Origin of the sequence: Flavobacterium flavipallidum, from assembly GCF_038289905.1 — a bacterium.
In the GTDB taxonomy this organism is placed as follows: Bacteria; Bacteroidota; Bacteroidia; order Flavobacteriales; family Flavobacteriaceae; genus Flavobacterium; species Flavobacterium flavipallidum.
Map to the genome: position 1 here is coordinate 24,076 of NZ_JBBYHU010000020.1, position 42,422 is coordinate 66,497.

Annotated in this window: 38 protein-coding genes; 12 read left to right on the forward strand and 26 right to left on the reverse strand. The window is 33.7% G+C overall.

Features of this window, described 5'->3' with window-relative positions:
* Positions 1-545: 545 nt before the first annotated feature.
* The 4 genes from AAEO59_RS10445 to AAEO59_RS10460 form a co-directional block, all read right to left on the reverse strand.
* Positions 546-1,466, reverse strand: a complete 921-nt coding sequence (locus tag AAEO59_RS10445) for a dihydrodipicolinate synthase family protein (protein WP_341700685.1) — start codon at positions 1,464-1,466, stop codon at positions 546-548.
* Between the two features lie 34 nt (positions 1,467-1,500).
* Entirely contained in the window at positions 1,501-3,057 is a 1,557-nt protein-coding gene (locus AAEO59_RS10450; RefSeq protein ID WP_341700686.1) for a sodium:solute symporter, read from the reverse strand.
* Between the two features lie 783 nt (positions 3,058-3,840).
* A complete protein-coding gene (locus tag AAEO59_RS10455; RefSeq protein ID WP_341700687.1) occupies positions 3,841-5,817 on the reverse strand; it encodes a DUF2075 domain-containing protein in 1,977 nt (658 codons plus the stop codon).
* Positions 5,810-6,016: a helix-turn-helix domain-containing protein gene (locus tag AAEO59_RS10460; protein ID WP_341700688.1), complete on the reverse strand. Its 207-nt coding sequence runs from the start codon at positions 6,014-6,016 to the stop codon at positions 5,810-5,812. Before AAEO59_RS10460 ends, AAEO59_RS10455 begins: the two co-directional genes overlap by 8 nt.
* A gap of 161 nt (positions 6,017-6,177) precedes the next feature.
* On the opposite strand from AAEO59_RS10460, the gene AAEO59_RS10465 reads away from it, so the two are divergent.
* Both AAEO59_RS10465 and AAEO59_RS10470 read left to right on the forward strand, forming a co-directional pair.
* Positions 6,178-7,296: a PQQ-dependent sugar dehydrogenase gene (locus tag AAEO59_RS10465; RefSeq protein ID WP_341700689.1), complete on the forward strand. Its 1,119-nt coding sequence runs from the start codon at positions 6,178-6,180 to the stop codon at positions 7,294-7,296.
* 132 nt (positions 7,297-7,428) lie between these two features.
* The gene (locus AAEO59_RS10470; RefSeq protein WP_341700690.1) at positions 7,429-7,884 is read left to right on the forward strand and encodes a c-type cytochrome; all 456 of its coding nucleotides are present in this window, start codon (positions 7,429-7,431) and stop codon (positions 7,882-7,884) included.
* A 247-nt stretch (positions 7,885-8,131) separates the two neighbouring features.
* On the opposite strand, the gene AAEO59_RS10475 is transcribed toward AAEO59_RS10470, so the two are convergent.
* Positions 8,132-9,724 carry a L,D-transpeptidase family protein gene (locus AAEO59_RS10475; protein ID WP_341700691.1) on the reverse strand — a complete coding sequence of 531 codons (1,593 nt, stop codon included), beginning with the start codon at positions 9,722-9,724 and terminating at the stop codon, positions 8,132-8,134.
* A gap of 178 nt (positions 9,725-9,902) precedes the next feature.
* Here AAEO59_RS10475 and AAEO59_RS10480 point away from each other — a divergent pair, with 178 nt between their 5' ends.
* From AAEO59_RS10480 to AAEO59_RS10500, 5 genes are all read left to right on the forward strand, one after another.
* Complete coding sequence (locus AAEO59_RS10480; protein WP_341700692.1) at positions 9,903-10,931, forward strand: hypothetical protein; 1,029 nt, start codon at positions 9,903-9,905, stop codon at positions 10,929-10,931.
* Between the two features lie 18 nt (positions 10,932-10,949).
* Complete coding sequence (locus AAEO59_RS10485; protein WP_341700693.1) at positions 10,950-11,810, forward strand: polysaccharide deacetylase family protein; 861 nt, start codon at positions 10,950-10,952, stop codon at positions 11,808-11,810.
* A 442-nt stretch (positions 11,811-12,252) separates the two neighbouring features.
* Positions 12,253-13,689 (forward strand): circularly permuted type 2 ATP-grasp protein, encoded by a 1,437-nt coding sequence (locus AAEO59_RS10490; RefSeq protein ID WP_341700694.1) that lies wholly within the window; start codon positions 12,253-12,255, stop codon positions 13,687-13,689.
* A 41-nt stretch (positions 13,690-13,730) separates the two neighbouring features.
* Entirely contained in the window at positions 13,731-14,684 is a 954-nt protein-coding gene (locus AAEO59_RS10495; RefSeq protein WP_341700695.1) for an alpha-E domain-containing protein, read from the forward strand.
* A 4-nt stretch (positions 14,685-14,688) separates the two neighbouring features.
* Positions 14,689-15,621 (forward strand): transglutaminase family protein, encoded by a 933-nt coding sequence (locus AAEO59_RS10500; protein ID WP_341700696.1) that lies wholly within the window; start codon positions 14,689-14,691, stop codon positions 15,619-15,621.
* Between the two features lie 79 nt (positions 15,622-15,700).
* Here the strand turns inward: AAEO59_RS10500 and AAEO59_RS10505 are convergent, their stop codons facing one another.
* From AAEO59_RS10505 to porW, 16 genes are all read right to left on the reverse strand, one after another.
* Entirely contained in the window at positions 15,701-17,035 is a 1,335-nt protein-coding gene (locus AAEO59_RS10505; RefSeq protein WP_341700697.1) for a murein hydrolase activator EnvC family protein, read from the reverse strand.
* A gap of 25 nt (positions 17,036-17,060) precedes the next feature.
* Positions 17,061-17,837: a DUF4292 domain-containing protein gene (locus AAEO59_RS10510; protein ID WP_341700698.1), complete on the reverse strand. Its 777-nt coding sequence runs from the start codon at positions 17,835-17,837 to the stop codon at positions 17,061-17,063.
* Between the two features lies 1 nt (position 17,838).
* Entirely contained in the window at positions 17,839-19,188 is a 1,350-nt protein-coding gene (locus AAEO59_RS10515) for a tetratricopeptide repeat protein (RefSeq protein ID WP_341700699.1), read from the reverse strand.
* Positions 19,189-19,296: 108 nt separating this feature from the next.
* Positions 19,297-20,307, reverse strand: coding sequence for a sugar phosphate nucleotidyltransferase (locus tag AAEO59_RS10520; RefSeq protein WP_341700700.1), 1,011 nt, complete (start codon positions 20,305-20,307; stop codon positions 19,297-19,299).
* Positions 20,308-20,347: 40 nt separating this feature from the next.
* Positions 20,348-20,662, reverse strand: a complete 315-nt coding sequence (locus AAEO59_RS10525) for a GIY-YIG nuclease family protein (RefSeq protein ID WP_341700701.1) — start codon at positions 20,660-20,662, stop codon at positions 20,348-20,350.
* Between the two features lie 232 nt (positions 20,663-20,894).
* Positions 20,895-21,329 carry a dUTP diphosphatase gene (gene dut, locus AAEO59_RS10530; protein WP_341700702.1) on the reverse strand — a complete coding sequence of 145 codons (435 nt, stop codon included), beginning with the start codon at positions 21,327-21,329 and terminating at the stop codon, positions 20,895-20,897.
* 39 nt (positions 21,330-21,368) lie between these two features.
* Complete coding sequence (locus tag AAEO59_RS10535) at positions 21,369-22,835, reverse strand: lipopolysaccharide biosynthesis protein (RefSeq protein WP_341700703.1); 1,467 nt, start codon at positions 22,833-22,835, stop codon at positions 21,369-21,371.
* Positions 22,836-22,996: 161 nt separating this feature from the next.
* On the reverse strand, positions 22,997-23,857 hold the full coding sequence (gene atpG / locus AAEO59_RS10540; protein WP_341700704.1) for an ATP synthase F1 subunit gamma: 861 nt from the start codon (positions 23,855-23,857) through the stop codon (positions 22,997-22,999).
* Between the two features lie 79 nt (positions 23,858-23,936).
* Positions 23,937-25,514 (reverse strand): F0F1 ATP synthase subunit alpha, encoded by a 1,578-nt coding sequence (gene atpA / locus AAEO59_RS10545; RefSeq protein WP_341700705.1) that lies wholly within the window; start codon positions 25,512-25,514, stop codon positions 23,937-23,939.
* A 37-nt stretch (positions 25,515-25,551) separates the two neighbouring features.
* Positions 25,552-26,085, reverse strand: a complete 534-nt coding sequence (gene atpH, locus AAEO59_RS10550; RefSeq protein ID WP_341700706.1) for an ATP synthase F1 subunit delta — start codon at positions 26,083-26,085, stop codon at positions 25,552-25,554.
* Positions 26,086-26,089: 4 nt separating this feature from the next.
* The gene (locus tag AAEO59_RS10555) at positions 26,090-26,590 is read right to left on the reverse strand and encodes a F0F1 ATP synthase subunit B (RefSeq protein WP_341700707.1); all 501 of its coding nucleotides are present in this window, start codon (positions 26,588-26,590) and stop codon (positions 26,090-26,092) included.
* A 124-nt stretch (positions 26,591-26,714) separates the two neighbouring features.
* Positions 26,715-26,906, reverse strand: coding sequence for an ATP synthase F0 subunit C (atpE, locus tag AAEO59_RS10560; RefSeq protein ID WP_026712861.1), 192 nt, complete (start codon positions 26,904-26,906; stop codon positions 26,715-26,717).
* Between the two features lie 96 nt (positions 26,907-27,002).
* On the reverse strand, positions 27,003-28,166 hold the full coding sequence (gene atpB / locus AAEO59_RS10565) for a F0F1 ATP synthase subunit A (RefSeq protein ID WP_341700708.1): 1,164 nt from the start codon (positions 28,164-28,166) through the stop codon (positions 27,003-27,005).
* Positions 28,167-28,705: 539 nt separating this feature from the next.
* Positions 28,706-28,936 carry an AtpZ/AtpI family protein gene (locus tag AAEO59_RS10570; protein WP_341700709.1) on the reverse strand — a complete coding sequence of 77 codons (231 nt, stop codon included), beginning with the start codon at positions 28,934-28,936 and terminating at the stop codon, positions 28,706-28,708.
* A complete protein-coding gene (locus AAEO59_RS10575; protein ID WP_341700710.1) occupies positions 28,929-29,309 on the reverse strand; it encodes a bactofilin family protein in 381 nt (126 codons plus the stop codon). Before AAEO59_RS10575 ends, AAEO59_RS10570 begins: the two co-directional genes overlap by 8 nt.
* 2 nt (positions 29,310-29,311) lie before the next feature.
* Complete coding sequence (porW, locus tag AAEO59_RS10580) at positions 29,312-31,933, reverse strand: type IX secretion system periplasmic lipoprotein PorW/SprE (RefSeq protein ID WP_341700711.1); 2,622 nt, start codon at positions 31,931-31,933, stop codon at positions 29,312-29,314.
* A 324-nt stretch (positions 31,934-32,257) separates the two neighbouring features.
* On the opposite strand from porW, the gene AAEO59_RS10585 reads away from it, so the two are divergent.
* The 3 genes from AAEO59_RS10585 to AAEO59_RS10595 all read left to right on the forward strand — a co-directional run bounded on the left by AAEO59_RS10585 (position 32,258) and on the right by AAEO59_RS10595 (position 34,758).
* Positions 32,258-33,307: a ferredoxin--NADP reductase gene (locus tag AAEO59_RS10585; RefSeq protein ID WP_341700712.1), complete on the forward strand. Its 1,050-nt coding sequence runs from the start codon at positions 32,258-32,260 to the stop codon at positions 33,305-33,307.
* A gap of 122 nt (positions 33,308-33,429) precedes the next feature.
* Entirely contained in the window at positions 33,430-34,383 is a 954-nt protein-coding gene (locus tag AAEO59_RS10590) for an alpha/beta hydrolase (protein ID WP_341700713.1), read from the forward strand.
* A 66-nt stretch (positions 34,384-34,449) separates the two neighbouring features.
* Complete coding sequence (locus AAEO59_RS10595) at positions 34,450-34,758, forward strand: hypothetical protein (RefSeq protein ID WP_341700714.1); 309 nt, start codon at positions 34,450-34,452, stop codon at positions 34,756-34,758.
* 91 nt (positions 34,759-34,849) lie between these two features.
* On the opposite strand, the gene AAEO59_RS10600 is transcribed toward AAEO59_RS10595, so the two are convergent.
* From AAEO59_RS10600 to AAEO59_RS10615, 4 genes are all read right to left on the reverse strand, one after another.
* On the reverse strand, positions 34,850-35,611 hold the full coding sequence (locus tag AAEO59_RS10600; RefSeq protein WP_341700715.1) for a GLPGLI family protein: 762 nt from the start codon (positions 35,609-35,611) through the stop codon (positions 34,850-34,852).
* Between the two features lie 12 nt (positions 35,612-35,623).
* Positions 35,624-38,404, reverse strand: a complete 2,781-nt coding sequence (locus AAEO59_RS10605; RefSeq protein ID WP_341700716.1) for an outer membrane beta-barrel protein — start codon at positions 38,402-38,404, stop codon at positions 35,624-35,626.
* A 174-nt stretch (positions 38,405-38,578) separates the two neighbouring features.
* A complete protein-coding gene (locus AAEO59_RS10610; RefSeq protein WP_341700717.1) occupies positions 38,579-39,586 on the reverse strand; it encodes a glycosyltransferase family 9 protein in 1,008 nt (335 codons plus the stop codon).
* A 37-nt stretch (positions 39,587-39,623) separates the two neighbouring features.
* Positions 39,624-40,229, reverse strand: a complete 606-nt coding sequence (locus tag AAEO59_RS10615; RefSeq protein WP_341700718.1) for a DUF4254 domain-containing protein — start codon at positions 40,227-40,229, stop codon at positions 39,624-39,626.
* A gap of 98 nt (positions 40,230-40,327) precedes the next feature.
* Here AAEO59_RS10615 and upp point away from each other — a divergent pair, with 98 nt between their 5' ends.
* Positions 40,328-40,981 (forward strand): uracil phosphoribosyltransferase, encoded by a 654-nt coding sequence (upp, locus tag AAEO59_RS10620; protein ID WP_341700719.1) that lies wholly within the window; start codon positions 40,328-40,330, stop codon positions 40,979-40,981.
* On the opposite strand, the gene AAEO59_RS10625 is transcribed toward upp, so the two are convergent.
* Complete coding sequence (locus AAEO59_RS10625; protein ID WP_341700720.1) at positions 40,976-41,905, reverse strand: DUF6427 family protein; 930 nt, start codon at positions 41,903-41,905, stop codon at positions 40,976-40,978. The genes upp and AAEO59_RS10625 overlap by 6 nt on opposite strands.
* Positions 41,906-42,040: 135 nt before the next feature.
* Between AAEO59_RS10625 and AAEO59_RS10630 the strand changes: the two genes are divergently transcribed.
* Positions 42,041-42,271: a DUF6341 family protein gene (locus AAEO59_RS10630; RefSeq protein WP_066327834.1), complete on the forward strand. Its 231-nt coding sequence runs from the start codon at positions 42,041-42,043 to the stop codon at positions 42,269-42,271.
* Positions 42,272-42,422: the final 151 nt, after the last annotated feature.

Below are 42,422 nucleotides of genomic sequence, written 5' to 3' on the forward strand. Positions count from 1 at the left end.
CAATGAAAAAATCCGTTTAATCTGTGTTAATCTGTGGCAGAAATTTAACCGCAAAGAAGGCAAAGGTTTTTCGCAAAGATTTATGAAGAAATCCGTTTAATCTGTGGGCGTTCTTTTCACCATTTAAGACATTTAAGTTATATAAGTTTTTTGTCTTTTAAAAAGGATTATAACTGTACACATAAGTATATTTTAACAGCTAGATTTTAAAATTAATTTGTGAATTTTCGGTGTTTTTTACCACAATCAAAAAAATCAGTGTTAATCTGTGTTAATCTGTGGCTAAAATTTTTAACTACAAAGATTTTAAAAAACAATTAGTGCATTCGTGGCAAAGTGGCAAAGTGGCAAAACAATTTAAAAATCAATTATTAACCCATCTGTCCGAAGAACTTCCATTGGAAATCGCTTAAAGAACCTAAATATGGTCAAAAAAAGGCTCTTACATCCTTATGCAATGCCCAAAAAATGGGAGGAGAGGACATTGCATAAAAACAATCGAACAGACGACTTAATAATCACTAACACTAACCAAAATATATAAACTAGAATGATAACTCATTCTGGAGAATATCGTACTCTTTTTGCAGTTGATCCACTGCATTTTTTACAACAGGAGTAAAATCGCCTACTGCCCTTCTGGTGAAATTAGAAATAGACAAACCTCTTTGTTGCAACGTATACTTAGCCACAATAGGATACACCTCGTGCATAACCCCCATATTAGCTATTAAAAATTGTTGCACTGCCGCTAATTCATCAGCCTTAGAGGCATCATTATAATTATCGCAAATCCAAACAATCAGTTCAGGAAAGAAATTCCCCTGAATACAGGACAATCCAGCCGAACCTGCTTTTAACGACTCGATGGCATGCACCATATAAGCATCATACAAACCGAATTCCGGATTTTTAACCACACTCAATTTGGCTTTTATCTGATTGATATCTAGACAGGTATCTTTATGATAAACAACTCTTCCGGTATTGACAAAATCCTCTAATTGCGCAGCCGACAATACTCTTTTATAAGGCACCGGACATTCGTAAAAACCGGTTGGAACTCCCGGAGTCAAATCCAATAACTGATGAACATTGTTAACAAAAACTTCATCCGAATCATTTTCTTTTGCCAATAAACCCGAAATTAAAATCACAGCATCGATTCCTGTTCCGTAGATTTTATTGGTAAAATCAGCCTGCTGCTGAATAGTTCCTTCAAAAGTTCCTGTAGCTACAATGGGCACCTGACCAGCCACTACATCCACAACGTGTTTTGTTACCTGAAGACGTTCTGCCTCTGATAATTCAAACATTTCACTCGACAAACAATTGGCAAATAAACCAGTAACACGGGACTTTAAATACATTTCAGTTAAAGCAGTCAGTGTTTTGTAATCAATGCTTCCATCATTATGAAATGGCGTTAACATTACCGGAATAAATCCTTTTTTTGAATTGTTCATCGTTAATCTATTTTCTCTTTTTTATTATAATGAATTAAGCTTTTACGCTTCTAAATTTTGCTATAGTTGCTCCAGTCAAATAAATCGACAATGTTCCAATAACGATCACCATATTGGCATGAAGCGGACTTCTTAAAAAGTCATATTCATTCGGAATCAAACTCGAAAGCGACAACCACAGAATTACCATAAGCCCTATAACTGTTGCAGCCATAGCCTCGGTATTTCCTGATCTTTTGCTAATAATTCCCAAAAGGAAAAGCCCCAGCATTCCTCCTGCAAAAATCCCTGACAATTGCCACCAGATGTCCAGAATACTTTTCACCCCAATCATCGCGATACCACAGGCCATTCCGCCCAATCCAAACAAAACGGTTCCAATGTAAAGCAAACGCATATTTTGTTTGTCACTGATTTTTTTCTTCGAATAACGCTTGTAAATATCTTCCGAAAACACTGTTGCCGAAGCATTCATTCCTGAACTAATCGTACTCATAGCCGCCGAAAGTATCGCCGAAACGATTAATCCTAATAAACCGGTAGGAATCATATTCACCATGAAATTAGGCATCACCTTATCGCCATAATCCGATGGTTGTAAGGTTTTAGCATAATTGGCAATATCAGTTTGAGAAGCTGTTGCCCCAAGATGTTCCGCAGCAGCCTGTAGTTTAATGGGCTCTATTAATGAAGGAGTCGTTTGATAGTAAGCAAACAAACAAGCACCTATCACAAAGAAAACCAACGAAACCGGAACAAACATCCACACACAAAGCCAGATGGATTTGGCCGCTTCTTTTTCTGAAGACGAAGCATGGTAACGCTGTACATAATTCTGGTCCATCCCAAAATTATTCAGGTTGATAAAAAACCCATACAGCAACACCACCCAAAATGTCGAAGTCGTAAAATCAAACGAAAAACTACCCAGACTAAACTTATCACTTTGTTGGCCAATCTCAATTATCTTAGAAACACCTCCCGGCATTTTAGAAACAATCAAATACAAAATCAACAGCGCTCCTCCTGTTTTCAAAACAGCCTGAACCACTTCGGTCCAAATCACCGCTTCAATACCTCCTAAAACCGTATAAATCACGATACAGATACCGGTAACCAGCATGATAGTCTCCATACTAAAACCTGTCAGGGCTTGCAGTGTAAGGGAAATTCCAAAAAACACCGACCCCATTCTGGTAATTTGCGTCAATAAAAAACAAACCACCGCATAGGTTCTGGCCCAGGGACCAAAACGTTTCTCTAAATTAGTATAAGCCGAAACCTCTCCCGTGCTGCGGTAAAACGGCACGAAATATTTAGCCGCCACCCAGGCTGCAAATGGCATCGAAATGCTAAACACAAAAGCATTCCAATTCCCTCCAAACGCCTTTCCGGGAACACCTAAAAAAGTATTACTACTTAAAAAGGTAGCATATATTGACAATCCTATTGCCCAGCCCGGAATCTTACCGGAGGCTTTAGTGTACTGCTCTGAACTTTCGTTTTTTCTGGAGAAATAAATTCCCACGCCCACCATTGCAATCAAATAAATGGCAATAATAGCGATATCTAATAATGGTAAATTTTTCATTTATTAAAGATGGGATTTTAATTTGAATTCTCCTCAACTATAAGCATATCGTACAACTTATTGATGATTTTACAAATCTACCCGAAAACTACAACGATTTCCTATGAGATTTTTTCAGAATATTATAGGATATTATCATAAAGTGTTGGATATACGCTTATGACTTGCTAAATTCCTGTTCAAAACAAATTTCTTTAAGTCAAAAACAACTAAAGAAACACATTAACAGTTAGTTATATTTAAACAAAGGTTTACAACAAAAAACCTTTATGAAGTATCTGGAACACTTACTTAACAAAACTTCTCGTCCCGATAACTATCGGGACATTTTTGACTTATCAAATTCCTCCTCAAAACAAATTCCCTCAAGCCAAAAACACTCGAAGTGACGAAACAGCTGTCAGTTCGAGTGAATTTTCAGAAAATGCAAATAGCTTTTTCAGAAAATTTGTATCGGGAACTTTTTTTTATGAGAAGCCATTTACTTCGGCAGTTCGCTTTACTCATGTCCTGCCCTTCGCTCCTCCACTCTTATTTGTAGTCCCGGATTTTTTTAAGCGCCAAAAAGGAGCTTATACCAATTCTATTCATTTTATGCACCAATAAGTAAAGGTATAATGCCGATATAGTATGAAAATAGTCCAATTTTTTGGACTATATTGAATACATAATCGGTATCGCTACAGTCGCTCTTTTGGCTCAGGAAAAAATGACAAGCCTCCTGCATCAGGAGTTCCACTGCGGTCAGGGCTAGGGAAATTGGTTTTTTATAAATTAAAATATTTAAATTTCTTGAATACCTAATAACTTAAAGAATTCAAAAGTTCCATCATACATAACAGTTTGTCTTGTCACATCATCGTTATTTCCAAAAGGAATATAAATAACCATTCCTTGTCTTGCTCTAGTTAGCAAAACTCGATAGGAATTGATCAAATAATCTATTCTTTGATCACTTATATTTTGCCACCTTGTACCTTTAAATTTTTTATAATTCCATTTATTGTTATCATAAAATAAATCTCCATCCCAAGCAACACAAGTCCAATCCAATTCAAGTCCCTGTATATCAAACTCTGTAGCAACTTCTTCTAAAAAATAAGAGGAACGAATATCATCTTCATCATTTAAAAACCAAATTGGCGCATCAATTTTAGCTTTTACATTTAATCCAAAAGGTCTCAAACGCATTCCTCCTGAAGATCCAACAACTCCAATTCTTTCGGATCCTTTTGCAGATTTCCTCAACCACTTTCGAGCTGTATCCAGATCTCTCGTTATTTTAATCGGATAATCTTTTTTAATAAAATCGAGATATATTTTTCTTGCTTTGTCAACATCATTATTGATAACTTCTTGAATAAAATTTGAAAGCTGAGCACTTCTAAATGACCTTAATGAAACAGACAAATGCAGCTCATTTTTTTTAGTAGCCTTTCTATTTGATAATATTGTCAATGCATTTTGATCTTTAATGTAATTTTTGTCTTCAATAATTTTTGATGAATAATAAATGTCCCAATCCTCAAATTTGCTTGCAAAAGGCCAAATCCATTCTTCTAATCCCGCTTCACCAGTATTTATTTCTTGTCCACCGCCAATTAAGCAAACTATTGTGCACCAATCTTTATGCCTATCCATTACTTCAATTAGAAATTCAGGTTCGGATTTATCAAAGTCTCTTACTCCCTTATTTCGCTTCATAAAATCTGTAGCTTTATCTTTTGTCCACGCTCTTTGAGCCTCATCGAAAATAGTTACTTTTTCAATTGGCGCTTTTTCATCTTTTAAAGAAGCATCTCTAAAATGATGAATGTTTTGTATAAAAGATTTTACTTGAGAAGAAGCAAGCGATTTGCTTATTATGAAATTTTCTTCTTTTGCAGTTTTTACTTTATCTCTTGTTAATGCTTCACGCAAAACATCAACTAGAGGACCATTTCCTGATAAAAAAACAGCATGTTCTTCCTCGCTATAATTAGAACGCAAATTGGCAATATTCAATCCTGCCAAAGTTTTGCCTGCTCCCGGCACTCCTGTTATAAAACAAATTGATTTTCTATTTGTTACTTTTGAAAAATCAATAATTTGAGAAATACATTCGGATGTTAAAGACAAATTCTCTGCTCCAGAATCACTTCTAGAAATTTCTTCTACATTATGTTTTTTATATAATGCAGTTGCTGCTTCTATTATAGTTGGAGTAGGTTTGTAAATCGAATTTTCCCAATGGGCAATATCAATCACATCGCTACTTTTAAAGTATAACAATGCATTACTTATTACATCTGATAAATTATCTGAATTAGCATAAATAGTATCATATAAATTATCGAAGCTATTGATATATTCATTTTCGAGAGAAATTGCTTTTTCTGCTATTAGAATTGGTATAATAATCTTATTATGGCTTCCTTCATGAAAATTATTTAAATCTAAAGCATAATCAAACACTTGATTTACTGCAGATTTTTCATAGATTTTAGAACCTATTTTAAATTCCAAAATAAAAATACAGTTGTCAATAATTAATATATTATCAACTTTTTTTCCCATTCTTGGAATAGTAAATTCGAAATATATTTTCCCTTTAAATAAAGATATATTCCTCTTAAGAATAGAAATTTGTTCTTTCCAAGCGTTTGATTGTTGAATAACAAGTTTATTCAAATCATATCTACCAGAAATCTTCCCAAAAATAGATTCAGTATTCTCATCAACAAAATCATTAATGAAATTGGAGTAGTAAGCTCTATTCATCAAATAAGTCTTTAATTTTAACACCTAGTGCTTTTGCTAATCTCTCCACAACTTCAATTGAAACATTTCTTTCGCCTTTCTCAATTGTCGGTAAATAGGTTCTATCAATCTCGGCAAGATTTGCAAGTTTTTCTTGAGAAAGTCCTTTAGACTTTCTAAGCTCTTTTATTTTTAAGCCAAATTTTTGTTTAATATCCATAGTTAACAAAAATTGCAAAATGTAGACTTTAAAACAACGGAGTATAGTCTGGTTTTTTGTCTTTTTGAAAGAAAATATCCATTTATAAAAACCTCCTAAAACAACAAATCCCCGTATCAAACTTTTTATTACCTTTAAAACCACTTTTTAATTCCCAAATCATGAGATCATTAGCGATATTTCTTTTTTCTTTTGTCATTTTCAGCTGTGAGGCGCAGTTAAAAACAAACGATGCGATTCCGCTACAGGAAGATGCGAAAAACTACAGTTTAGAAACTGTTGTCGATGGTATTAACAATCCCTGGGGAATGGCTTTTTTACCGGATGGTTCGCTGTTAATTACGGAGAAATCAGGGATTTTATATCATTTTAAAAACGGTACAAAAACCGAAGTCAAAAACCTTCCTGCGGTCTATAATCGCGGTCAGGGTGGTTTGATGGATATTGTATTGCATCCTAATTATGCGCAAAACGGCTGGATTTACATTACTTATGCTTCCACCGAGGGCGAGGGCGAAGGCGGCAACACCAAACTTATCAGAGCCAAACTCGAAAATGAAAGCCTCGTTCAAATAGAATCTCTTTACAAATGCGGTCCGAATACTACCAGAGGGCAACACTTTGGTTCCAGAATTGTGTTTGACAACGCCGGTTATCTGTATTTCTCGGCAGGGGAACGTGGTAATCATTTTGTAAATCCGCAGGATATTAAAAGAGACAACGGAAAAATCTACCGCCTTAATGACGATGGCAGTATCCCAAAAGACAATCCCTTTGTAGGACAAGCTAATGCCAAAGAAGCGATTTATTCTTACGGACACCGCAATCCGCAGGGACTGGCTAAAAATCCCGTGACTGGCGCTATTTGGGAAAATGAACACGGTCCACAAGGTGGTGACGAAATCAACATCATCAAAAAAGCAGCTAATTACGGCTGGCCGGTGGTGACTTACGGTATCGATTATGACAACAGCGTTATCAGCAACATCCAACAAAAAGAAGGCATCGAAGATCCTCTTTATTACTGGGCACCTTCTATTGCTCCTAGTGGCATGGCTTTCGTAACCAGCAACAAATACCCGGAATGGAAAGGACATTTATTGGTAGGATCGCTAAAATTCCAATATCTGGAATTGGTAAAATTAGAAGGGAACAAAGTCATTGGCCGACAAAAAATCGCGACAAATGTTGGTCGTTTGCGCAATGTAACACAAGGTCCTGATGGCTACATCTACATGGGCGTAGAAGGAAAAGGAATTGTAAAAATTATACCCAACTAAATTACAGTAAATCAGATTTTACGAGCTATTTAAAAAGTTACCGCAGATTCGCAGATTTTTTATAATAATTTGCGAATCTGCGGTAAAAAAACTGAAGCAGTGCTTCAACAAATTAAACCTAATTAGATTAACATGCTATTTACTAAAATAAATATTGGCGTAAGCTTATTACTTCTGGGTGGTTTGTGTTTTTCAAATCCAACCACTTTTAGCAGCTCAGAAAATGAGTATTTCGCTATCACACAACAACAAACACCTTTACAAAAAAGCATCGCCCGTGGTAAAGAGGTTTATACTGATTTTTGTATCCAATGCCATATGGCAACAGGAAAAGGTAACGGAACGACTTTTCCACCTCTGGATGGTTCCGACTGGTTGAAAAACAAAAGAACACAAAGCATTCATGCAGTCAAATACGGTCAGAAAGGTGAAATTATCGTCAACGCAAAAAAATACAACGGCATTATGCCTCCCGCGGGTTTAAGCGATGAAGAAGTTGCCGATGTGATGAATTATGTAATGAATTCCTGGACGAATAAAACGAAAAAAATGGTTACAGCTAAGGAAGTAGCTTTGTTGAAACCTTAATTTTCTTTTTTGATCAAGCAAAAAAGAAACAAAAAAAGCATTACTATTTTAAACCATTAAGAAATTAAGATTCATTAAGTATTGCGCTTAAATCCCTTAACTCCTTAATGGTTTATCTTTTTGAAAAATCTCAACAGTCAAAAATTAAAGTTAATTCATTTTAAACCATTAAGAAATTAAGATTCATTAAGTATTGCGCTTAAATCCCTTAACTCCTTAATGGTTTATTTTCTAAAATTTCAATGGTTTAATCCTGATACAACAAAGCATCTAATTGAGCGTCTCTGCCATAAAGGTCATCATAAAAATGCAGCACATCATATTCATCCACCCAAGCGGTAAAATAGGCTAAATGGATAGGAATTTCGTTTTTTAACACACCAATCGATTCCTCTTTTCTATTCATGGCCCAGTCAATACAATCAGCTGGCCAGTCGGGGTCGTCTTTCAAAATAAGATGCGCTAATTCACGGGATTTTTGCAAATTGATACATCCATGACTGTACGCCCGATAATCCAAATCAAACAAGGCTTTAGACGGCGTATCGTGCAGGTAAATATCATTGCTGTTTGGAAAAAGAAATTTCACTAATCCCATGGAATTTTGTGGTCCGGGTCTTTGTCGCACATCGCCATTATTCCATTCCATATCCCGGGATTCGAGGTAATTTTTATCCCTACTCATTCCGCTTACTATTTCTGAATCAATTATACTTTGGGGTACATACCAATACGGACTAAAAACAATTGTACTGACACAGGCACTAAAAATTACGGTTTGCATTAAATCCTGACCCACCACAACATTAGATTCCAAAACCCGCTGCCCATTTTTAAAATAATTCAGTTTAAATGCAGGAATATTAACCATAAGATATTCATCGGCCTTATCCAGTTCCGGATCAATCCATCGGCAGCGTTCCATATTTAGTACTATTTTTTTAATGTAATGCTGAACTGGCAAATTCAATTGCTTAATATGTTGCGGACTTATAAAATAATTGGGATAATAACCCATTCTTTTTTTATACCGCAATACGGCATTCATTAATTCATGATCATACAATTGACTTTGGGAATCATTTTCTAAATCGCCAATGATATACAATCGGTTCCTGATTTGACTTATCGTTCGGCAACTGTCATAGGGTTTATAATTCTGAATGGTCGAATCGTATTCAATCGTCTTCCATTCTCCTTTTTTTTCAATCTCGCGGTATTTGTTTAAAGCCGAACGCAATTTGTAATATTGACTGAATTGGTATTTTTCTGCACGATCTAACAACTTGGGATTCTCTAATAACGCATCCAGAAATTCATTATAATTCAAATCTTTTCCTTGTAAAAACCACCCTGTTTTTTGCAACTGAATCCTATTAAAATCATCATATACCATTTGTACATAATACACATAAAGCACAGATAACATGATTTCTGTTTCATTATAAGACAGCGGATGCAAAGCGGTATTCGAATCAAAAATTCCCTCTATGATTTCTCGATAGTCGATACAGCCTTCAACGGCTTCCTCTTCTAACGAATTGGCTTTAGAATATAACAGCCGGGCAAGCGGAAGCAATTCGCAATCTGCATTGAACCAAATGGAATTGAATTTTCGGTTCGAATACAAGGAAGCAACCTTAGACTGATAGGGTTGTAAATTAGCATACTTTTTAAAAAAAGAAGTAATGAGCCAATGGTTAACAACAATTCCCGAAGCAGAACCCTCAGATGGCTTAGAAGTCAATGCAAAAGCCACATACTCTTTTGTATAAAAAGCGAATGAAGGAGATGAAAAGCGAATTAAAACAACTATAACGAACAAAGTAATTTTCCTCATAGTATCTTATTTTGAATTAAAGATAGCAAACAATTGGTTTTCAAACAAAAAAAACAGCCATCCAAAAGAATCTAAAAACACAAAAAAATCTTGTTTTTTTTACACATTGAATGAAAATTATATAACAAAGTGGTTCCATAAAAAGTTACATTTGTATAAAACCCAAATGCCCTGTTTTATGAAAAAATATACTCTGGCAAGCCTACTCAGCCCTTTTTTATTTTTGTTTTTTTCCAATTGTAAACAAAACGAATTCAATACCGAAAAAACTATTGCCAAAGACAGCGTAGCGACAAAAGTGACTCAGGTAAAAAAGAAAGCTATCACCGCCATTGACACCGCCGACTATAACCGAAGAATGATTGCCCTAAGTAACAAAGACACTACCGGAAGATGGCCGGTTAAAACGCCTTATCCTTTGCCGGGCGCGCTATTACCATATAACCGAATCATTGCTTTTTACGGAAATTTATATTCTAAACGAATGGGCGTTTTAGGCGAATACCCAAAGGCCGAAATGATTGAAAAACTACAAGGAGAAGTGGCCAAATGGAAGGCCGCCGATTCTACTGTCAATACCATTCCTGCCTTGCATTATATTGCCGTTTCTGCTCAGGGCGCTCCGGGTGCGGCTAATCGTTACAATATGCGAATGCCTTTTAAACAAATCGATACCCTTTTAAATTGGGCAAAACCTATTAATGCACTGGTTTTCTTAGATATTCAGGTGGGACACAGCACGGTGAAAGAAGAAGTAAGCCAACTGGTCGATTACCTTGCACTACCCAATGTTCATTTAGGAATTGATCCTGAATTTTCAATGAAAGAAGGACATGTTCCCGGTAAAAAAATTGGGACTTTCTCAGCCGATGATATCAATGATGCCATTGATATTTTGGCAAAAATTGTGCGTGAAAAGAAACTAGCGCCAAAAGTTTTGGTTATACACCGTTTTACTCAAGGTATGGTGACAAATTATAAAGCCATTAAAAAAGTTCCCGAAGTTCAGATTGTGATGGACATGGACGGTTTTGGTAGTCAGGTTTTAAAACGTTCTACTTATTTGAGATATATTTTTAGAGAACCGGTTCAGTTTACGGGTTTTAAATTGTTTTACAAAAACGACAACTGGAACGACTGGAAAATGTACACTCCGGAACAATTACTGCAGTTTACTCCAAAACCAATTTACATTCAATACCAATAATTGTAACGAATTTACAGAATGAAAAAATGGCTATTTCTAGGAACTTTTGGGCTATTTTTAGCCTTCTCCTGCCAGGAAAAAAAGAGCACTACAACTGAAAAAAAAGTTGACACAACTGCTAAAAAAATAATAACTGCTCCAAAAGAGCAAACCCAATTAATTGCTAACGATGCTACTGCTATTTTGGCTAGAAAAGAAGTGCCTATTTTGTGCTATCATAATATCAAAGATTTTGCAGCATCGGCAGGTGAAATGACCAAAACTTATACGGTAAAACCTGCTCTTTTTGCAGAACAAATGAAAGCCTTATCCGATGCGGGTTATCATAGTATTTTACCGGACCAATTGTATGACTATTTGGTATACAACAAAGCTTTACCGGAAAAACCGGTCATGATTACTTTTGATGACACCAGAGGCGAACAGTACAGCATTGGCGCAGCCGAAATGAAAAAAAACAATTTCAAAGGCGTTTTCTTTGTGATGACTGTTTCCATCAATCGCCCGAATTATTTAAGCAAAGAAGATATTAAAGCACTCTCTGATTCCGGACATAGCATTGCGGCCCACACCTGGGACCATCATATGGTTACCAAATATGCAGGAGAGGATTGGAACACCCAATTGGTTAAACCAAAAGCCAAATTGGAAGAAATTATTGGAAAACCCATTAATTACTTTGCTTATCCTTTTGGATTATGGAATAAGGAAGCCATTCCTGAAATTAAAAAAAGTGGTTATAAAATGGCTTTTATCCTTTCGACCAAAAGAGATTCCATCGAACCACTTTTCACCATCAGACGCATGATTGTATCTGGAACATGGTCTACACCACGCATGATGGAAGCTATGGATGCTACTTTCAAAAATGCGAAATAACATTTTTAGATTTTAAAAACACAAAACACAGATTTCATGGATTACACAGATTTTTTTAAATAACAGAAGAGAATCTGTGTAATCCATGTTATCTGTGGCATAAATAATAATCTATCTGTAAGCTGAATAATTTGGAAATAGTGACTCTTATATACCAATTCAAAACCATTTCTCAAAATCTGTGAAAATCAGTTTAATTCCTCTCATCTGTGTTCCTATACTCTACAGCCTCACTATTGATTTTACTGTTGAGAAATTTTAAAAAAAATGAATTTTAAAAACACTATTTCTTAAAAAACAGTACAGCAAAAAACGAATATTACATTAATTATATTATTATTATTCAAAACAAAATATCATACTGTAAATTTTATTAAATTAGCCTAAACACTGTTTTATTTTTAACCAAATATGGTTTTTGTTAATTTTTCAATAATTGCACATGATAAATTTAGCACCTAAATTAAACCCAAAAGGATGGGATGAAATGTTTTCCAAAGATGGAGTAAGAGAGGCTTACAAACAAGTCATGCAAACATTAGAAAGTTTGAATATTGACAAATTAAATATTAAGCAAAAGCAGGCTTCGGATATTTTCATGAATCAAGGGATTACATTTACGGTTTACAGCGATGATAATCAAGGAATAGAACGCATTTTCCCTTTTGATATTATTCCCAGAATCATCACTAAAAACGAATGGCTCGAAGTTGAAACCGGAATTGCTCAGCGTTTAAAAGCATTAAACTTATTTCTTGAAGACATTTACAATGAACAACTAATTGTAAAAGAAGGAATCATCCCTGCATCATTAATTGCATCTTGTCCGCATTATTTACCGGAAGTTCACGGTATAAAAGTGCCGCATGATATTCATGTTCATATTGCCGGAATCGACCTGATAAGAGGCGAAAAAGGAGAATTTTATGTATTGGAAGACAATTTAAGGTGTCCCAGCGGAGTGAGTTATATGCTGGAAAACAGAGAAATTACGAAGCGTATTTTTCCGGAAATGTTTAGAAGCAATAATGTTAGTATGGTCGTAAACTATCCGATGATTTTACAAAATATTTTAGTTTCGCTTTCGCCAAGAGCGGTCTCAAAACCTAATGTAGTTTTATTAACTCCGGGTGTATACAATTCGGCTTATTATGAACATACTTTTTTAGCAAGGCAAATGGGAATTCCGCTTGTTGAAGGACGTGACTTAGTGGTAAATAATCACAAAGTATACATGAAAACAACTTCAGGATTACAACAAGTGGATGTAATATACCGTCGTATAGACGATGATTTCTTAGATCCGCTAGTATTCCGCCCAGATAGTGCCTTAGGTGTACCCGGATTGATAAGTGCCTATAAAATGGGCAATGTAGCGCTGGTAAACGCAGTAGGTAATGGTGTTGCCGATGATAAAGCAATCTATGCTTATGTGCCACAAATGATAAAATACTATCTCAACGAAGAGCCTATCCTGAAAAATGTACCAACTTACCAAATGGAAAATCCTGAAGAACGTGAATTAGTTTTTGCCGATATAGGAAATATGGTCATCAAAGAAACCAATCAGAGTGGTGGCTACGGAATGATTATGGGTAACAAAGCGACCGACGAAGAATTAGAAAATGCCAAAATAGCAATTTTAAAAAATCCAAGAAATTTTATTGCCCAACCCATTATTCAATTAAGTACCGTGCCTTGTTTTATAGATGGCGAATTAAAATTACGCCATGTAGATTTAAGACCTTATGCTTTGTGTGGTCCTAATGGTGTAGAAATTGTTCCGGGCGGACTAACCCGTGTAGCACTCACTGAAGGCTCACTAGTGGTAAACTCTTCGCAGGGTGGAGGTAGTAAGGATACCTGGATTATGAAATAACAACAATCTATTTTGTTTTTTAAACTTATACAAAAATTATTATGGAAGTAAATATGCTCAGTCGTGTAGCAGATGGGATGTTTTGGCTTAACCGATATATGGAAAGAACAGAAGGAATGCTACTTACCTTGCATACCCTCTATCTTTTATCTTTTGATCAGGAAACCGATGATTTTATGGGATACAAACCTTTATTAGGTTACTATACTAATTTATCCTATGAGCAAATCATAGAACACCAACATGACACTAACTTTGTATTAAAACACATTTTATGTGATCGTGATAATCAAAACTCTGTTCGTAATCTCATTACAAAAGCCAGAGAAAATGCAAGAGGAGCACAGGATAAAATTACCAAAGAACTTTGGCAGCATATTAATTCTATGTACCATTTTATTAACGAACCTGACCTACCTAGCCGACTCGAAACTCCTGAAGCACTTACTATTTTAGGAAAACTTAATAATGACTGTTTGCTTTATAATGGAATTTTTCATGTAACTATGCCAAGAGGTCAAGCCTGGTGTTTTTCAAGTATAGGTAAACACATCGAGAGATGTTTACAAACTATTTCGATGACACAAACCTATTATGCTCCTATCGAATACGATTTGAACGGAAAAAATGACTTATTATACTGGAGAAAATTATTACTATCCTTATCCGGTTATGAATTATATCTTAAAAGTTACAGCAATATTCCTCACAATCGTAAGGTAATCCAACATGTCATTTTTAATCCTGATTTTGCACATTCAATCATATTTACCTTAGGTCTAATCAATACCTATTTAGACTGTGTATTTAAAAATAATAATTCGGCTGAAGCCCTTACCATGCGCAATCAATTTGGTCGTTTGAAAAGCTCAATTGAATATACAGATCATCAAAACTTAAGCAATCAACAATTACAGCAAATACTTCAAAATACAAATGATAAATTAATCGAATTCTCAATGGATTTTTCAAAATTATTTTTCTCCTATACCTAAAAAAATGGCTGTTTTCAATATCCTGCATATTACAAAATACCAATATAACTTTGCAGTTAAAGAAAGCAGCAATGAGATTCGATTGTTTCCCCACAATTTTGAAAATCAAGATGTTCTTCATTATGATTTAATGATTTCTCATTATCCTGAAGTAACATATTCTAACGATTATCATGGCAACAAAGTGGGACATTTCAATATATTGGAAGCTCATGATGAAATGATTATTCAGTCAAAAATGCTGGTTCGTATTAATCATTCACTTAAAATTCCTGAAATTGACGATACAAAAGTTTCAGCAATCGACTTACATAATGATATTTATCTTTTACGTCTTAGCTATCCGGAAAAAATAAAAAAACAAGCCGAAATAGAGGCGATTTTAAAAGAAATTCATTTTGAAGAAAAATCCATAATAGACATCGCCTATGCCTGCAATCAATATGTTTTCAACAACTTTGAGTATACCAAAGGAATTACCAATGTCGAAACTACTGTTGACGAAATTTTAGGTCATAAAAAAGGAGTTTGTCAGGATTTTGCACATGTGCTTTTACAACTTCTACGAACTGCCGGTATCCCATCAAGATACGTAAGTGGTTATATTTGTCCCAACGAAAGTGGCATGAGAGGAGAAGGTGCTACCCATGCATGGGTGGAGATCTACACCCCAAAACAAGGTTGGCTAGGCATTGATCCTACCAATAATATCTGGACAATGGACAATCATGTCAAATTATCGGTGGGAATGAATTTTAAGGATTGTTCACCTGCCAAAGGGAGCTTTAAAGGATTGGCACAACAAACTCTTTCCGTGAGTGTTCAAATTGGTTATGAAGACGGAAGACATATTCAAGAAATCAACGATGTTGCATTACAAAAAAATTCTGTTGTATTTGAATTACAGTCAAATCACACCGAACAACAACAGCAATAATTTTTTCGAAAAATTTCAAAACATAAAAAAAACGAATCAGAAAATTTGATTCGCTTTTTATCTTTTATGTCAACCTGAATTAGTTAGCTAACCAACCCTGAGGGTTCATATACGTGGTATTTTGCAACAATAAAAACTTAATTACTGTTTTACCGGTATCACCACTGGTTCTAATTCTGCCCAGATTTTGTTTAATACCTACTTTGTCCCCTTTAGTTACATTAACAGTACTTAAGTTTTGATAAATGGTAAAATAATCACCATGCTGAATCATTACTGCCTTGTTTACAGGTGATAAAACCATCACACTCGCCACTTCTCCACCAAAAACAGCTCTGGCATGAGCACCTTCATTAGTGGTGATTTCAACTCCACTATTATGAACCACCAAAGTGTTATACACCGGATGCGGTTGATCTCCATATCCTAAAGAAATAAATCCTTTTTCTACCGGCCAAGGCAATTTCCCTCTATTGGCTCTAAAGCTATCGGCAACTAATTTATCATCCGGAGTCATTTCAATTCTTGAAGAAGAAACCGGACCTCTTGAAACCGTTTCTCTAACTTCCTTCTCTTCTGTTGCGGATGTTTTTTCTTTAGACGAACCTTTTTTGGTTGCTGAAGCTTTTGATTTTTCGGCAGCGGCTAAGGCTGCAGCTTTAGCGCGTTCAGCAGCTGCTTTTCTATTGGCTTCTGCAATGGCTTCACGAATCAAACGGTTAATTTGAGCATCAATAATTTTAGATTCGCGCTGTTTTTTTCGAATTTCAGAAACAATTCGGTTTTTATCTTTTTTAATCTGATTAACCAATTTTTCCTGCTCTTGTTTTTCTTTCAAAAGCGACTGTCTTTCTTTTTCGTTCTCGGCAATTAACTTTTGCTTTTCTATTTTTTGAACTTTTAATTTTTCGTTATACTTAATCAGTTCTGTTGATTTAGCATAAATCTCCTCACCCTGCGATTTTCTAAAACTAGTATATTGCTTTAAATATTGAACTCTTTTATAAGCCTGCAAAAAATTCTCTGAGGAAAGAATAAACATCGCTCTGCTTTGCTCTGAACGGCTTTTGTATGAATTCAAAATCTTCTTAGCATAATCTTCTTTAAGTACATTCAATTCTCTGTTGAGCTTATTGATTTGAAGTTGATTACGATACATATCATCTGCCAAAAGACGCTTTTGCTTTTCGGTAGTATTAATCAGGGTTTCTTTCAGCTTGATTTTATTTTTTTGAATCAAAAAAACATTCATAGCCGATTTTTCCTTTGATTTGACGTTTTGCAACATCTTCTCATTTTCTCTGATTTCTCTTTGAATTTGCGCTTTGCGTTGTTCTAATTTTTCTTGTTGCGACTGACTCCACATTACTGAAGTCAAGCAAACAAATAACAGACTAAGGAAATATTTTGGCATCTTAAAAATTTTCTTTGTTGCAAATTTACTTAATTAATATTCTTTTGTAACCATCAGGAACACTATATGGGAAAGAAAGTTCTTCATTAAATGAAACAGAGTTATAATTTAAGTTAATTTCCGATTTTCCTTTTGGCTGTGAAGTTTTAATTTCAATAGTTGCCGGCAAATTAGCTTCTTTATGAGCCACTCGTTCCGGATAGGAAATTTGAATGTTTCTATTTTCGGCCTCCTGAGTAACTTCCTGTTTATTTACGCTAAAATCATTGGAATTAAAATAAAAACTTTTTTTTGTGTTTCCATTTTTAGCATCGTCCAAACGATAAAGATTGTCCATCAAAATTTCGGTATATTTTCCTTTGTTCAAATCGTCCAAAGCTTCGCCCACTAACATATTTTGAATTTTACTGTAATCCAAATCAGTTCCTAACCACTGACTCAAAGCACTAAAATCGCCTTCAAAATAAGTTCCTTTTACTTTTTCGTAATAACTTACCGATGTAGGCGTGATAGAAGCTTTTGCCATTGTAATACCCAGAAAACGAAGACTCACTAAAATTTGTTGGTCTTTCTTAATTCTGATTTCGGCGGCTACATTTTGTGCTTGTTTGTCATCGGCATAACGCGCATTGGCTTTAATGTATAATGTAGAAAAGTCGTTTTTATTGCTGTAATGATTGTCAATTATTTTACTTGCTTTCATATAATCAACTGGTTCTGTAACGGTTGCCGAAGTAACTATGGCTTTAGGCTTACAGGAAACCATAAAAATGACTACTAAGAGTACTAAGAATTTCTTCATTTTATTTTTGTTTTTTTAATAATTGATCGGCTTTAGAAAAGTAAAATACCTTTTTATTCATATCTCCTAATCCGTTATAAGCTTCTCCTAATTGAATATTATAATTGATTTCTAATGTTACATCCTCTACTACATAATCCATGCCTATTTCTAAAGTATCCTTAGCTTTTTTGAACTGTTTCAACTGATTGTAAGCTAATCCTGCGTAAAAGTAAAATTGTGGTTGTGCCGGAAATAACTCGGACATATCACTAGCCATTTTAGCCATTTTATCAAATTCAGAAGATTGCTTATAGACATCCATCAAAAGCAAAGTCGATTCTACATCTGGATTAGTGCTTTTTTTAAGTCCTAACTCATAATATTTTTCGGCTGCTTTCCACTGCTTTTTATTATGGTAAAATTTACCAATTTCTTTCGCAACATTAACATTAGGATCAGTATCAAAATACGAAATGGCTTTGTCTAAATCGGCAGTAAATTCCGGATGAGTATTTACATAAATGAGAAACTCATTAAAAATTCGATGCTTTATTTTGCTGTCAATTTTAGTGCTTCCCAAAACAATATTCATCGCTTTGATTGCTTTTTCACTTTCATTAGCCACAAGATAATTTTTAAACAAACTCACCTGAGCCCATTCGGAATTGGGAATTTCTCTTTCCAATTTTCGAGCGGTTTCCAGTACTTTTTCTAAATCGTCCTTTTTGGAATACAAATAAATCAGCGAAATATAATTTTCTTCGACTTTTGGGTTTTTATTAATTTGATCAACGAGATTTGTTATTTCGGCATCTTGAAATTTTCCTTGAGATAAAATTTGGAGTTTGTAATTTTCTCTCCTTTCTGATTTCCCAACCGTTTCATTCAACTCATTGATAAGTGCCAAAGCTTTATCAAATTCACCTGTATTCATGTAGAGTGAAGTTAAATCTTCTTTAAATTTTGAATCTAAAGGAATGAGTTTATTAATGATTTTAACAGCATCCGTATAATCTTTGGTCGCATAATCCACATCATACATTCCTATCAAAAACCATTTATTCTTAGGATCTAAACTATTGGCTTTTTCAAATGAAGTATAGGCGTTTTTATAGTCTTTTTGAGCCAGATAATTTCTTCCTATTTCATGGTAAACTGTTGGATTATTATTATCAATCTTCAAACAACTTTCTAAAGCAACAATTGCCTTATCGTAGTTTTCAATTGCCTTTTGCTTTAAAGCTTCGTAAAAATAATCCTGAAATTTATTCTCCGGTAGTTTAATAGTTTCTGGTTCCGTTTGTCCCCATGACAAAGCCGTATTGCATAGCAAAACAACTATTATCTTAAAAAAAACAAACTTTTTCATCTTTGACTACCAAATATTAAAAAACCGAAAATCACCATTAAGAAAGTAAGATCCTTTATACTTAAGCAACTTCATTTCTTAACGGTGAATGTTTTATTTTATTCTAAATTATTCTAAAACAGAATAATCACCTATGCTAATACTTGTAAAATTACCATCAAAACTGGCGTGATTTCCAATCATGGCATTATCCAGATTAGCGTTTTTTATATGTGCATGCGTTTGAACCAAACTGTTTTTAATACTACTGTCAATTACGTGGCAGCCATTTCCTAAAGAAACATTTGGACCAACAGTTGCATTAATTAAGACCACATCATCACCTATAAAACAAGGCTCAATAATCGTGGAATTCTCCAATTTTACTTTTGGAGAAACTAAACTTTCTTTGTCCTCGGCAAGGAAAGCAAGCATTCGCGAATTGGTTTCCACCGTTACATTTTTGTTCCCGCAATCCATCCAGGCAGTTACTTCACCTGTTTTAAAGATTTTTCCGTTAGCCATCATGTTTTTGATACCATCGTTAATTTGGTATTCACCACCATTTTGGATGTTATTATCTAAAACATTTTGCAATTCCTGTTTTAATACAGCGATATCTTTGAAATAGTAAATTCCGATTACAGCCAAATCACTAACGAATTCTTTTGGTTTTTCTACCAATTCGATGATTTCATTTTTCTCATTTAATTTTACCACACCAAAAGCTTCCGGATTTTCAATTTGTTTTACCCAAATTACCGAATCAGCTGTTGGATCCAATTCAAAATCGGCTCTGATTAAAGTATCAGCATAGGCAATTACTGCAGGACCTGAAAGCGAATCTTTGGCACACATAATAGCATGACCTGTTCCTAAAGCTTCATTTTGGTAATAAATTGTTCCTCTTGCTCCAAGTTTTTCGGCAATAGCAATTAAATCCTGCTCTACTTTTTCACCAAAACTTTCATGGATAATAAAAGCGACTTCTTCTATTTCCTGATTTAGAACTCCGGCAATGTCTTCTACTAATCGGTGAACGATTGGTTTTCCTGCAACCGGAATTAAAGGTTTAGGAATGGTTAAGGTATGTGGGCGAAGACGCGAACCACGTCCTGCCATTGGAACGATTATTTTCATATTTCATGCCCGCGTATGCGGGTATCTTTTAAATTAAACTTTATTCTCTTATTTTATTAAAATTGAAATTCCAATTTAAGCTTATATCCATCCATGTTGGATTCATATCTTCTATTAAATTTACCTTCCAATCTCTTTTCCATTTTTTTAATTGTTTTTCTCTTTTTGTAGCATCAAAACCATTTTCCCATTCTTCAAAATAAATTAACTTATCACAATTATATTTTGCCGTAAAAGAATTTGAATAAACTTTTAGTTTATGTTCTTTAACCCGTTCTATTAAATTATCTGTTACTCCAATGTAAATTACTCCTTTATGTTTATTTGACATCATATAAACAAACCATAACTTCATTTTAATAATTTAATTTATTTTAAAATTTCCTGCTTCGAAAAAAGTTTTATTGCTTCCTATATTGAACACAAGATTCCTGCTTTCGCAGGAATTATTTTGCTTCCTAAATTGAACATAAGATTCCTGTTTTCACAGGAATTGTTTTGCTTCCTATATTGAACACAAGATTCCTGCTTTCGCAGGAATTATTTTGCTTCCTAAATTGAACATAAGATTCCTGTTTTCACAGGAATTATTTTACTCCTGTACTGCCAAAACCGCCTGCTCCTCTTGATGTTTCAGTTAATTCTTCCACTTCAATCCATTCGGCACGTTCGTGCTTAGCAATAATTAACTGGGCAATTCTCTCTCCGTTTTGAATTTCAAATGCCTGATTAGATAAATTCACTAATATTACTCCTATTTCTCCGCGATAATCGGCATCGACGGTTCCAGGGCTGTTCAATACGGTAATTCCGTGTTTGGCAGCCAGTCCGCTTCTGGGTCTTACCTGTGCTTCAAACCCTATCGGCAATTCGATAAAAAGACCTGTCTTAACGATAGTTCTTTCTAAAGGTTGTAATACAATCGATTCGGTTAAATTTGCTCGCAAATCCATTCCTGCCGAAGCTATGGTTTCATAGTTAGGTAAAGCATGTTGCGATTTATTGATGATGTTTATTTTCATTTTCTAAATATTATAAAAATCAAATAGCTGCTTAAATAGCTATTTGTTTTTCGATTTAAGAATTCCCATTAAAGTTGCTTTCTCGTTGTGGTAAATAAAATACAGGAACAATAATAATAAACTTATTCCAACAAAATAATTTTCTCTAAAATAATAAAAGGAAATCACTGAAAACAAAATAGATACCCCCATGTAACCTCCTATTTTTTGGAAATCATAAGGAATTGGATAATATTTATTACCCAAATAATACGAAATCAGCATCATGCTTCCATAAGCTGCCAAAGTTGCAATTGCTGAACCCACATAGCTCATGGAAGGAATCAACAAAAAGTTTAAAACCAAAGTAATAATAGCGCCAACAATGGAAATATAAGCTCCCACATAAGTCTTATCAATCAATTTGTACCAAACAGAAAGATTCGTATAAATTCCCAAACAAAAGTTGGCCAAAATAATCAAAGGGACTACTTTCATCGCTACCCAATACGAATCGTCGCGGATCATGATAAATTTGAATACATCAGCAAATACAATCACACTTAACATAATGAATGAACCGAATATGACAAAATACTTGGTTACCATCGCATAGGTTTGTGGTGCATTTTCGTTTTTAGCATGACTAAAAAAGAAAGGCTCAATCCCAAGTGTATAAGCCGTACGGTATAAAACCATAAACAAACCTAACTTATAACAAGCCGAATAAACCCCTACTTCATCATCGGCGATACTTTTAGGCAATAATTTGGATAATAAAATTTTATCAAATTGTTCATTGATGGCAAAGGCAATTCCGGCAACTAAAATTGGTAATCCGTAAACCATCATTCGTTTCCATAAACTAAAATCAATTTTCCATTTCAGGAAAACATAATCTGGTGATAAAACTACAAATGTCATCAGGCTGGCAATAATATTAGCCAAGAAAATATAGCCTACTTGGAAATTTTCAATGTAAAAAGAACTCGCAATTCCTGAAGGATTATACGCTGCTAATTTTGGCAAATACACCAAAAAAAGTACACTTAGCAAAAGATTCACCAAAACATTTCCAATTTTGATGATGGCATACATGATAGGTCTTTGTAACGCTCTTAATTTTGAAAAAGGAATAATAACCAAGGCATCTAAAACCAAAATCCAAATGGAATAGGTAATATACTGAGTGTCTATCCCTGACCATTCGGCTAAAGTAGTTCGGAATAAAAGGGCTGCAACCAAAAACATAATAGTTGTCCAAAAAATGGAAACCATTGAAGTTTCTACAACCGACTGTTTATTGTCTTCTTTGTTGTAAAATCTAAAGAAAGCCGTTTCCATTCCATAAGCCAAAATCACATTGAAAAAAATCATCCATGCAAAGATGATGGTCACTTTTCCGTATTCATCCTTTGGAAGTAAATCAGTATATAAAGGCACTAACAGGAAGCTAAACATCCTGGGAACCACCGTAGCAAGTCCGTAAATAGCCGTTTGTTTAAAAAGATTTTTATATAAACCCAAAGTGTATTGTCTTAATGCATTTCTAGAAACAAAAATAACTAAATCTTTGATTTAATCAGCCTAGGAAATTAGTGATTCTGTTCTTTTTATAAACAGTCAGGCAAAAAAAATAGCCACGTGAATAACGCGGCTATTTTTATATAGGAAAATAAACTTATCTATTAAGCATTCAAGGCTTCAGCACCACCTACGATTTCTAAGATTTCATTAGTAATCGCAGCCTGACGAGCTTTATTATATGTTAATTTCAATTGATTTCTCAATGCAGTTGCATTATCAGTTGCTTTGTGCATAGCTGTCATACGCGCACCGTGCTCAGAAGCAAAAGAATCACGGATTCCTTTGTACAATTGTGTTTTTAATGATTTAGGGATCAAAGTCAACACGATTTCTTCTTTTGATGGTTCGAAAATATAATCAGCAGCAGCTACATTTAAATCTGATTTAACAGGAGCTAATGGTAAAAATTGCTCTGTTTGAACAATTTGAGTAGCAGCATTTTTAAATTGATTGTAAATCAATTCGATTCTGTCATACTCACCAGCAACGAATTTTTGAGTTAATGTTTCAGCAATAGCTGCCACATTATCAAAAGTTAAATCATCAAAAACAGTACTTTGGTTAGCAATTACTGTATTGGTTTTGCTTAAAACATCATTTCCTTTTTTACCAATAGCAAAAACATCAACTTGTTTACCAGCATAAAATGTTGCACGATTTTTAACTTCTTTAATTACATTAGAATTAAAAGCACCACACAAACCTCTGTTTGAAGTTATCGCTACTAATAAAACCTTTTTTACTTCGCGTTGCGTAGTATATTCTTCTCCAATTCCTCCGTCAAGAGTTGCAGAAAGACCTTGTAATAATTCCGTTAATTTTTCGGCATAAGGGCGCATGGCTGTAATTGCATCCTGAGCTTTTTTAAGCTTGGCTGCAGATACCATTTTCATCGCCGATGTGATTTGCATCGTAGATGAAACGGAAGTAATTCTATTACGGATTTCCTTTAAATTTGCCATTTATTTTAAGTATTAAGACTTAAGTATCAAGTATTAAGTACCATAATCTTGATACTTAATACTCCCTACTTAGTACTTTTTAGTTATATTTTGCAGAAACTTCTTTCGCTACAGCTTCGATTACATCTGTAATTTCGTCTGTTAATTTTCCAGCTTTCAAAGCATCAAGAGTTGGTCTGTGTTTAGCATTCATGAACTCTAAGAAATCTTTCTCGAATTCTTTAACTTTAGCAACAGGAACATTTCTCAATAAGTTTTTAGATCCAGCATAGATAATCGCTACTTGGTCTTCAACAGTATAAGGATCGTTCAAACCTTGTTTCAAGATTTCCACGTTTCTCTTACCTTTTTCAATTACGTTCAAAGTTACAGCATCCAAATCAGAACCAAACTTAGCGAAAGCTTCTAACTCACGGAATTGAGCCTGGTCTAATTTTAAAGTACCAGATACTTTTTTCATTGATTTAATTTGAGCATTACCTCCTACACGAGATACAGAGATACCTACGTTAATAGCAGGACGAACGCCAGAGTTGAACAAATCACCATCTAAGAAAATTTGTCCGTCAGTAATAGAGATTACGTTTGTTGGGATATATGCAGAAACGTCACCAGCCTGAGTTTCGATAATTGGTAAAGCTGTTAATGAACCTCCACCTTTAACAATTCCTTTGATAGACTCTGGTAAGTCGTTCATGTTTTTAGCAATTCCGTCATCAGCGATTACTTTACAAGCACGCTCTAATAAACGAGAGTGTAAGTAGAAAACGTCTCCAGGATATGCCTCACGTCCCGGTGGTCTTCTTAACAAAAGAGATACCTCACGGTAAGCAACAGCTTGTTTAGATAAATCATCATAAACGATCAAAGCAGGACGACCTGAATCTCTGAAATATTCTCCGATAGCAGCACCTGCAAAAGGAGCATATACCTGCATTGGAGCAGGGTCAGAAGCATTAGCAGCAACGATAACTGTATAAGCCATAGCTCCTTTTTCTTCTAACATTTTTGCGATACCAGCTACAGTTGAAGCTTTTTGTCCAATTGCAACATAGATACAAAATACTGGTTTACCAGCATCATAAAATTCTTTTTGATTTAAGATCGTATCGATACAAACAGTTGATTTACCTGTTTGACGGTCACCAATAACTAACTCACGTTGTCCACGTCCAACTGGGATCATCGCATCAACAGCTTTAACACCAGTTTGTAATGGCTCAGTTACCGGTTGACGGAAAACTACTCCAGGAGCTTTTCTTTCTAATGGCATCTCGTATAATTCACCACCGATTGGTCCTTTACCATCAATTGGCTGACCTAAAGTGTTTACTACACGTCCTACCATTTGTTCTCCTACTTTAAGAGAAGCAATACGTTGTGTTCTTTTTGCAGTAGAACCTTCTTTGATTCCAGTAGATGGTCCTAAAAGTACCACACCTACGTTATCTTCTTCAAGATTCAATACAATAGCCTCAAGACCATTTTCAAATTCTACTAACTCTCCGTATTGTACATTTGAAAGCCCGTAAATACGAGCAATACCATCTCCAACTTGAAGTACAGTTCCCACTTCCTCTAGCGTAGCGCCAGATTCAAAACCTTCTACTTGCTTTCTTAATATTGCTGAAATTTCAGCAGGTTTGATTTCCGCCATCTTAATTTATAATTTAGACACTTAATGTGCAATAAAACTAGTTACTTAATTCTTTTCTTAATACTTGTAATCTGTTAGCGATAGAAGCATTGTATTGCTTATCACCTATTGTTAAAATAAATCCTCCAATAATAGCAGGATCTACAATATTTTTAATTGTTACTTTTTTATCTGATAAAGTAGCAATCTTAGCTAATACTTTAGCTTCTAAAGCTGCGTCCATTGGAATTGCAGTAGTTACTTTAGCAACCTCCATTCCGTTAGCACTATCAAATAAATCAGAATATGTTACTGCAATAGCTTCCAAGATTTCGAATCTTTTATTTTCGAATAATAAATGAAAGAAACCTTTAGTTACACCATTAACAGAAGCAAAAACTTCTAACAATGCTTTTTCTTTTACATCAACACTTGTTGTAGGGCTCTGAATAAAAGTATTTAACTCAGAATTACTTTTAATTGTTGAAGCAATTAAAATCATATCGTTATTAACCTCAGCGGCTACTCCAATAGAGTCGGCCATACTAAGGATTGCTTTTGCATAACGAATTGCTGCTCTTGTACCTGCCATAATATTAGTTTAGCTTTACGTCACCTAACATTTTCTCAACTAATTTAGTTTGAGCTTCAGTGTTAGATAATTCTTCTTTCAATAATTTTTCAGCAATGCTTAATGATAAAGTTGAAACCTGAGATTTCAATTCAGCCATAGCTGCGTTTTTCTCGCTTTCGATAGCTGCTTTAGCCTGCTCGATCATTTTTGCACCTTGAGCCTGAGCTTCCGTTTTAGCGTCAGCAACCATTTTCTCTTTCATTTCACGAGCTTCTTTCAACATAGCATCACGCTCTGCTCTCGCTTCGTTTAAGATTCTTTGGTTATCAGCTTGTAATTCCTGCATTTCTTTTCTTGCGTTTTCAGCAGATTCTAATGCATTTTTGATTCCTTCTTCTCTCTCATTAACTGCATCAAGAATAGGTTTCCAAGCGAATTTTTTCAATAAAAATATTAATCCAACAAATATTAATACTTGCCAAAAAAACAAACCAAACTCAAACTGATTAATTAACTTTTCCATTATATATAATTCTAAGTTTTATATTCTAAATTTAATCTTCTTGCATTGCTGCAATGTAATGTTTTAATTTTAAAAACAATAGTTACAACCAACCGTTGCAACTATCGTTTTTTTTTAGTTTTAATTAAGCTGCGAATAAAGCTGCGAAACCAATACCTTCAATAAGTGCAGCAGCGATAAGCATAGCTGTTTGGATTTTTCCTGAAGCTTCTGGTTGACGAGCAATAGCGTCCATAGCAGAGCTACCAATTTTACCAATACCTAAACCTGCTCCGATAACGATTAATCCAGCTCCAATAATTTGTGGAATTTCCATGATATATATATTAAAAATTAAACATTCTATTTGAAAATAGAGATTAGAAGTTTGAAGTTAGAAATAATCTACCCTCTAAATTCTAATTTCTAACTTTTAGTGGTGCCCTTCTTCTTCGTGGTGGTGTTCTGCAACAGCCGCACCAAAATAAAGTGCTGATAACATTGTGAAAATATAAGCTTGTAAGAAGGCTACCAAAATTTCTAAGATAGACAATACAAATGCTAATCCAAATGATAATGAACTTCCAATCCAGCTTTTAAAGATAAACATTAAAGCGATAATACTCATCAATACAATGTGACCTGCAAAAATATTCGCGTACAAACGAATCATTAATGAGAAAGGTTTGATGAAAATACCTAATAACTCAATTGGTGCTAAGATAATACGCATTGGTTTTGGTACACCCGGCATCCAGAAAATGTGCCCCCAATATTCTTTATTAGCTGTTAAGTTTGTAATCAAGAAAGTTAAAATCGCTAAAGAGAAAGTAATTGTAAAGTTACCTGTAGCATTAATTCCTAGCGGAGTTAATCCGAAGATATTTAAGAACAATACAAAGAAGAAGATTGTCAATAAATAACTCATGTAGTTTTTGTATTTTTTCTCTCCAATGTTTGGGATTGCGATTTCGTCACGCACATAAACTACTAGTGGTTCAAAGAAACGTCCCACACCTGTAGCAATTCCTCCATTTTTAGCGTATGATTTTGCTAAACCTGTAAAAATGAAAAACATTAAAATTGCAGCAGCAATAATTGAAACTACCGTTTTAGTGATTGAAAAATCGATAGGACGAATATTATCAGGATGTCCTGTTTCTTCGTTTTCATGAATAGTTCCAGTAGCATCTGTTTTATAGATTTTACCATCGTGGTGGTTCAATACATAATAGTTACCTTTTGACTCCGCTACTTCATGCCCGTGGTGGAATTTAGCTGAAGAGAAAATTTGTAAACCGTTATCCCATAAGATTACCGGTAATGGGAATCCCCAGTTCTCTCCTGTTTCATCATCTTGAGTTAATGAAAAATCATGAGAATCTAAAACGTGGTGATTAATGAAAGCTTTAATTTTAGATTTTAAATCAGCTGGTTCAGCATGACCTCCTTCATGGTGTCCTTCGGCTGCTACTTCGTGAGTTGCTTCTCCTTGTACTTGTAACGAATCAACTTCTTGATTTGCAAAACTAATCATTGGAAGACACGCTAAAAATGCTACTAAAATCAATCTAAGTGGTCTCTTTAAAATCACCATAATTACAGAATATGTTATATTTACGTTTCTAAAATTTGGCGCAAAGGTACATTTTTTATTTATATCCAAAAGGATATGAAAACATATTTTTTTTTACGCCCTCTTAAAGCCCCAATTTTAAGGCTTTTTGCTTAATATTCTTATAGTTACAATTGTCTCAATTGTCAAAAAAAGAATAAACATAACAAAGAAATTTATCTTCTCAAATCGTATGTCATAATGCTTAATCTTCAGAATAGGTTTCAGCAGCAAATAATACAAACCAATTTTAAAAGTAGTCAAGAGTAAAAATGACATCCCAACCTGATCAAAATTGCGTTCTTTTATCTTTAATAAAATAGAAATAATGATAAAAGAAAATAAAAAGAAGAAGGAATATAACTTTTCAAGACTGTAATAAAAAAGATGTTGATCAATTTTAAAAATATAAAAAACCAACTGATGAATTACATAAACTATTAGTACTGATACGACTAAAAAGAGATATGTTTTATAATTTTTTAAAAACATTGTATTTATTTCTGTCTAAATCTTCTTAATTAATCTTTATCCTTATTAATGTCATTAACCTGTCTTATTACATTATATAATGCTAAAAAGACCCCTATCATAACCAATATTTTATTGTAATAGATTTTAGGATGTGGATGGTTTTCATCAAGCCAGTCGCCTAAATAAGCAAACAAAAAAATAATCACTCCCATCTGGATAGGAATATTAATCAAAGCCAGCCATTTAGCTGAATTTTTTTTGTTGGGTTTCTTATCCATTTGATTCTGACTTTTGATTTCCTTTCATAGTACAGGAAGCCGAAAAATCGGCTCCGGGTTCTACGGCTAATTTACCTACAGTTGCATCACCATGAATACTTGCTTTGGATTTAACATTCAACAATTCAGCTACCTGAATATTCCCGTTAAACTTACCTTCAATATCTGCATTGTTACAACTGATATCTCCTGTAACACTTCCGGTAGGACCAATAACCAGTTTTCCTGTAGACTGAAAATTCCCAATTAATTCGCCGTCCAATCTAAAATCAGCTTTCGAAACAATATCACCTTTTATGACAGTTCCTTCAACAATTCTATTGGTTTTTCCTAAAAGGTCGGTATAGGGCTTTTCTTTTTTCTTAGTAAACATCATTATGGTTTTTTGGATTCTAAATACGAATTTAGATTTTTCTTAATCTGAATGATTTTATAATTTTCGTTAGAAATAATAATTGCCGGCGTTTCAATTTTATACGCTGGATCTTCTTTTAAAACATTCACAACGCTATTAGCATATTCCTGTGTTGTAATGCCCTGAATGATTACGAAACCATTCGTTGCATCATAAGAATTATAAGCTAAATTTAATTTTTGCGCATTTTCTGCCTGAATAAATTTGGCAATTTTATCCTCAATTGCTTTTTTATCTTTTGCAGCATTCAACGCTAATGGATAAAGAATTTTCCAATTTTTAGAATCCTTAAAATCAAAATTCATGTTTTCCAATAACGGAATTTGTTCTGCCAAAATACTACTCGCTTTCTTCCCTTCTTCAGTATTCGGATAGGTAGCGGCTACATTTTCCAAAGCCACTTTGTAAGCCGATAATCCATTAAGTTTCGCAATAGTATTTGCTTTTAACAATTCCAATTTAGAAACGACTTCTTCACCCGAAAACTGATTAATCAATCCGTCTATTTTTCCTAAAACTGCTTCAAACTCTTCATTAGTATATTGCTGATATAATTTCTTGTAAACTTCGTCAGGACTTCCTTCTTCCACCAACACATTAGCATTATTTAAAATTTGTGCATAACGCGAATCAGGATATTGGCTTACAATTTTATTTCTAATTTCCTGTGCTTTGTCATTATTGGTAATTTGGTAAATTTTATACAAATGATACAAACTAGGAAGCACTAATTTTTCTTCCGGCTGATTGGCTAATAACTGCTCTAATTTTTTAGCAGCCAAATCATATTCTTTGAACTTTTCCTTATAAATAACCCCTAACTGATAATAGGCATCGTCACGTTCTTTTGCAATGCTATCAATTGCGGTAGTTGCAGTAGGCAATTGATCGATATAAAAATTAGGATTATATCTTGGATTAAGCTCTTTCTCTTTTACAATAGAATCGGTTACTACATCTTGTTGTGCAAGTGCTGTTGAATCTTTAGGCTGAATTGCATTAGAAGCAGCAGTAGATGAAAGTCTCCAATATCCTCCTAAAGTACGTTTGCCCCAATTTTTCTTAAAAGCCACTTTCCCAAATGACACCGTATTCGGATTGTAAAAATAAAAATCAGCTTCAGCAGGAAGACTAGCCATCGATGGCGGAGCAAATGGAACTGTGGCTATCGGTTTTCCATTGGCACCTAAAGGAGCATTATCAGTTGTTGATTTATTATTTCTCTCAATATTTTTTTGTTTTTGAGCTTCTTTTTCTTCTAAGATTTTTTTAACATCGTCTGCCTTTTTAAATTTTTCAATTTGACCTTGAAAATAAGCAAGCCTTTCTGATTCAGGCATTGCCAGTACTTTCAAAATACTATCATTTCTAACTGCAATGGCTTCATAGAAAATAACTTCATCCAGATTTTTTCGCACTTTTTCAATATGAATAAATTCTCTGGTTTTAGGATTTAGTTTCACTAAAGTACTGTCATAATATTTAGAAGCCTGCAAATAACGTGCATTTCTAAAATGAATATTTCCAATATTTCTATAATTGGAAGCCATTAAATAATTATTAGACTGCGTTTTCTTTAAAGAGGCATTGTAATATTCAATAGCCTTTTCTTCTCTGGCTGTTTTATCATAAAAAACCGCCATTTGGTAATTCAAAATATCCAAATACGGACGATTTTCCCTGTTTTCTAAAAGTTTATTATATTTTTCAACAAAGGCTAATTTATCTCCGTTTTTATAATCAAACAACTGCGCTAATCTTGCCTGAGATTGCATCATGTATTTCCTGTCGGATTTACGGTTCATTTTGATTACCGCCTCATAATAAGCTCTCGCCTGATCATTTTCTCCTTTTTCCTGGTACAATTGTCCCAAAATAAAACGGTATCTGGCTTTTTCATTATTATGTCTACTAAAATTGACCGCTTTCTTCAATTTGACAATAGCACTGTCTTTTTCCTCCAAATTCAAAAAAGAAGCCGCAAGAAGTGCATTGGCATCAGCCATAACCTGTTTTTTAGGATGGGTTTCTTTGAGCATTTTAGTAATATTTTTAATTACTAAAGCATCATTTCCTAAACGCATATTGGTTTTTTCACGCCAAATTTTAGCCACATCAATTCGGCTGCTGTTAGGGTATTTATACAAAATGTAGTTAAAAGCATCCAATGCCGGAATGAATCGTTTGTCGTAATAACGGGATTTTCCTAATAACAAATAAGCTTCATCAATTTGAGAATTACGCTCTCTTCCCTGAATATTCATGGAGTGTTTCTGAATGGCTTTGGTGGCCTTTTCCTCCGCTTTAGCAAAATCAGCATTTTTTGTTGTATCCGCAACCACTAGATCATCATCAACATTCATGGGTTCAATAGCTAAGATTTCCCAAAAATCATCCTGATTACTGGCTTCAATGGCTTTAATACCTTTGTCTAAACCTATTTGTCCGTTATATAAAATATTGTATTTTGTACTTAAAGCATGTGAATTTCGAGCTAAAAAAGTATCATTTCTAGTAGAACAGGCTACCAAAACACACAAACACCCCAGGGGAATTGAATATTTAAATTTATTGGTTTTCAATGATTGGCGTTTTTATCATTAAACTTTTAAAAAAGTTTTTTAGTATATGACTGGTAAAAATACGTTTCTTTTTGAAATATAGAAATTTAAAGTCGGAAAAAGCTTGTTTCTAACAATACAATTTTAGAACAATTCAAAAACTTATAAATCAACTGATTTCAATATCAAATCCAAATTCTAAATTAGTAAAACATCAGCTTTTTTTGAGCAAAATTTAGGATATATTGTTTTATGAAGCAAAATTTGAATTTCCTTCAAAATATTCCTTAAAGAGAATATCCTAAATAATGATAGGTTTTCTATTTTTGTAGAAAATTAAAACACATGCCAAATTTTTTGAAACTCCTTATAAAAGAGGTAAAAAGAGAAACTGCCAATGCCGTTTCTATCCTTTTTAATGTGCCTGAAGAATTAAAAGAAAACTATAAATTCATTGCAGGACAATATGTAAATCTTCGATTAACCCTTGACGGAAAAGAAATTCGTCGCGCTTATTCTATTTGTTCTTCGCCTGAAAGCGGAGAATTACGCATTGCGGTTAAAGCGGTTAAAAATGGTTTATTTTCTCAATTTGCAAATAAAACATTAAAAGCCGGAGACGTAATCGAAGTTGGAAAGCCTGAAGGAAAATTCACTCTGGAACCTGAAGCTAACAAACAAAAAAACTACATCGCTTTTGTTTCAGGAAGCGGAATCACTCCGGTTATGTCTATCATCAAATCGGTTTTAAAAAGTGAGCCTAAAAGCTCCTTTGTATTGGTTTACGGAAATAAATCACCGGAAGAAACCATTTTCCACCAGGAATTACACGACTTGCATTTGCAATATGTTAGCCGCTTTTTTGTGCATTATGTATATAGCCAGGCCAAAGCTGATGATGCTTTGTTTGGTCGCATAGACAAATCGGTGGTGAATTATGCATTGAACAACAAACACGCAGCCTTAGAATTTGAAAAATTCTTTTTGTGTGGTCCTGAAGCTATGATTGATACCGTATCAGGTGTTTTGAAAGAGAAAAACGTAAAAGATTCGGCTATTAAGTTTGAACTTTTTACAGCATCAGCTCATGAGGAAATTATTACCGATTTAACCGGTCATTCTAAAATCACTATTATGGTGGATGATGAAGAAACTTCATTCGAAATGTCTCAAAAAGAAACAATCCTTGAAGCTGCTTTAAAACAGGGAATCGATGCACCTTATTCCTGCCAGGGCGGAATTTGCAGCAGTTGTCTTTGCCGTGTAACCGAAGGAAGCGCCAAAATGAAGAAAAACTCTATCCTAACCGATAAAGAAATTGCCGATGGATTAATTCTAAGCTGTCAGGCACATCCAACTTCAGATACTATTTATGTGGATTATGATGATGTGTAAATATTAAATTCCAATATTTAAATTTCCAAATTCCAAATACATGAAAACTTCTCTGAATAGAGGAGTTTTTTTGTTTTAAGAAAGTTCTTGTTTTATTATTTTAGCAAAATACTAGATATTAAGTGAAAAATAGAAAATGGATCAAACGTAGCCTTTGGGCATTAACAGCAATTTTCGTTCTAATGAATATTGTCGCAATGTTTCATTCCTATAAATTTACTCACTTTACTAACAATAAAACAGAAAAGACAAAAGCCCCAAAAAAACTAACTAATGAACAAAAAATAAGAACATTAATTTTAGGTGTCAGTAATCCAAGACCTGAAAACAAAATTATTCCAACAACTAAGTTTAAAACTATAAAATTAAAGAGTAATAAGGAAATAGAATGTTGGAGTATAAAATCAAAAAAAACTAAAGGAACAGTCATTATTTTTCACGGTTACGGTGGAAATAAATCTTCAATGCTTGATAAAGCAAAGATATTTTTAGAACTTGGTTACAACACTCTTCTTGTTGATTTTATGGGTTCAGGTGGCTCAGAAGGTGACCAAACGACAATAGGTTTTTTAGAAGCTGAACAAGTTAAAACATGCTTTGACTACTGTGCAAAAAAAGGAGAAAAAAATATTTATTTATTTGGAACTTCAATGGGATCAGTTTCAATTATGAAATCAATTAATGACTATGCAATTAATCCCAAAGGAATAATAATTGAATGTCCTTTTGGCTCAATGTATGAGACTGTTTGCGCAAGATTCAAATCAATGAACGCTCCAACTTTTCCAATGGCAGGACTTTTAGTCTTTTGGGGTGGACTACAAAACGGATTTTGGGCATTTGGACACAAACCTATTGAATATGCAAAAAAAATAAGTTGTCCGACACTTTTACTTTATGGAGCAAAAGACGAAAAAGTCAGTAGAAAAGAAATTGATAAAATTTTCAATAACTTAAAGGGATATAAAAAACTACGAATTTATCAAAAAGCAGGGCATGAAGACTACTCAAAAAAGTACAAAAGAGAATGGACACAAGATATTCAAGAATTTTTATTAACAAATAAATATAAATAAGCTAAAAGAAACATAAACAATTCAATATCAAAACATAAACACTAAACTCTTTTAATTCCTTAAATCATGAAATCCATTCGGGAAATTTTCAAGAACAATCCTTCACTTCTGGACGAACCGGAAGTACAGCAGCTTATAGACTATTGCGAAGTGTTACAGGATGAAATTGTAGAGTTTAAATTTCAGAAAACAGACAATAAAGAGCTCGCCATGCTCGATATGCTCAAAGAAGTCATTAACGGCTGTAACGCCATCGAAAAAGAGCATATAGAACATGAACGTTACGGCTATCCTGCTCCTGATTATCAGCAAACTATTTCGAATCTAAAAAGCTATATTTTGGATCGTTGTCGGGACGAAAAGATTTGGCTTTAAATCTATTGTGATAAACAAAGCGACCTTAATATGTTGTTCTGCTCTCGTTATGTGATTGCTTCGTTCCGATAGCTATCGGAACTCGCAATGACTATAAAAAAGCATTCCACAAGAACATATTCTTTTGTCTTTTAACTTCTTCTTTGTCATCACCATCGCTGTACCAATCCTTTAATTTATCTTCAAAAATAGTTTTTAACTCTTTTACATTATAGGTTTTTTTGGCGGCGACAGGTTTTATATCTGCTGCATTAACCAGTGTTACATCAACTTTGGTTGCGATATAAGAAGTATATAATCTTGGTATAGTAAGTCCTAAAATCATACCCGGCAAACCACTGATAGAAACTGGACCACCTGAAATGGTAATATCATCTGTATAAAAAGCAAATACATATACGTCGTCCATGATTTTGCCTACGGCTTTTCGACAATTGTAACCCGCTATTTCTCTGTTTTCATTAGTAATTTTCCATTCAATTTTTGGAATGCTATCGTTTGTAACAAAAAGAGTTCCTCCTATTTGTTTTTGCTTGTTCATCATTCCAGTATTAAAATTAAAATACCAGCTATTTTCTTCATCTGAATCTTTCAAATATTTTGGAATTCTGGTTTTTGGACTCCATCTGTCAAATTTGAAAATACTTTTATTATCAGCAAAAGTATAATTGAAGTAAGAAATTTTAAGATCAGAAAGGTTGTCTTTCATCATTTCACCCCAACTATCATTACTCATTGTTTTTTTAAGATTAGTACTTACTTCAAATTCAATAACCGCCTTATCCACAAATTGCTGTGCGAAAGTTGTACTTGAAAAAATTAGTGCTGTAATTATTAAATATAGTGCCTTCATAACGCTATTAAATTATTTTTTTGTTTCTCCTCCATTTTTAAAATTCCAGGTAAAACCTATCATTACATACCTTTTTAATCGGTCATTTTGTTCTTGAGAGATGGTATTGCTATATGCATTTCTTTGAATACCTATGTTTTGATTTAAAATATCTCTAATCATGATGTAGCCTGTAAACTCATCTTTTTTAAACCTTCGTTCCAATCTTGCATTCCATAACTGATTGGTTAAATTATCCTGAAAATCAATCGTTTTTTGACGTGTATTCAAATTATAATCTGTGGAAAATTTCCATTTCTCTGTAAAATAAACTCCTAAATTAAAATTCAATTCATTGGTGTTGAATGATTTTACTTCGCTATTTTGAGTCGTACTATTTCGATTATAAGAAAATCTGTTACTTAGGCTAATATCATATTTCTTTTGCTTGTATTTATATAAAGAAACTGAAAGTCCGGTGTTTAAATTCTTAGCATCACCCATTTTATCGTTGATACTAAGTACCGATTTATTAAAGTTAATATTTGGCCTAAAATCAGCAAATAAATCGATTTTCTTAATCTTAAAACCATAACCGAAATAGTAATTTGCCGAAAAATTGCCATTGGTATTTATAGGTTTAGAAACCGTTTTAGCTGTTTCAGTATCTATAGTACTACTGTAGATAATTTGGTTGGATGTTGTACTAAAAGAAAGCCCCTGATACATTTGCCTTTCGGTCAGCATATCGTAACTATTCTGATTGATGTTTATTCTATTCGTAAAAGATTGTTTTAAATCAGGATTCCCCAGAGTTTGATTAAAGAAATCCTGATTGTTTCTTAATGGTTGTAATTGTTCCAGAGAAGGCTGTCTTGTTGATCCCTGATAATCAAAACGCAAATTGCTATTACTTTTATACTTATAGGAGAAATTAGCCGACGGGAAAAAGTTAGTATAATTGCGCTTATATTCTTTATTCAAGCTTAAATCCTGTAAATCGAAAGTGGTAAAACCAAAACCACCTCCAACGCTGTAAGTGATTTTCTTAGCGTTATAACTCAATCTTACATTAGGTCTTTGTGTAACAACTGCTTGCTCAAACTGGTTAGACAACGAAGTTACTAACACATCATATTTATCTGTATCTTCCGAATAATCATAAGTAAAATAGTTGTTTTTACCTTTATCATAAGTTAATTGATAACTAAACTGCAATGCTAACTGCTTGGCTAAAGGTTCCGAATAACTTACACTTGCTGTCAAATTTTGGTTTGCTCTGTCGCCAATTTTATTCTGGTTTACATCCACTTTTGAATCAAAATTACCATTAACATAACTTTCATTAGACGACTTTAAAATGTTGTTCGAATTGGTACTTAAACGACTCCAACTACTACTAAATGTAAATGTACGTCGAGCTTTGGCAAATTTATGTTTGAACAATAAACCCGCTGATAAAGAAGACTTATCAGAATCAGTAATGAATGTTCGCTGTTGTTTGTTTTTCAAAATATCAGCCTCACCAGTGGTTTTTCTATTGGTAAATTCATCACTTTGGGTTTGATAAAAATTAGTTTTGGCAGAGAATTTTATGGAGTTTACCGAATCTAATTTTACGTCATAAATTGCATTGAGTTTAAAGTTTCTTCTGTTAACATTGGTTTCCGTTGAACTTTCGTCATTCAAAAAAGTATCTCCCACCTGTGTTTGAGAAAATCTTCTATTATTATTGGTGTAAATTTGCTGATTAAATTTAGGTGATACATTCAGGTTTTGCTTTTCATTCCACTTGTTAGTGTACTGTATGCCGGCATTAGTGTTTTTGATAAAACCATTTTGAGTATTAACATACGGTTCTCCGTCATTACTGCCTCCCACCCATTCGTAACTTACATTTCCATCATCATCCATGTTCATGCTTATATTCCCATCACGAGCTCCAAATTTCTCGCTGTCTTCCCAACTCAAACCATCCTGACCTGTATTTCCATTCAATAAAAATGCGGATAATTTTCTTTTGCCTTTAAAAGAGCTAAACATTAGGTTGCTGTTGTATCTTGAATCAGCATCTGTAAACGGCTGATTGGCTCCGTCTATTTTACCAAAATACCCTTTCTTCTTATCTTCTTTTAATTTCAGATTAATTGTTTTTTGGGTTTTTCCGTCATCAATCCCTGTAAATTCTGCCTGTTCACTTTTTTTATTGAAAACCTGAACTTCTTTTACAGCATCGGCTCTTAAATTTTTTACTGCCATACCCGGATCATCACCAAAAAATTCTTCTCCATCAACCAAAACCTTTTGTACCGTTTCGCCCATGGCTTTTATCACACCATTTCTATCTACCTGAATACCTGGTAGTTTTTTAAGTAATTCTTCTACATTAGCATTGGCATCCACTTTAAAATCACTGGCTCTGTAACTGGTAGTATCCCCTTTAATTCGAATTGAACCTGTTTTAATAACCACTTCTCTTAAAAGTTCTATCTTACTTTTCAAAGCAATATTTCCTAATTGCAAATCGACACCATTAACAATTACGGCATCTACATAATCAGCATATTGATTATGTGAAGTCATCAAAATATAATTCCCTGATTTCACTTCTTTGAAATTAAATTTACCATGCTTATCCGAACGGGTAAACTTATATAAAACAGAATCTATAGGTGTAAGTAAAGCAACAACTGAATTATGTACGGGGGTTTTATTTTTACTATCGGTTATTAAACCTGAGATAGTAACTTTTTGAGAAAAAGCTGAAAATGAAAATAAAAACAAAGTAGCAATTAACCCTATAGTTTTCTTCATAAATAGTTATCGTTTTTAGTGTTTAGCTTTTGATAGAAATGAATACCAATTTAACTTTAGCATGTAAGACCAAACTCACAGGAAGCCAAAGTAATATTTTTAACAAAATCAACTTGTTAAATAATTGGTAAAATTATTCTTTCAGAAAATAATTACCTAAAAAACACAAATAACTTAATTACAGCTATTTAAAATTCTATATATTGAATCGACTTTTATACTTCGCATAGCGTCTTCATAGCCCGCTACTTTTTTGTTCCCATAAACAGAAGTGGGTAGAAAAGGAAACTTAATTCTATCAGCAACCAAGGCATTTTCAATTGGCTGATTAAATGGAGAAAAACCGGCAAATGGATGTGTGGCTCCCCAAAGTGTTATGACTTTTACGCCCAACATCGCGGCAATATGCGCATTCCCAGAATCCATAGAAAGCATCACATCCAGATTACTGATTAATTGCAGTTCTTGTTGGAATTTAATTTTTCCCGCCATGTTAATGACATTCGAGTAAGGACTTGATATAGATTCTAAAATTTCAATTTCTTTTTTTCCACCACCAAAAAGTAAAATCTTGTAGTTTGAATTTTGTGCCAATTGCGCAATAACTTCCTGCATTAAATCCAAAGGATAAACTTTAGAATCATATTGAGCAAAAGGTGCAATTCCGATTAATTTTTGATGATTTGTTCCAATAATTTCCAAAAAATCAGCACTTAAAACGGCTTTTTCAGGAAATTGTGGATTAGATAAATCAACCGCAAAACCAAGTTTTTCAAACACTTTTACATGTCTTTCAAACATCGTTGGCAATTGTTTGAAAACCTTATTTTCAGCACGTGTTAAAGCTTTTTTCTCTTCACGCCCTTTATCAACTGCAGCTACTTTTTTTCCGCTCAGGGCAAAAAGTGTTCGCACAACCTTAGAGCGAAGTACATTATGCAAATCAGCAAAAGCGTCAATTTTTAACTTTCGTAAATCCTGAAACAATCGAATCAAACCCGGAAATCCTTTATGTAGCTCTTTTTCATCAAAAGCAAAAAAAACAACATTAGGTATAGATTCGAAAAAAGGCTTAAAAAACGGTCGGGAAATGACCGTTATTTTGACTTTAGGATGCTGTTTTACAAAAGCCCGTAAAACAGGAACCGTCATGGCGACATCTCCCATTGCGGATAGTCTCATGACGGCTATATGTTGTATTTTGGAATTGGACTCCAAATTATTTTTTCCCTTGGTACAAAACAGGATTCAACTCATCATCGTTGTACATTTTCATTTGTTTGTACACTTTCATGAATTTATCACCGTTTTCGATATCTTTTAATAAATCATCGATAGCAGTTGATAAATCAGTTCTTTGCTCTAAAAGTACATTTAACTTTTCCTGACATTTATCTCTGTGCTCCTGAGAAGCATCCGTACGTGTAGCTTCTTCATGCATATGATAAATTTTTAAAGCTAAAATGGACAAACGGTCAAAAGCCCAGGCTGGACTTTCTGAATTGATTTTAGCCTCATCTTTTACAACTACTTTGCTGTATTTTTGTAAAAAATAGCTATCAATATATTCCACCATATCCGTACGTTCCTGATTAGAAGCATCGATTTTTCTTTTCAAAGTTAAAGCCGCTACCGGATCAATTTGCGGGTCTCTGATGATATCTTCATAATGCCATTGAACCGTATCAATCCAGTTCTTAAGGTATAATAAATGTTCAAACTGATCCTTTGGGTAAGGATTGTTTATCGGTTGGTCAACACTATCAAATTGATGATAGTCTTTGATACTTTGTTCAAAAACGGAATAGGCTAATTTTGAAAACATCTTTATCTTTTTATTTGGACAAAGATACTTTTTATACTTTTATAAAAAAATTAGAAACCAACTTTCTCACAGCCTCTTTTAACCAAAATTGTTCTGCCATGCAAATTCATTATTTATCTGAAAAAAACAGCATTCTGAATCATTTTCTTGCTGAAATACGTGAAGTTAACATTCATAAAGATGCAATGCGTTTCAGAAGAAATATAGAACGTATTGGCGAAATCATGGCTTATGAATTAAGTAAAGAACTAGCATTTGAAGAGATTGAAGTTCAAACACCATTAGGCATTAAAAAAACCACACAAATTACCGATTCTATTGTGCTTTGTTCGATTTTAAGAGCTGGCTTAAGTATGCACTTGGGCTTTTTAAATTATTTTGACCAAGCCGAAAACGGATTTATTTCGGCATACCGTTATCATCCAAATAACGACAATTATTTTGAAATAAAAGTCGAATACCAGGCCATTGCAGATATTAATGACAAATGTGTTTTACTAATTGACCCTATGTTAGCTACCGGACAATCTATCGTTGCCGTATATCAACGATTGGTGGAAAGAGGTACGCCAAAAGAAATACATATTGCCGTGACTATTGCAGCTCCAGAAGGCATTAGCTATTTAGAAAAACATCTTCCAGAAAATTACCATTTATGGATAGGAGCTTTAGATGAAAAACTCAATGAACACAGCTATATTGTTCCTGGTCTTGGTGACGCAGGTGACTTAGCTTACGGAATTAAATTATAATTGAGAGAAAAAAGCAAACAAACTACATAAGCTTAAAACACCTAAAGCCAGTTCTTGATTCAATTTTTGCTGAGGCATTTCAATATGAGCTGTTGCCATCATTACTAAAGGAGCAATGGTAAAGATTAATAAATCGTTGCTTTTACTAGCTGAAATTACATAAATAGCTACCGCAATAAAAAAAGCAAAAAGTAATTTCTTGAATGAGGCATGCAATTGCAACGGTCTTGAAGACAAAGTCATTACCATTGAAATAACAAAAAACAAAGCTACAGTAGCATAAATAGACAAAGCAGCATTTTGATAATTGTTAGTAAAATAATCGATACTAAAATTTGTTTCGATTCCTTTAGCAATATAACTTATAATATCAGCATTAAAAACTAAAGCATACATCACAAAAATAATCGCTATTGCAAAAAAAGCTATAAAAGGTAAAAGCCAGTTTCTATAATCGCCTATAACGTGCGATATAATAGAGATAAACACCAAAACTAAAAAAAGAATACACCAAAAATGGAACAAAGAAGCCACAAAAATCCACAAGGAAGCATCGAAGATTTTCTCTTTGGAGGCTTTTTGAGATTGCAAAGAAATTAATCTACGCAAAGCTAAAAGGATGAAAAAATTGGCCAATATCAAATTGATATCATCAAAAAGACTTGGAAAAAAAAGAAAAAACAACAGGAAAAATAAAATGCTATAAGCACTGTCTTTACTGAGTCCGTTACGTTTTGATATAAAATTAATCAGCAATGCCGAAAACAAAACTATCAACCCAACAACTACTTTCTTAGATATTAAAATTACCGAATTTGTCCAAGCCAGATCCTGAATTTGATAGATAAAATCAAAAAACAATATCAAAAATACTACTAAAGAAAAATTTAATGGTGTAGATTTTTTAAAAACACTTGTAATCATACGGATATTTTATACTTTTGTGACTGTAAATATACTACTTGTTCAAAAAAGGAAACGAGTTAAGGCAAAATTATTATTCAGATACTAATTTTAATTATTTGCACTTAAAAATTACTAAAATTTAAATTCTATATCATGAAAGCATTTTTCGAAGGAATACAAACACTATTTGTTGATTTTCTTTTCAAACCATTAGATGGATTACGTTCTTTAGAACTTGTAAGCTGGTTTGGAGCAAACACTTTAAACTGGATTTTTATGATTATCTGTTCGGCAGCAATTGTTTACTGGATTAAACAATTACGTATTTTTGACGATGCTGGAACTGAAAATCAGGATACTACAGCTCACTCTTTCTTGAAATAAGAATAGAAAAAAATCAAATAAAAAAAACTGCACTGCCCCCAAAAAGTTAGACACTATTTGGGGGTATTTTTATGGAAAGAAAAGTCAAGTATGGTTATGATTTTAAACTTCGATGTGTAAATGAAGTTTTAAAAAAGCATCAAGCAATAAC

Bases quoted from the DNA above. Each gene is read 5' to 3' on its own strand.
- AAEO59_RS10630 (WP_066327834.1), top strand. From the start codon at position 42,041: ATGAAAGCATTTTTCGAAGGAATACAAACACTATTTGTTGATTTTCTT.
- AAEO59_RS10525 (WP_341700701.1), bottom strand. From the start codon at position 20,662: ATGAAGTTATGGTTTGTTTATATGATGTCAAATAAACATAAAGGAGTA.
- AAEO59_RS10605 (WP_341700716.1), bottom strand. From the start codon at position 38,404: ATGAAGAAAACTATAGGGTTAATTGCTACTTTGTTTTTATTTTCATTT.
- atpA (WP_341700705.1), bottom strand. From the start codon at position 25,514: ATGGCGGAAATCAAACCTGCTGAAATTTCAGCAATATTAAGAAAGCAA.
- AAEO59_RS10470 (WP_341700690.1), top strand. From the start codon at position 7,429: ATGCTATTTACTAAAATAAATATTGGCGTAAGCTTATTACTTCTGGGT.
- AAEO59_RS10510 (WP_341700698.1), bottom strand. From the start codon at position 17,837: ATGAAGAAATTCTTAGTACTCTTAGTAGTCATTTTTATGGTTTCCTGT.
- AAEO59_RS10490 (WP_341700694.1), top strand. From the start codon at position 12,253: ATGATAAATTTAGCACCTAAATTAAACCCAAAAGGATGGGATGAAATG.
- AAEO59_RS10520 (WP_341700700.1), bottom strand. From the start codon at position 20,307: ATGAAAATAATCGTTCCAATGGCAGGACGTGGTTCGCGTCTTCGCCCA.
- AAEO59_RS10460 (WP_341700688.1), bottom strand. From the start codon at position 6,016: ATGGATATTAAACAAAAATTTGGCTTAAAAATAAAAGAGCTTAGAAAG.
- AAEO59_RS10600 (WP_341700715.1), bottom strand. From the start codon at position 35,611: ATGAAGGCACTATATTTAATAATTACAGCACTAATTTTTTCAAGTACA.
- AAEO59_RS10610 (WP_341700717.1), bottom strand. From the start codon at position 39,586: ATGAGACTATCCGCAATGGGAGATGTCGCCATGACGGTTCCTGTTTTA.
- AAEO59_RS10575 (WP_341700710.1), bottom strand. From the start codon at position 29,309: ATGTTTACTAAGAAAAAAGAAAAGCCCTATACCGACCTTTTAGGAAAA.
- AAEO59_RS10505 (WP_341700697.1), bottom strand. From the start codon at position 17,035: ATGCCAAAATATTTCCTTAGTCTGTTATTTGTTTGCTTGACTTCAGTA.
- AAEO59_RS10615 (WP_341700718.1), bottom strand. From the start codon at position 40,229: ATGTTTTCAAAATTAGCCTATTCCGTTTTTGAACAAAGTATCAAAGAC.
- AAEO59_RS10445 (WP_341700685.1), bottom strand. From the start codon at position 1,466: ATGAACAATTCAAAAAAAGGATTTATTCCGGTAATGTTAACGCCATTT.
- atpG (WP_341700704.1), bottom strand. From the start codon at position 23,857: ATGGCAAATTTAAAGGAAATCCGTAATAGAATTACTTCCGTTTCATCT.
- AAEO59_RS10585 (WP_341700712.1), top strand. From the start codon at position 32,258: ATGCCAAATTTTTTGAAACTCCTTATAAAAGAGGTAAAAAGAGAAACT.
- AAEO59_RS10465 (WP_341700689.1), top strand. From the start codon at position 6,178: ATGAGATCATTAGCGATATTTCTTTTTTCTTTTGTCATTTTCAGCTGT.
- atpE (WP_026712861.1), bottom strand. From the start codon at position 26,906: ATGGAAATTCCACAAATTATTGGAGCTGGATTAATCGTTATCGGAGCA.
- AAEO59_RS10555 (WP_341700707.1), bottom strand. From the start codon at position 26,590: ATGGAAAAGTTAATTAATCAGTTTGAGTTTGGTTTGTTTTTTTGGCAA.
- AAEO59_RS10455 (WP_341700687.1), bottom strand. From the start codon at position 5,817: ATGAATAGAGCTTACTACTCCAATTTCATTAATGATTTTGTTGATGAG.
- AAEO59_RS10570 (WP_341700709.1), bottom strand. From the start codon at position 28,936: ATGGATAAGAAACCCAACAAAAAAAATTCAGCTAAATGGCTGGCTTTG.
- dut (WP_341700702.1), bottom strand. From the start codon at position 21,329: ATGAAAATAAACATCATCAATAAATCGCAACATGCTTTACCTAACTAT.
- AAEO59_RS10475 (WP_341700691.1), bottom strand. From the start codon at position 9,724: ATGAGGAAAATTACTTTGTTCGTTATAGTTGTTTTAATTCGCTTTTCA.
- AAEO59_RS10500 (WP_341700696.1), top strand. From the start codon at position 14,689: ATGGCTGTTTTCAATATCCTGCATATTACAAAATACCAATATAACTTT.
- AAEO59_RS10515 (WP_341700699.1), bottom strand. From the start codon at position 19,188: ATGAAAAAGTTTGTTTTTTTTAAGATAATAGTTGTTTTGCTATGCAAT.
- AAEO59_RS10450 (WP_341700686.1), bottom strand. From the start codon at position 3,057: ATGAAAAATTTACCATTATTAGATATCGCTATTATTGCCATTTATTTG.
- AAEO59_RS10625 (WP_341700720.1), bottom strand. From the start codon at position 41,905: ATGATTACAAGTGTTTTTAAAAAATCTACACCATTAAATTTTTCTTTA.
- upp (WP_341700719.1), top strand. From the start codon at position 40,328: ATGCAAATTCATTATTTATCTGAAAAAAACAGCATTCTGAATCATTTT.
- atpH (WP_341700706.1), bottom strand. From the start codon at position 26,085: ATGGCAGGTACAAGAGCAGCAATTCGTTATGCAAAAGCAATCCTTAGT.
- AAEO59_RS10495 (WP_341700695.1), top strand. From the start codon at position 13,731: ATGGAAGTAAATATGCTCAGTCGTGTAGCAGATGGGATGTTTTGGCTT.
- AAEO59_RS10485 (WP_341700693.1), top strand. From the start codon at position 10,950: ATGAAAAAATGGCTATTTCTAGGAACTTTTGGGCTATTTTTAGCCTTC.
- AAEO59_RS10480 (WP_341700692.1), top strand. From the start codon at position 9,903: ATGAAAAAATATACTCTGGCAAGCCTACTCAGCCCTTTTTTATTTTTG.
- AAEO59_RS10595 (WP_341700714.1), top strand. From the start codon at position 34,450: ATGAAATCCATTCGGGAAATTTTCAAGAACAATCCTTCACTTCTGGAC.
- atpB (WP_341700708.1), bottom strand. From the start codon at position 28,166: ATGGTGATTTTAAAGAGACCACTTAGATTGATTTTAGTAGCATTTTTA.